Annotated in this window: 51 protein-coding genes, 2 tRNA genes and 1 pseudogene (1 of these 54 running past the window's edge); 33 read left to right on the top strand and 21 right to left on the bottom strand. The window is 68.0% G+C overall.

The genetic code is table 11. The annotated features are described in order from the left end of the window. Positions 1-492: the 3' portion of a DUF1707 domain-containing protein gene (locus ACFWUU_RS39340; protein WP_380183636.1), read on the top strand. 3 nt of this gene lie to the left of the window's left edge; the window shows 492 of its 495 coding nt (coding positions 4-495); the start codon falls outside the window, past its left edge; it ends in the stop codon at positions 490-492. Here ACFWUU_RS39340 and ACFWUU_RS39335 read toward each other — a convergent pair. After that, entirely contained in the window at positions 481-1,452 is a 972-nt protein-coding gene (locus ACFWUU_RS39335; protein ID WP_380183633.1) for a LacI family DNA-binding transcriptional regulator, read from the bottom strand. The genes ACFWUU_RS39340 and ACFWUU_RS39335 overlap by 12 nt on opposite strands. Before the next feature lie 175 nt (positions 1,453-1,627). Between ACFWUU_RS39335 and ACFWUU_RS39330 the strand changes: the two genes are divergently transcribed. The 5 genes from ACFWUU_RS39330 to ACFWUU_RS39310 are packed head-to-tail and all read left to right on the top strand — an operon-like array spanning position 1,628 to position 6,526. Beyond that, positions 1,628-4,054, top strand: a complete 2,427-nt coding sequence (locus tag ACFWUU_RS39330; protein WP_380183630.1) for a beta-L-arabinofuranosidase domain-containing protein — start codon at positions 1,628-1,630, stop codon at positions 4,052-4,054. Between the two features lie 27 nt (positions 4,055-4,081). After that, the gene (locus ACFWUU_RS39325) at positions 4,082-4,786 is read left to right on the top strand and encodes a DUF1707 domain-containing protein (RefSeq protein WP_380183627.1); all 705 of its coding nucleotides are present in this window, start codon (positions 4,082-4,084) and stop codon (positions 4,784-4,786) included. Then, a complete protein-coding gene (locus ACFWUU_RS39320; RefSeq protein WP_380183624.1) occupies positions 4,783-5,316 on the top strand; it encodes a hypothetical protein in 534 nt (177 codons plus the stop codon). The genes ACFWUU_RS39325 and ACFWUU_RS39320 overlap by 4 nt, the downstream gene beginning before the upstream one ends. A 14-nt stretch (positions 5,317-5,330) precedes the next feature. Continuing rightward, positions 5,331-5,873, top strand: coding sequence for a GNAT family N-acetyltransferase (locus tag ACFWUU_RS39315; RefSeq protein ID WP_380183622.1), 543 nt, complete (start codon positions 5,331-5,333; stop codon positions 5,871-5,873). Further along, complete coding sequence (locus ACFWUU_RS39310; protein WP_380183620.1) at positions 5,870-6,526, top strand: hypothetical protein; 657 nt, start codon at positions 5,870-5,872, stop codon at positions 6,524-6,526. The genes ACFWUU_RS39315 and ACFWUU_RS39310 overlap by 4 nt, the downstream gene beginning before the upstream one ends. On the opposite strand, the gene ptsP is transcribed toward ACFWUU_RS39310, so the two are convergent. From ptsP to ACFWUU_RS39280, 6 genes and pseudogenes are all read right to left on the bottom strand, one after another. Then, the gene (gene ptsP / locus ACFWUU_RS39305) at positions 6,505-8,385 is read right to left on the bottom strand and encodes a phosphoenolpyruvate--protein phosphotransferase (RefSeq protein ID WP_380183816.1); all 1,881 of its coding nucleotides are present in this window, start codon (positions 8,383-8,385) and stop codon (positions 6,505-6,507) included. The two genes, ACFWUU_RS39310 and ptsP, sit on opposite strands and share 22 nt — an antisense overlap. A gap of 24 nt (positions 8,386-8,409) precedes the next feature. Beyond that, a pseudogene (gene dhaM, locus ACFWUU_RS39300) lies at positions 8,410-8,820 on the bottom strand (dihydroxyacetone kinase phosphoryl donor subunit DhaM); the annotation flags it as partial. Then, entirely contained in the window at positions 8,817-9,440 is a 624-nt protein-coding gene (dhaL, locus tag ACFWUU_RS39295; protein ID WP_380183814.1) for a dihydroxyacetone kinase subunit DhaL, read from the bottom strand. The gene dhaL and the pseudogene dhaM, both read right to left, overlap by 4 nt. Positions 9,441-9,442: 2 nt before the next feature. Continuing rightward, on the bottom strand, positions 9,443-10,447 hold the full coding sequence (gene dhaK, locus ACFWUU_RS39290; RefSeq protein WP_380183618.1) for a dihydroxyacetone kinase subunit DhaK: 1,005 nt from the start codon (positions 10,445-10,447) through the stop codon (positions 9,443-9,445). Between the two features lie 42 nt (positions 10,448-10,489). Further along, positions 10,490-11,728: an MFS transporter gene (locus tag ACFWUU_RS39285; RefSeq protein ID WP_380183616.1), complete on the bottom strand. Its 1,239-nt coding sequence runs from the start codon at positions 11,726-11,728 to the stop codon at positions 10,490-10,492. A 26-nt stretch (positions 11,729-11,754) separates the two neighbouring features. Then, positions 11,755-12,315, bottom strand: a complete 561-nt coding sequence (locus ACFWUU_RS39280) for an RNA polymerase sigma factor (protein ID WP_134110310.1) — start codon at positions 12,313-12,315, stop codon at positions 11,755-11,757. Between the two features lie 52 nt (positions 12,316-12,367). Between ACFWUU_RS39280 and ACFWUU_RS39275 the strand changes: the two genes are divergently transcribed. Continuing rightward, positions 12,368-13,903 (top strand): serine/threonine-protein kinase, encoded by a 1,536-nt coding sequence (locus tag ACFWUU_RS39275; RefSeq protein ID WP_380183614.1) that lies wholly within the window; start codon positions 12,368-12,370, stop codon positions 13,901-13,903. 126 nt (positions 13,904-14,029) lie between these two features. Here ACFWUU_RS39275 and ACFWUU_RS39270 read toward each other — a convergent pair whose 3' ends face one another. After that, on the bottom strand, positions 14,030-15,172 hold the full coding sequence (locus tag ACFWUU_RS39270; RefSeq protein ID WP_380183812.1) for an MFS transporter: 1,143 nt from the start codon (positions 15,170-15,172) through the stop codon (positions 14,030-14,032). Between the two features lie 66 nt (positions 15,173-15,238). Between ACFWUU_RS39270 and ACFWUU_RS39265 the strand changes: the two genes are divergently transcribed. Further along, entirely contained in the window at positions 15,239-15,973 is a 735-nt protein-coding gene (locus tag ACFWUU_RS39265; protein WP_380183612.1) for an ArsR/SmtB family transcription factor, read from the top strand. Here ACFWUU_RS39265 and ACFWUU_RS39260 read toward each other — a convergent pair. Together ACFWUU_RS39260 and ACFWUU_RS39255 are read right to left on the bottom strand one after the other, a co-directional pair. Next, positions 15,970-16,686 carry a hypothetical protein gene (locus tag ACFWUU_RS39260; RefSeq protein WP_380183610.1) on the bottom strand — a complete coding sequence of 239 codons (717 nt, stop codon included), beginning with the start codon at positions 16,684-16,686 and terminating at the stop codon, positions 15,970-15,972. The genes ACFWUU_RS39265 and ACFWUU_RS39260 overlap by 4 nt on opposite strands. 91 nt (positions 16,687-16,777) lie before the next feature. Beyond that, a complete protein-coding gene (locus ACFWUU_RS39255) occupies positions 16,778-17,491 on the bottom strand; it encodes a hypothetical protein (RefSeq protein ID WP_380183608.1) in 714 nt (237 codons plus the stop codon). Between the two features lie 298 nt (positions 17,492-17,789). Between ACFWUU_RS39255 and ACFWUU_RS39250 the strand changes: the two genes are divergently transcribed. The 4 genes from ACFWUU_RS39250 to ACFWUU_RS39235 are packed head-to-tail and all read left to right on the top strand — an operon-like array spanning position 17,790 to position 21,561. Beyond that, a complete protein-coding gene (locus ACFWUU_RS39250) occupies positions 17,790-19,067 on the top strand; it encodes an ABC transporter substrate-binding protein (protein ID WP_380183606.1) in 1,278 nt (425 codons plus the stop codon). Next, entirely contained in the window at positions 19,064-19,942 is an 879-nt protein-coding gene (locus ACFWUU_RS39245) for a carbohydrate ABC transporter permease (RefSeq protein WP_380183604.1), read from the top strand. Before ACFWUU_RS39250 ends, ACFWUU_RS39245 begins: the two co-directional genes overlap by 4 nt. After that, entirely contained in the window at positions 19,939-20,760 is an 822-nt protein-coding gene (locus ACFWUU_RS39240) for a carbohydrate ABC transporter permease (RefSeq protein WP_137256329.1), read from the top strand. The genes ACFWUU_RS39245 and ACFWUU_RS39240 overlap by 4 nt, the downstream gene beginning before the upstream one ends. 27 nt (positions 20,761-20,787) lie before the next feature. Next, complete coding sequence (locus tag ACFWUU_RS39235) at positions 20,788-21,561, top strand: hypothetical protein (RefSeq protein WP_380183602.1); 774 nt, start codon at positions 20,788-20,790, stop codon at positions 21,559-21,561. Here the strand turns inward: ACFWUU_RS39235 and ACFWUU_RS39230 are convergent, their stop codons facing one another. Continuing rightward, positions 21,562-22,968 (bottom strand): glycoside hydrolase family 43 protein, encoded by a 1,407-nt coding sequence (locus tag ACFWUU_RS39230; RefSeq protein WP_380183600.1) that lies wholly within the window; start codon positions 22,966-22,968, stop codon positions 21,562-21,564. 117 nt (positions 22,969-23,085) lie between these two features. After that, positions 23,086-23,355, bottom strand: coding sequence for a hypothetical protein (locus ACFWUU_RS39225; protein ID WP_380183598.1), 270 nt, complete (start codon positions 23,353-23,355; stop codon positions 23,086-23,088). Between the two features lie 142 nt (positions 23,356-23,497). Here ACFWUU_RS39225 and ACFWUU_RS39220 point away from each other — a divergent pair, with 142 nt between their 5' ends. The 11 genes from ACFWUU_RS39220 to ACFWUU_RS39170 all read left to right on the top strand — a co-directional run bounded on the left by ACFWUU_RS39220 (position 23,498) and on the right by ACFWUU_RS39170 (position 33,502). Further along, positions 23,498-23,719 (top strand): hypothetical protein, encoded by a 222-nt coding sequence (locus ACFWUU_RS39220; RefSeq protein WP_137256333.1) that lies wholly within the window; start codon positions 23,498-23,500, stop codon positions 23,717-23,719. A 307-nt stretch (positions 23,720-24,026) separates the two neighbouring features. Beyond that, on the top strand, positions 24,027-24,260 hold the full coding sequence (locus ACFWUU_RS39215) for a hypothetical protein (protein WP_137256334.1): 234 nt from the start codon (positions 24,027-24,029) through the stop codon (positions 24,258-24,260). A 135-nt stretch (positions 24,261-24,395) separates the two neighbouring features. Further along, positions 24,396-25,754 carry an FGGY-family carbohydrate kinase gene (locus ACFWUU_RS39210; RefSeq protein WP_380183596.1) on the top strand — a complete coding sequence of 453 codons (1,359 nt, stop codon included), beginning with the start codon at positions 24,396-24,398 and terminating at the stop codon, positions 25,752-25,754. Then, a complete protein-coding gene (locus ACFWUU_RS39205) occupies positions 25,751-26,380 on the top strand; it encodes a histidine phosphatase family protein (RefSeq protein ID WP_380183594.1) in 630 nt (209 codons plus the stop codon). Before ACFWUU_RS39210 ends, ACFWUU_RS39205 begins: the two co-directional genes overlap by 4 nt. Next, positions 26,377-27,177 carry a DeoR/GlpR family DNA-binding transcription regulator gene (locus ACFWUU_RS39200; RefSeq protein ID WP_380183592.1) on the top strand — a complete coding sequence of 267 codons (801 nt, stop codon included), beginning with the start codon at positions 26,377-26,379 and terminating at the stop codon, positions 27,175-27,177. Before ACFWUU_RS39205 ends, ACFWUU_RS39200 begins: the two co-directional genes overlap by 4 nt. A 10-nt stretch (positions 27,178-27,187) precedes the next feature. After that, positions 27,188-28,648 (top strand): FGGY family carbohydrate kinase, encoded by a 1,461-nt coding sequence (locus ACFWUU_RS39195; protein ID WP_380183590.1) that lies wholly within the window; start codon positions 27,188-27,190, stop codon positions 28,646-28,648. Next, a complete protein-coding gene (locus ACFWUU_RS39190) occupies positions 28,645-29,658 on the top strand; it encodes a 2-hydroxyacid dehydrogenase (RefSeq protein WP_380183588.1) in 1,014 nt (337 codons plus the stop codon). Before ACFWUU_RS39195 ends, ACFWUU_RS39190 begins: the two co-directional genes overlap by 4 nt. A gap of 21 nt (positions 29,659-29,679) precedes the next feature. Beyond that, complete coding sequence (locus ACFWUU_RS39185) at positions 29,680-30,111, top strand: MarR family winged helix-turn-helix transcriptional regulator (protein WP_380183586.1); 432 nt, start codon at positions 29,680-29,682, stop codon at positions 30,109-30,111. Continuing rightward, positions 30,108-31,499 carry an MFS transporter gene (locus ACFWUU_RS39180; RefSeq protein WP_380183584.1) on the top strand — a complete coding sequence of 464 codons (1,392 nt, stop codon included), beginning with the start codon at positions 30,108-30,110 and terminating at the stop codon, positions 31,497-31,499. The genes ACFWUU_RS39185 and ACFWUU_RS39180 overlap by 4 nt, the downstream gene beginning before the upstream one ends. Then, positions 31,496-32,164, top strand: coding sequence for a glycerophosphodiester phosphodiesterase (locus ACFWUU_RS39175; protein ID WP_380183582.1), 669 nt, complete (start codon positions 31,496-31,498; stop codon positions 32,162-32,164). Before ACFWUU_RS39180 ends, ACFWUU_RS39175 begins: the two co-directional genes overlap by 4 nt. Positions 32,165-32,305: 141 nt before the next feature. Beyond that, positions 32,306-33,502: a Gfo/Idh/MocA family protein gene (locus ACFWUU_RS39170; protein ID WP_380183580.1), complete on the top strand. Its 1,197-nt coding sequence runs from the start codon at positions 32,306-32,308 to the stop codon at positions 33,500-33,502. Between the two features lie 40 nt (positions 33,503-33,542). Here ACFWUU_RS39170 and ACFWUU_RS39165 read toward each other — a convergent pair whose 3' ends face one another. Further along, positions 33,543-36,560: an NACHT domain-containing protein gene (locus tag ACFWUU_RS39165; protein WP_380183578.1), complete on the bottom strand. Its 3,018-nt coding sequence runs from the start codon at positions 36,558-36,560 to the stop codon at positions 33,543-33,545. A 99-nt stretch (positions 36,561-36,659) separates the two neighbouring features. Between ACFWUU_RS39165 and ACFWUU_RS39160 the strand changes: the two genes are divergently transcribed. Together ACFWUU_RS39160 and ACFWUU_RS39155 are read left to right on the top strand one after the other, a co-directional pair. Beyond that, entirely contained in the window at positions 36,660-37,004 is a 345-nt protein-coding gene (locus ACFWUU_RS39160) for a VOC family protein (protein ID WP_137256345.1), read from the top strand. 70 nt (positions 37,005-37,074) lie between these two features. After that, entirely contained in the window at positions 37,075-38,664 is a 1,590-nt protein-coding gene (locus ACFWUU_RS39155; protein ID WP_380183576.1) for a phosphodiester glycosidase family protein, read from the top strand. A gap of 444 nt (positions 38,665-39,108) precedes the next feature. On the opposite strand, the gene ACFWUU_RS39150 is transcribed toward ACFWUU_RS39155, so the two are convergent. Both ACFWUU_RS39150 and ACFWUU_RS39145 read right to left on the bottom strand, forming a co-directional pair. Further along, on the bottom strand, positions 39,109-39,519 hold the full coding sequence (locus tag ACFWUU_RS39150; protein WP_380183574.1) for a hypothetical protein: 411 nt from the start codon (positions 39,517-39,519) through the stop codon (positions 39,109-39,111). Next, positions 39,516-40,208: a GntR family transcriptional regulator gene (locus ACFWUU_RS39145; protein ID WP_380183572.1), complete on the bottom strand. Its 693-nt coding sequence runs from the start codon at positions 40,206-40,208 to the stop codon at positions 39,516-39,518. The genes ACFWUU_RS39150 and ACFWUU_RS39145 overlap by 4 nt, the downstream gene beginning before the upstream one ends. A gap of 121 nt (positions 40,209-40,329) precedes the next feature. On the opposite strand from ACFWUU_RS39145, the gene ACFWUU_RS39140 reads away from it, so the two are divergent. Genes ACFWUU_RS39140 through ACFWUU_RS39105 form a run of 8 tightly spaced genes read left to right on the top strand, consistent with a single transcriptional unit; the run spans position 40,330 to position 51,992 of the window. Continuing rightward, entirely contained in the window at positions 40,330-43,044 is a 2,715-nt protein-coding gene (locus ACFWUU_RS39140) for a UxaA family hydrolase (protein WP_380183570.1), read from the top strand. Positions 43,045-43,055: 11 nt separating this feature from the next. Next, a complete protein-coding gene (locus ACFWUU_RS39135; RefSeq protein WP_380183568.1) occupies positions 43,056-43,949 on the top strand; it encodes a fumarylacetoacetate hydrolase family protein in 894 nt (297 codons plus the stop codon). Then, positions 43,946-45,397, top strand: coding sequence for an aldehyde dehydrogenase (NADP(+)) (locus ACFWUU_RS39130; RefSeq protein ID WP_380183566.1), 1,452 nt, complete (start codon positions 43,946-43,948; stop codon positions 45,395-45,397). The genes ACFWUU_RS39135 and ACFWUU_RS39130 overlap by 4 nt, the downstream gene beginning before the upstream one ends. After that, positions 45,394-47,172: an IlvD/Edd family dehydratase gene (locus ACFWUU_RS39125; protein WP_380183564.1), complete on the top strand. Its 1,779-nt coding sequence runs from the start codon at positions 45,394-45,396 to the stop codon at positions 47,170-47,172. Before ACFWUU_RS39130 ends, ACFWUU_RS39125 begins: the two co-directional genes overlap by 4 nt. Beyond that, entirely contained in the window at positions 47,172-48,473 is a 1,302-nt protein-coding gene (locus tag ACFWUU_RS39120; protein ID WP_380183562.1) for a DUF2088 domain-containing protein, read from the top strand. The genes ACFWUU_RS39125 and ACFWUU_RS39120 overlap by 1 nt, the downstream gene beginning before the upstream one ends. Beyond that, the gene (locus tag ACFWUU_RS39115; protein ID WP_380183560.1) at positions 48,473-49,339 is read left to right on the top strand and encodes a hypothetical protein; all 867 of its coding nucleotides are present in this window, start codon (positions 48,473-48,475) and stop codon (positions 49,337-49,339) included. The genes ACFWUU_RS39120 and ACFWUU_RS39115 overlap by 1 nt, the downstream gene beginning before the upstream one ends. Further along, a complete protein-coding gene (locus tag ACFWUU_RS39110) occupies positions 49,336-50,709 on the top strand; it encodes an FAD-binding oxidoreductase (protein ID WP_380183558.1) in 1,374 nt (457 codons plus the stop codon). The genes ACFWUU_RS39115 and ACFWUU_RS39110 overlap by 4 nt, the downstream gene beginning before the upstream one ends. Continuing rightward, a complete protein-coding gene (locus ACFWUU_RS39105; RefSeq protein WP_380183556.1) occupies positions 50,706-51,992 on the top strand; it encodes an alpha-L-fucosidase in 1,287 nt (428 codons plus the stop codon). The genes ACFWUU_RS39110 and ACFWUU_RS39105 overlap by 4 nt, the downstream gene beginning before the upstream one ends. On the opposite strand, the gene ACFWUU_RS39100 is transcribed toward ACFWUU_RS39105, so the two are convergent. From ACFWUU_RS39100 to ACFWUU_RS39075, 6 genes are all read right to left on the bottom strand, one after another. Then, the gene (locus tag ACFWUU_RS39100; RefSeq protein WP_380183554.1) at positions 51,985-53,898 is read right to left on the bottom strand and encodes a heparinase II/III family protein; all 1,914 of its coding nucleotides are present in this window, start codon (positions 53,896-53,898) and stop codon (positions 51,985-51,987) included. The two genes, ACFWUU_RS39105 and ACFWUU_RS39100, sit on opposite strands and share 8 nt — an antisense overlap. A gap of 161 nt (positions 53,899-54,059) precedes the next feature. Further along, positions 54,060-54,254 (bottom strand): hypothetical protein, encoded by a 195-nt coding sequence (locus tag ACFWUU_RS39095; protein WP_130442383.1) that lies wholly within the window; start codon positions 54,252-54,254, stop codon positions 54,060-54,062. A gap of 28 nt (positions 54,255-54,282) precedes the next feature. Beyond that, a complete protein-coding gene (locus ACFWUU_RS39090; protein ID WP_380183810.1) occupies positions 54,283-55,428 on the bottom strand; it encodes an RtcB family protein in 1,146 nt (381 codons plus the stop codon). 74 nt (positions 55,429-55,502) lie between these two features. After that, positions 55,503-55,575: transfer RNA gene (locus ACFWUU_RS39085), tRNA-Gln, on the bottom strand. A 34-nt stretch (positions 55,576-55,609) separates the two neighbouring features. Then, on the bottom strand, positions 55,610-56,056 hold the full coding sequence (locus tag ACFWUU_RS39080) for an HNH endonuclease (RefSeq protein WP_137256356.1): 447 nt from the start codon (positions 56,054-56,056) through the stop codon (positions 55,610-55,612). A gap of 160 nt (positions 56,057-56,216) precedes the next feature. Beyond that, positions 56,217-56,290 (bottom strand) — tRNA-Arg (locus ACFWUU_RS39075). Positions 56,291-56,498 lie beyond the last annotated feature (208 nt).

Genomic DNA, 56,498 nt, shown 5'->3' with positions numbered 1-56,498 from the left:
GCAGAGCGGCGGCCGGTGAAGCCGGGGGAGCTGATGGGCCTGGCGGCTGCGGCCGGCCAGGAGGCTCGGGCTGCGGCGGCTCGGCGGCGGATGGCTCAGATCCGGCTGACGGACGAGGAACGCCGGGTCGCCACCGATGAGTTGGCGGAGCAGTTCGCGGTCGGGCGGCTGGACGAGCTGGAGCTGCATCGCCGGGTCGATCTGCTGAACGACGCGGTGACGCATGGCGACCTCCAGCCGATCTTTGCCGGGTTGCCGGCGCCCTCGTTGTACAAGCCGCCGGAGCGGAAGCCGGGGAAGTGGCGGTGGGCCGGGTTCGCCGCGGCCGCTTGGCTGGCGGTGCCGTTCGTGCTGACCGGGCTGCTGTTCATGGTGTTCGGCCGGGAGATCGCTGCGGCGATCTTCGGACTGCCGGCGCTGGCGTGGACGTTCTACGCGTACCGATGGGCATCGCGTCCGGCCCGGGAGGAACGCCGGCGGTCAGGGTCCTAGCGTCGACTCGCGTGTGACCAGCTGGGCCGGGAGTTCGAGTACGCCGTGGTGTGGCGTGCCTGCGATCGCTTCCAGCAGCAGGGAGGCGGCGCGGCGCCCCAGGTCCTCGAGGCGGAGGTCGACGGTCGTGAGCGGCGGCCTGCTGGCCAGGGCCATCACCGGCCAGTTGTCGTAGCCGGTGACGGCGATCTCGTCGGGCACTGAGCGGCCGAGCTCGCGGAGACGGTCGCAGACGCCGCGGGCGATCTGGTCGCTGCCGCAGGTGATTGCGTCCGGGTGCTGGCGCAGTACCAGGTCTGTGGCTTGGCGACCCCAGCGTTCGGTCCACTCGCCGAACAGCGGCTCGGTGCAGAGGGCAGTAGCGACGGCTTCGGCGCGCTCGGCGGCCGACCGGTGGTGGGCCGGGCCGGTGATGTGGGCGATGCGGGTGCGGCCGAGTCCTTGTAGGTGCGTGATCGTGGCAGCTGCGCCGGCTGCGTCGTCGACGATGACCGAGGCGTCCGCCGGATTGGTCGACGCGGCTAGTGCGTAGACGACAGGCAGCGGTACGTCGATCGGCGGCCGCGGCTCGGTGCGTCGACCGGTCACGACGATGCCGTCGACTCCACGCGCGACCAGTGCGCGCAGGTAGCTCTGCTCGCGCAGTGGATCGTCGCGGGTGTCGCACAGGACGGTCGCCAGCTCGCCTGCGCTGAGTACGTCCTCGACACCGCGCATGATCGGGATGCTGAAACGGCCCGAGCTGTCCGTGGTCAGCAGGGCGACGGTGTACGTCCGGCCGGACGAGAGCGCGCGGCCGCGGGCGTCCGGCGTGAATCCGAGCTGCGCGGCGGCCCGCCGTACCCGATCTCTCGTCTCCTGGCTCAGCTGGCCGGTGTTGTTCAGCGCCTTCGAGGCCGTCCCGGCGGACACACCGGCCAGCGCGGCAACGTCGGTGATCCGCACGCCTGGCCTCTTCATCGCGTTTCCTTCCGTTCTCCGGCGGGAGCTTATCAGCAGACCTTGGTGACCTTGCTGACCTGCGCTTTGATCTTGACCAGGGCTGTTGGCGGTCCTACGTTGTCAATGACGGAAAACGTGTGCGGTATTTCCGTCGGTGTGATGTCCGCCCCCGTCACCCGAAAGGCGTATCGCCATGCCCGAACCCACCCCAGAAGGAATGCCCCGACGTGACTTCCTTGGTGTCTCTCTCGCAGCGGCGGCCGTCGTGACCGCCCTCGATCCGGCCCACGCCGACGCTGTCCAACCGTCCGGACCACCTGCCGCCCGTGGCGGGCACTACGTCCCGCAACGTGCGCCGCTCCGGCCGGTGCCGTTCCAGAAGCTCCCGCCCGGTGCGATCGAGCCGCGCGGCTGGCTCGCGCAGCAGCTGGAGTTGCAGGTCGACGGACTCTGCGGCCGGTACGACGAGATCTCGGACTTCCTGGTCTACGAGACGAACGGCTGGGTCGATCCGGCGCAGGGAGCGTGGGAGGAGCTGCCGTACTGGCTCCGTGGGTTCGGCGACCTCGGCTACGTCACCGGCAACACCGGAGTGCTGACCAGGACGCAGCGGTGGATGGAGGGGATCCTGGGGACCCAGGCGGCCGACGGGTGGTTCGGTCCGGAACGGCTCCGGACCTCGCTGGAGAGCGGGCCGGACTTCTGGCCGGGTATGCCGCTGCTGGCTGCTTTCCGGTCCTGGTACGAGTACTCCGGTGACGAGCGGGTCATTCCGTTCATGACGAAGTACCTGGGATTCCAGAACACGCAGCCGCCGGAGGTGTTCAACCGGTCGTGGGGTGCGTTCCGCTGGGGCGACAACATCGACAGTGCGTACTGGCTCTACAACCGCACCGGAGACGAGTGGCTGCTCGACCTGGTGACCAAGATGCACAGCGGGTCGGCGGACTACGTCGACGGCATCCCGACCTGGCACAACGTCAACCTGGCGCAGGGGTTCCGGGAGCCGCTGCAGTACTGGCTGCTGTCCGGGGACGAGAAGCACCGCGCGGCGACGTACCGGAACTATGCGACGGTGATGGGGCTGTACGGGCAGTTCCCCGGTGGTGGGTTCGCCGGGGACGAGAACTCGCGGCCCGGGTTCGGTGATCCGCGGCAGGGGTTCGAGACGTGCGGGATCGTCGAGCTGATGCACAGCTGCGAGCTGCTCACCCGCTTCACCGGTGACAGGGCCTGGACGGATCGGTGTGAGGAGTTGGCTTTCAACTCGCTGCCGGCGTCGTACGACCCGCAGCAGCAGGTCATGCACTACATCACCTGTGCCAACAGCGTGCAGCTGGACGACCGGCCTAAGCACGGGCAGTTCCAGAACCCGTTCCCGATGCAGGCCTACAAGTACGGCGTACACCAGTACCGGTGCTGTCCGCACAACTACGGCATGGGCTGGCCGTACTACGCGCAGGAGCTCTGGCTGGCGACCACGGATAACGGTCTGGCCGCGTCGATGTATGCCGCCAGCAAGGTGACTGCTCGTGTGGGTGCTGCTGGCGAGACCGTGAGCATCGTGCAGGACACGGAGTACCCGTTCTCTGACACGATCTCCTTCACCGTCCAGGGAGCGGCGCGATTCCCCTTGTATTTAAGGCGTCCCGGCTGGGCTCGCGACGTGTCAGTGAAGGTGAACGGCCAGCCGGTACACGTCAGCGGCGACTGGCTCAAGGTGGACCGCAATTGGCACCCCGGCGATCGCGTGGAGCTGGTGCTGCCGATGCGGACGAGCACTCGGGTCTGGGACGACAACCAGCACTCGGTGTCTGTGGACCGCGGCCCGTTGACGTACTCGCTGCAGATCGACGAGCAGTACGAGCGCATCGGTGGAACTGATGAATGGCCGGAGCTCTCTGTCTATCCGGAGTCACCGTGGAACTACGGCCTGGTCGCAGGTGCGCGCTTCGACGTCGTACGACGGGACGCCGGCGCGAATCCCTTTACTACCGAGGGAGTGCCGCTCGCGCTGACCACGCAGGCGCGGCGGCTCCCGCAGTGGGAGACGGACACCGAGGACGTGGTCGGGCTGCTGCAGCCGAGTCCGGCGCAGTCATCAGAACCTGTGGAGACGGTGACGCTGATTCCGATGGGTGCGGCGCGGCTGCGGGTCACGTCGTTCCCGCAGGTGTCACCGCACGGCAAGGAGTGGAGCTACCGGACGCGGATCACTGCCTCGCACGTCAACGACGGTGACTCCCTCGAAGCTCCTGACTCGGGGCGGGTGCCGGAATCCTCTGCTGACACGTCGATTCCGCGCTTCACCTGGTGGGACCGTCGCGGGACGACGGAGTGGATCTCGTACGACCTGCGAGACGCTATCGAGGTGTCACAGGTCTCCGCGTACTGGTACGACGACACGGGCTCCGGCCAGTGTCGGGTGCCGCAGTCCTGGCGTGTGCAGTGGCTGGACGGGGACACGTGGCGGGAGGTCGAAAACACCACGCCGTACGACGTTGCAGTCGACCGGGTCAACACCACGACGTTCACGCCGGTGCGGGCGCAGTACGTCCGGGTGGAGGCGGTGCTGCAGCCGGCGTACTCGGGCGGATTGCTGCTTTTGACATTCGACTGACCGCCTGGAGCTGCGAAAATAACCCCTGTGGGGGATGAACCGGCGCTGGAGCACGCGCTTCTCGAGCATCTGCAGTTCGCACCGTTGACCCGGGCGGAGCTGTCACGCCGTACCGGCGTCGGCGATCACCGGGTCCAGACTGCGTTGGACGACCTGGTCGCGGGGACGTACGTCGTACGACGCCCGCAGGATGCCGGACCGGCCGACTACGAGATCACCGCGGCCGGATCCGGTCGGCTGCAGGTGGTCGAGGAGCTGGTCGAGTCGCCGTTGAAGATGATGGGGAAGCTGTTCGCGGCGACCGTCGCCGACACGATCCACCCTCGACAGACCACGCCGGCCGACCCGCGGGACCTGTGGCTGTCCGACGACGACCGGTCGGTCTGCTCGGCGGCGTTGGCGAACCAGTACGCCGTCGGGCGGATCGACAGGGGCGAGCTGGGACGTCGTACGGATCTCCTGCTCACCGCCAAGACCCGCCGGGAGCTGGACCCGATCTTCGAGGGCCTGCCGGTGCCCGACCTGGCTGAGCCGATCACGCTGCCGCCCGGGGCGAAGGGGCCGAACTGGGGAACGGTTGCCGTGCTGTTGGTGCCGGTGCTCTTGGTTGTCGGGATCATCGGCCTCAACATCTGGCGCGGTCACGCGAGCCTCCCGACGGCGGTGCTCTACACGATCATCGCCATCTGTGTCTTCCTCTGGCCGTTCCGCAGTATGCGCAGGCGGAAGTGACGGACCCGGGCGTCGAGCGGCTGGTGCTCAGACACCTGGAGGGTCGGCCGCTGAGCCGCCTCGAGCTCGTCAGCCGCACCGGCGCCACCGACCACCAGGTCCAGGCTGCGCTGGACGAGCTGATCGGCACCGCGCACGTCGTCCGCCGCCCACAGGACATCGGCCCGGCCGACTACGAGCTGACACCTGTCGGGGTGGAGCACCTGGCCCGGATCGGCCGCATGACCGCCTCGCCGGTCCCGGCCGCCAAACGGCCGGTGGTCAAACGTCAACCTGCCGCCAAGAGACGTCCGCTGGTGCGCCGGCCGACGGTCGCGGTCCGCACGCCGCGGTTCGAGGCGGAGCCCGAGCCGGCCGACCGGGAACTGATCGTGCGGCTGGCGAAGGACCTCGCGGTCGGAGTGGTGTTCTCGGGCGTGATGATCGCGACGCATACCTCGCTCCTGATGTTGTCCCTGGTTTTCTTGATCACCGGCGTCCGGATGTTCTCCACGTACCGAACCTGGGCCAAGAAGCGGCGTTCGGGGTGAACTAGCCTGTGCGCGTGGATCCTGTACTGCGGTTGGCTGTGCCGGCGGACGGGGCTGCTATTGCCGAGCTGGCCCGGGCCTCGGTGCTGGACGTGTTCCCGGCGTACTACGACGCACAGGAGACCGCGAGCGCGGCCGAGCACATCACCACGCTGGACACCGCGCTGATCGACGACCGCACCTACTACGTGCACGAGGTCGACGGCCAGATCGTCGCCTGCGGTGGATGGAGCCGGCGGAACAAGCTGTTCAACGCGAGTACTGCGGGAGCCGACGAGCGACTGCTCGACCCGGCGACGGAGCCGGCCCGCATCCGCGCCATGTTCGTCCGTGCAGACTGGACGCGGCGTGGGCTCGGGAGAGCGATCCTGACCGCGTGTACGGACGCAGCGCGCGCGGAGGGGTTCACCAGGTTGGCGCTGATGTCGACGCTGCCCGGAGTACCGCTCTACAAGGCTTTTGGCTTCACCGAGGTCGAGGCTGCCCAGCTACCGATGCCCGACGGCACCGTGCTCGCCGGTGTCGCGATGGAACGACCGATAGAGGAGACGGCATGACTGCAGGCACCACTGTCACCGCACCGGACGGCAGCGAGGTCGTACTGGGTGAGATCGGGACCCGCGTGCTGCTGAAGAACTCGCGCGTCCGAGTGTGGGAGGTGTCGCTGCAGCCCGGTGAGGCGCAGGGCTGGCACCTGCACCACAACCCGTACGTCGTGCTGTGCCTGTCGACGTCCCCGTGCCACATGGACTGGCTGGACGGCAGTCCGGCGCGGCAGCTGAGTGAGACCGTCGGCGGGTCCGTGTACCGCCCGGTGTCCCCGGTGCACATGCTCACCAACGACGGCGACGCGCTGTACCTCAACCGGTTGATCGAGGTCCTCGACCTGGGCGAGGAAGCCAGCGGCGACCCGCGCTTCGCTGTCGCCGGCGTCCCGGCCGAGTCCGGCTTCGAGCAGGCCGGTGAGCTCCCGGCGAAGGTGGTCGTCGACGAGGACGACGTACGCGTTCAGCACGTGACGCCCGAGGCGGGTGAGTCCTACACCTGGCACACCGGCGCGTACCCGGCCCTGGTGGTCGACCTGGATCTCGAGCACCCAGACGTGACGTACCTGGAGCCCGGCGAGTCCTACACCCTGCCCGCCAAGCCCGAGCGCACCTCCGGCTTCAACCTCGTCGAGCTGCGCTACTACAGCAGGCCGCGCACCTGATCCGCGTCCCTCGCTCTGAGCACTGCGGCAGTGTCGACCTGGCTGAGGTCGGACTGCCGCAGTCGTGCTTTGACGAGTGGCACCTGCGGACCGACCGCGCTGAGCTCGGTGACGCCGAGGGCCGCGAGCAGTACTGCGGCTTGTGGGTCGCTGGCCAGGTCGCCGCAGACCGCGACGCGGACACCGGCGTTGCGGACGACGTGGTCGATGAGTTGGAGTACGGCGGGGTCCAGACCGTCGGCCAGCGAGGCGACCGCGGTGTTGGTGCGGTCGGCGGCCGTCGTGTACTGCGTCAGGTCGTTGGTGCCGATACTGACGAAGTCGAGATCCTTGGCGAGGGTGGCAACGCGCAGCGCGGCGGCCGGTACCTCGACCATGATGCCGACCTCGAGTCCGTCCCGCGGGCCGAGCTTGTGCAGGGCCCAGGCGACCTCATCGGCGGTCGTGACCATCGGGAACATCACGTGGACCGGCGTCTCGGCTGCTACTCGACGGATGGCTTCGAGTTGGTCGCGCAGAAGCTCCGGGCGACGGCGGAAGACGCGGAGGCCACGCTCGCCGAGGAACGGGTTCGCCTCCTTGGCCTGCGGGAGGAACGGAAGCGGCTTGTCGCCGCCGATGTCCCATGTGCGGATGGTGATCGGCTTGTTTCCAAGGGCTTGTGCGATCGCGCGGAAGGCCTCGACCTGCTCATCGACGGTCGGCGCAGTACGACGGTCGCCGAAGAGCACCTCGGTCCGCACCAGCCCTGATCCGTCGGCGCCTCGTGCATCGATCGCGTCCTGGACCACGCCGACGTTCACGAGTACGTCGATGGTCCTGCCGTCGCGGGTGATCGCGTGCTCGTCCGCCTGGGCGACTGCTCGATCGCGCTCTACCTGCCGCTCGGCGATCGTCGCCCGCACGCGATCCTCGTCCGGTGCGGCCTCGAAGGACCCGGTCCGTGCGTCGAACGCGATCGTCGCACCCGGGCGCACATCAGCGTCGCCGATCCCTGTGATGAGCGGGATGCCGCGGGATCGCGCCACGATCACCCCATGCCCGGTCGTCCCGGCCGCCCGCACTGCGATCCCTGCGATCCGCGTCGCATCAAGCGTCGCCGCAGTCGCAGCATCCAGCTCCGGTACGACGAGGATCCCGTCCGCCGGTGCGTCCTCGGACGCTCCGACCAGAACCCGCAGCGCTCGATCTCGCACAGCGCGGACGTCCTGCGCTCGTTCACGCTGGTACGCGTCGTCGAGCCCCTCGAAGGTCGCCGCGAGGTCGTCGTACACCTGCTGCCACGCGGCCGGCGCCGACGCACCGCCGGCGATCGCGGTACGCACATCGTCGAGCACCTTCCGATCACCCAGCAGCGCCAGGTGAGCCACGAAGATGTCGCCGTGCTCCGGGGTCGTGTCGCGCAACACCCGCAGTTGCTCACCGGCGGTCTCCAGGGCCTGCTCGAGCCGCCCAAGTTCGTTGTCCCCGGCAACGTAACCGCTCACGTCCACGCCCGAACCCACCAACACCGCAGGCCCGATCGCCACATCCAAACCAGACCCACCCGCCGTGGAAGGCTGTACGTCGGGCGCAGGTTCGTCGCCGAAGTCCGCGGCGGCGAGCTTCTCGATCGCTTCGAGGGCCTCGGATGCCTGCCGACCGCTGGCCCCCACGCGCACTCGATGACCTTGCTGGGCGTTCAACGTCGCGACCATGCTCAGACTGCCCGCATCCACCGGCCCCTTGCCGGTGTCCAGATTTGTCAGGGTGACCGCCGCATCGAACCCGTTCACCAGCCCGACCAGCCGAGCGGCCGGCCGAGCGTGCAGGCCGTGCTCGTTGCTGACGACAATCTCCAGTGACCGGTCAGCCTCCACAACCGGCTCCGCCTCAACGGCCGGCGCGTCGCCGAGATGGTCCTGTTTGCCGACCAAACCGCGTTCGGCCTCGGTGACTACCGCGTCGAGCGATGCGCCGGTTGAGGCGGTCACCACCGCGGCGACCAAACCCTCAACCAGAGGCGCACTGCTCAGACGGACGTGATCAGCGACGGACGGATCCACGAACTCGAGTGCCATCTCCGCGCTCAGCACCGCACTGCCGAGATCGAGCAGCACCAGCACCCCATCAGGGCTGTCCGCAGCGGCGAGCGCCTCCGACACCGCCATCGCGTCGGTCCCGAACGTCGTCGCGTCCAACCCGGCCGCGACCGCGATCACCGGACGCTTGTCCTCGGCAACCATCTCCGAGGCGAGCCCGACCGCCGCATCGGCCAGCGCGCGGCTGTGCGACACCACCACGATCCCGATCATGCGAGCGTTCGGGCCGCAGACTCCAGAATCAGCGTCGTGCTGGTCGCCCCGGGATCCTGATGACCGGCGCTCCGCTCACCCAGATAGCTCGCCCGCCCCTTCCGCGCGACCAGCGGAACCGTCGCATCCCGCCCCTTCGCCGCGGCCTCAGCCGCCGCGGTCAGCGCTGGACCGACCTCCGATCCGCCCGCCACGGCAGCGTCGTACGCCTCCAGTGCCGGCGCCCAGGCGTCGTACATCGTCTTGTCGCCGAGCTCGGCCTTGCCGCGGGTAAGCACACCCTCGACACCCGCGTGCAGCGCCTTGCCGACCGCCTCGGCGGTGATCGGCGCGACGCCGGCCAGCGCGGTCCCGAACCGCAGGAAGAACGTGCCGTACAGCGGCCCGCTCGCCCCGCCGACCTTGCTGACCAGCGTCATCCCGGCCTTCTTCAACAGCTCGTCGGCGCTCTCGAACGACGTCTCGTCCAGCACCGCCACGATCGCCTGGAAGCCGCGATCCATGTTGGCGCCGTGATCCGCGTCGCCGATCGCCGAGTCCAGCTCGGTCAAGTACGCCGCGTTCTCGTGCAGCACGCCCGCGGCATCCCGCAACCAGTTGACGAAGGAATCGACTCCCATGCTCACGCGCCCCAGCGTAGGCCGGGGGTGTTCACCGGCGCGTCCCAGAGACGTACCAGTTCGTCGTCCACCTTCAACAGCGTGACCGAGCAGCCGGCCATCTCCAGCGAGGTGATGTAGTTGCCGACGAGGTTGCGGGCGATCGTGATGCCGGCCCGGTCCAGCAGTTGGGCCACCTCGTTGTACATTATGTACAGCTCGATCAACGGCGTACCGCCCATACCGTTGACGAAGGCAATCACCGAATCGCCTTGCTGATAAGGCAGATCGGAGACCACCAGGTCGACCAGCATCGCCGCAATGTCCTTGGCGGGTGCCAGTGGCAACCGTTGCCGGCCGGGCTCGCCGTGGATGCCGATGCCGACCTCCATCTCGTTGTCGGCCAGGTCGAACGTCGGCTTGCCCGCGGCCGGGACCGTGCACGACGTCAACGCCATACCCATGCTGCGACCGTTGTCGTTCACCCGACGGGCGAGGTCCGCGACCTGGGCCAGCGGCTGGCCCTCCTCAGCGGCCGCACCGACGATCTTCTCCAGCAGCACGGTCACCCCGACACCGCGGCGACCGGCCGTGTAGAGGCTGTCCTGGACGGCGACGTCGTCGTTCGTCACGACCGACAGCACCTCGGTGCCGGCGTCGGCCGCGGCGAGCTCGGCCGCCATCTCGAAGTTCATCACGTCGCCGGTGTAGTTCTTCACGATGTGCAGTACGCCGGCGCCCGCGTCGACCGCCTTCGTCGCTGCCATCATCTGGTCCGGCACCGGGGAGGTGAACACCTCGCCCGCGCACGCTGCGTCCAGCATCCCGAGCCCGACGAATCCGCCGTGCATCGGCTCGTGCCCTGACCCGCCACCGGAAATGAGCCCCACCTTGCCCGGCCTCGGCGCGTCCTTGCGGTAGACGATCCGGTTCTCCAGATCCACCCGCAACCGATCCGGATGCGCTGCCGCCATCCCCCGCAGCGCTTCACTCACAACATCACCTGGGTCGTTGATGAGCTTCTTCATGTCCCCATCTGAGCACACGCCCGCCCATTACGGGAGCCCCGATCAACCCGCCGTCGCACCCGACACCTCCGACAGCAACGGGATCGACCGGATCGGACGACTCAGGGTGAGCAGTACGGCGCTGAGCACGAGCAACACGCCGAACACCAGCAGCGCTGTCCGCGAGCCGGAGCCTTCGAGCATCAATCCGCCGAGCAGCGGTGCGAGCGGGTTGGTGCTGCTCGCCAGGAACATCACCGCGCTCTGCGCGCGGCCTTGCAGGTTGTCCGGGGTGATCAGCATCTGGTAGCCGAAGAGGCCCGAGTTCAGTGCAGGCAGCAGGAACATCGCGAACGACGGCAGCACGATCAGTACTGCGGCGTGGGTGGTGAACGCGGTCGCGCCGAAGGTCATGCTGGTGATCCAGGTGGACGCGATCGTGATCCTGCCGGTGCTGAACCTCGCGAGCAGTTTCGGTGCGGCGATCGCTCCCAGCAGGCCACCCACCCCCAGGCCGGTCTCCAGCAACCCGATCACCGGCGTCGGTACGCCACGCTGCTGCATGCTCAGAATGAGCACGATGACCGTGCCGTTCGCGGCGAAGTTGAGGATGGTCGCGACCGTGGCGATCGTGCGCAACGCGGGCTGGCGGAATATCCACGTCAGCCCGGAACGGATCGCCTTCAGCATCAGCTCGTGCTTGTCGCCGTCGGGTTTGGCTGCCGGCAGCGCGTGCCGGATCGTCGACAGCATGACCGTCATCACGAGGTACGAGATCGCGTCGACGGCCACCGGGACGACGCGGCCGACAGAGTAGAGCACGCCGCCGAGCGGTGCTCCGATCAGCGCCGCCAGGTTCTGCCGGCCGTGGCTGGCGGCGAGGGCGGTCCCGATGTCGTCGGGGTCGACGATCTGCCGCAGCGCACCGGCCTCGGCCGGGACGAACAGGACATAGCCCGCACCGCTGAGCAGGCTGACGGCGATCAGGTGCGGCAGCGTGAGTACGTCGAGCCACCCGGCCACGGCGACCGATCCGTACAGCACGGTCCCGAACAGGCTGTACCCGATCAGGATCCGGCGCCGGTTCCAGCGATCCGCCAGCGCGCCGCCGGGGAGCGACATCAGGGTCGATCCGAGCGCACTCGCCGCACCGATCAGGCCGGCTTGAACAGGGGACCCGGTGATGGCCAGGCCGAGCAGCACGAAGACGAACGAGCTCATCGCGGAGCCGATGGAGCTGATCGTCTGGCCGGTCAGCAGCTTGAGGTAGTCACCGTTGTGCAATAACCCCCGGGCGGACATAACCCGGAGGGTATGTCTGGGGCAGGTCAGTCCTTGGGGCGCAGGAGCGGGCGGACGACCTCGCGGGCGTCGTGGATGCGGGACTTGACCGTGCCCAACGGAGCACCGACCTCGGCCGCGATCTCCTCGTACGACAGGCCGTAGACGTCGCGGAGCACCAGGGGAGTGACCATCTGGGGACGGTCGCGCTCCAGGGTCTCCAGCGCCTCCAGGAGGTCCAGGCGGGTGCCGGCGATCACGCTGGTGGTCCGCGGGTCCGGCTTCTCCATCTGCTCGGGGTTGTGCGCGGCCTGGGCGCTGCGCTTCAGCTTGCGGTACGTCGAGCGGGCGGAGTTGGCCGCGACGGAGTGGACCCAGGTGGAGAAGCTGCTGCGGCCGGAGTACGTGTTGATCTTCGTGGCGATGTTCAGCAGCGCTTCCTGAGCGGCGTCCTCGGCGTCGGCGGAGTACGGCAGGACGCTGCGGCAGATCCGCAGGACGCGCGGGTAGACCTGCCGCAGCAGATCGTCCATCGCGTTCTTGTCACCCGCCTGCGCCTGCTCCGCGAGGGTTGCGAGGTCGTCGGTCGGGCTGGTGCTCTCGCTCATCTGCGCCTTTGCTCTCGATCGGCCCCGGCACGGGACACTCCAGTACTCCATAATGCCCTGTATGGGGGTCCCAACCAGACTCGGGCGTTACGTCGTGCGCCGACGCCTGGGCTCAGGCGGTTTCGCTACGGTATGGCTTGCTCACGATGAGCAACTGGATGCCGAAGTGGCGATCAAGGTGCTCGCGGACAACTGGGGCCATGACGACTCGGTCCGGCACCGGTTCCTCGAGGAGGGCCGGTTCCTGCGCCGGGTCGAGTCCGAGCACGTCGTCCAGGTGCACGACGTCGGCGAACTGGAGGACGGCCGCCCTTTCCTGGTGCTGACGTACGCCGATCGCGGCACGCTGGCCGATCGGTTGAAGAAGAACCCGCTGCCGCTGGCCGAGGCCGTCGATGTGGTGGTCCAGGTCGGTCGCGGCCTGCAGGCCCTGCACCGGCGCGGTCTGCTGCACCGGGACGTGAAACCGGCGAACGTGCTGTTCCGCAGTACGGACGACGGCGAGCGGGCCGTCCTGTCCGACCTCGGCCTGGGCAAGTCGCTCGATGAGGTGTCGAGGATCACGATGCCCGGCGGCACCCCGTCGTACGTCGCTCCCGAGCAGGCGCTGGGTGAGCGGCTGGACCAGCGCGCCGACCAGTACTCGCTGGGCGCGGTCGCGTACGCCGCTCTGACCGGCCGATCGCCGCACCAGGTCGACGGGCTGGGCGCGGCCAGCCGGGTCGAGGTGGCGCCGCCGCCGAGCTCGCTCGGGTTCGAGCTGCCGGAGCAGGTCGACGCCGCGATCGTCCGCGCGCTGGACCCGGACCGGGAGAAGCGCTGGCCGGACGTGCAGTCGTTCACGCGGGAGCTTGTGGGCGGGTTGGACGAGACCACGCACGACTTCCCGCTGTCGATCCGCGAAGTGATTGCCGTCGACACGGATCACCTGGGTGCGAAGACCGCGTTGAGCGACGAGAACCAGCCGACGATCGTGAAGCTCGCCGAGCCGTCGGAACCGGCGGACACGGAGACGGTCGCGGTCGACGCTCCCGCCGTACCAGAAGAGGCCACGGAGCCTGCCCCGACGCCCAAGCGGAAGCGGAAGCGCGGCCGCTGGGTCGTCGCCGCTCTGCTCGCTCTGGTGGTTGGTGGCGGCGCCGGGTACGCCGGGCAGTGGTACCTGTCCAGTCGCAAGGCGATCGTGGTCTCGCAGGGGCAGTTCCAGGTGACGCTGCCTCGGGCCTGGGCGAAGTCGATCGCCCAGACGAATTGGCTGGCGCCGGGCAGCAAGGCCGGGTCGCCCGCTTTCCGGGTCAGCGGGGACGCCGACTGGTCGCCGAACACGCCGGGCGTGTTCATTGGCCTGGCGGGTTCGAAGCTCGCCCTGCCGGACAACAAGGCGCTCGGCTGCAAGCCGGGCCCGACCTACCCGGGCACGTTCAATGACCGGCCGACCACGGACCGGATTTCCAGTGGATGCGCCGGGGCCGATATGGTCCTGTTCGAACGGGTCGTCGATCGCGGGGACGGCGGCTCGATGCTCGTCCAGGTGATCACGCCAGATGCCGCTCGTGCTGCCGAGATCGCCGATTCGGTGAAGTACTAGCGCTGAGGAAGTCCCCATGCGTTTTCCGACCGAACGGCTGCGGCCGTCGCCGGCGCTGATGCAGTCTGCTCGTCGTAGGTTCTACCGGCTGCGCTCCACGATCTTCCGTGCCATCTGGCCGGTCGACTAGTCGACCGTCAACCAGGTGATGCCGAGCGCAACCACCCACAGGACGCCGCCTGCCCAGGCAAGGGTGTGGAGACCTGCGGTCAAGGTCGCGGAGTGGCTGAGCACCGCGCTGTAGCCGGCTACGCCCGCTGCGCCGACCGCTTGCCGTGCAGTGTTGTTGACGCCGCTGGCCAGACCGGCGCGGTCCGGGGGCAGTGCTGCGATCGCCGCGTGTACTACCGCGGCGGTCAGCAGACCCATGCCTATGCCCAGGCCGATCTCTACGGGAACGACTGCGCCGTAACGGCTGTCCGGGCGGACTGCGAGCAGGCAGAACGAGCCGATAGCCCCGAGAGCAAGGCCGAACGACATCGGCAGCCTGGAGCCGTACCGAGCCGTGATGCGACCTGAGATCGGACCGAGAACGGCCAGCGGCAGCAGAACCGGCAGCAGTTCCAGGCCGGCACGGAGCGCGGATTGGTCCAGATGCTCTTGTAGATAAAGGGTCAGCGCGAGCAGCGTGCCTAGACCAACCAGATTCATCAGACCGGAGACCACGTTGGCTCCGACGAACGCACGGCCGACGTGCAGCCGGACGTGTGTCTCGTGGCGAGTAGTCCGCCGTCGTGGCACCATCCGCCAAGCCATTGGCAGCACCAACGCGATGATCGGCAAGTTGATCAGGAACACCGCACGCCAGCCGAAACCATTGACCAGTACGCCGCCGAGGACCGGCCCGGCGACCAATGCCAGAGCACCCGCACCAGCCCAGATCCCAACAGCACGGGCCCTTGCGGCGCTGTCGACGTACTGATCGGTGATGACAGCCAGCGTGCTCGGCAGGAGCAGCGCGGCGCCGACGCCCTGGAGTGCGCGTGCTGCGACCAGGAGCTCCATGTTCGGCGCTATGCCGCACACCAAGGACGCACAGCCGAAGACCGTCAGCCCGGCGAGCACAGTACGGCGGTGGCCGATGCGATCGCCCAGTGCGCCGCAGACGAGCAGGAGCCCGGCCAGCGCGATCATGTAGCCGCTCACGACCCACTGCTGCCCGGCCGCACTGGTATCAAGGCCGGTCCGGATCGTCGGCAGCGCCACGTTGACCACGGTCACGTCGAGCTGGACCAGGAAGATTCCGATACACAGCAACGCGAGAAGCATGCGTTCCACGTTTCCACCGAAACACTTCGGGTTGCGTCGAAGTATGTCGGTGTGAGCATGGAGTACATGAGTGGAGATGCCGATGTGGCTCGTGCCGCCGGCCTGATGGCCGAGCCCGCGCGGGCGAAAGTCCTGATGGCACTGGCGGACGGCCGCGCGCTGCCTGCCTCCCTGCTCGCTTCGGAGGCCGGTGTGTCACCACAGACCGTCAGCGGCCACCTGCGCAAGCTGTTGGACGGCGGCCTGGTCGCAGTGGAGCGCTCCGGGCGACACCGGTACTACAAACTCTCCGGTCCAGAGGTGGCCGCGGCCGTAGAAGCCCTGGCCCGCATAGCCAAACCGCAACCCATCAAGTCACTCCGCCAGAGCACCCGCGCCGCAGCGCTCCGCGAAGCCCGCACCTGCTACGACCACCTGGCCGGTCGCCTCGGCGTTGCTCTGCTCGACGGTCTGGTACGCCGGGAGGCCCTGACCCGCACCGACGGCGGCGTCGGCGCGGACCGCCGTACGGACGACCCGCTGGCCGCACAACTCCCGGACGGCCCGTATGCACTAGGCCCCCACGCTGTCGAAGTGTTCGGTGAGTTGGGCGTCGACCTGGACCACCAGCCGTCCCGCCGCCAACTCCTGAGGTTCTGCGTCGACTGGAGCGAACAACGCCACCACCTGTCGGGCCAGCTGGGCGCGTCCGTAGTAGACAGCCTCCTCGACAACAACTGGCTCCGCCGCCGCCCGAACCAACGAGCCGTCGACCTCACCACCACCGGCCATAAGTCACTCGCCGGACTGCTCGAGGGCTAGGACGGGCCGATCGGAGTGTCGTCGCGCGTGGCCGAGTTCGCCGCGTGGTCGAGGATGTCTTCCATCGCGTCCCGGTCCTGAGGGAGTCCGGTGACGGCGATCTCGAACGTGCACAGGCCTTCGTGGTTGGCCACCCACCGGATGATCACGTAGCGAAGAGAGTTCTCCGGCACGTACGTGTAGACCAGCGTCGCTTCTTGGGTCTCCGGATCCACGGTCTGGGACTTGATCGACAGCATCTGGGCGGCCGGCACCGTCGCGAGATCCGTCAGCCTCTGCGCCATCGACTCGGCGGGTGGCCGGCGGATGGTGAACCCGGCCTCGATCCGGATCCAGCGCTTGCTGGTCGGGTCGGTGTAGCGGCCGATCTTCGGCGGATCCGGCTGCGTGAAGCCCCAGTTCCGCGGCACCTTGAGGCGGACGTCGGACCGGACGACGTTGGTCGCGGTGAACTCACGGATCCGGTACTCCAGCTGGTCCTTGTCCAGAGCCTTGGTGTCGTCCGGGACGATCTGCTTCGGCGGCGGGGCCGGTGTGGACGGCGTACCGGACGGATCCGGAGTACCCGCCATCGGAAGCGGGGCCGCGGTACCGGCCAGGCTGGGCTCGTCGGTGAGGAACAGGCCGACGCCGTACCCGCCGGCGCCACCGACTCCGGCCAGCGTGAGCAGGCCGGCGCCGAGCAGCGCGCGCCGCGACATCGTGCTCTTCACGCCCCCACCTTCCCCAGATCCCTACTCAAAAGAAGACACCTGAGTACAGTCTCAGGTTGCATGCCCCGAGGTAACAATTCCGTGAAAGCCCTCAGCCGACCTCGTGCACCGACGTCGAGGCGTGCTGCAGAACCTCGTCCAGGGCCGCGGCGTCCTCAGGGATGCCGGTGATACTCATCTCGACATTCGTCAGCTGACCGTCGATCGCGATCCAGCGCACGATCACATACCGGAGCGTCTGACCCGGGATGAAGGTGTAGATCAGCGTCGCCACCGGGCGGGAATCGCCGTTCTCGCCGGTGATCGTGGCGTTGGTCTGACTGACGATCCGTACGTCGTTCTCCGGGGCCTGGCTCTTCTTCAGGTCGACGATGAGCTGGGCCATCGCGGCCGCGGGGGTCGTGTCGACCGGCTCGACCGCCTCGATCCGAACGCCCCGCTCCCTCTGGTCGTTCAGGTACTTCACCTCTTGGGGCCGCTTCGGGTCCCTGGTGATCTTCCAGCCCTGCGGCGTGTCGACCGAGAGCTGTACCGAGGGCTCGTCCTGTGGTGTGACGGTGAAGGTATGGCCGATGTACTGGAGGCCTGGTTCGAGAGGGTCGAGGTTGCTGGGGATCGGGGTCTTCACCGGGAGAGACGGCTCGGTCGGGGTCGGTGACGGGGACTCCGACACGGTGCCCAACGGGCCGGCGGTGCCGGAGGCGGTTGGTTCCGGGGTGTCGACGCGGTCGCCGGTGTAGTAGCCACCGCCGACGCCGAGCGCCAGGGCCAGCAGGAGCAGGCCGGCCAGGAGAACTCGTCTCACGCTTGCACCGGTCCACGGGGAGAGCGCGTGGACGTGGCGGGACCGCCGGGCAGCAGCACGAGGTACGGCGTACCGGCCGGACGTGGGGAGGCGGTCACGGGCACGGCGCCATCTTCTCAGGAGAGGCGGGCACGAGCCCAAAACCCCGGCGGAGACCTTTTCACACCGGTCTGACTGAATCCTTTCAACGAGGACTTGACACCCTTCCAGGCCATACGTAGCGTCCCGGTGACGAAAGTAACACGATCCTGCGGTTACTTCACAGACTTCGCCGATATGTCGGCGCACAGGAGGACCCATGGCACTCGATCAGTCCGTCAGTCGACGGCGGCTCCTCCAGTTGATGGGCGGCGCCGCGGCGGTCGGGACGCTCGCAGCGTGCGGGGGCGGCAGCGGCTCGTCGTCGTCCGGCGGCACGCTCAAGGTGATCGGCGTCGGCGACCAGGAGGCCGGCCTGCGGAAGGTGCTCGACGCGTACAAGTCGTCGCACTCCGGCTTCGACTTCAATCTGTCGTTCGCGCCGGCCGACCAGGTGCAGACCGCGCTCCGCACCCAGCTCGGCGGCGGCAACGCACCCGACGTACATGTCGTGTATCCCGGCAACGGCAGCGCGATGTCGATGGCCCAGCTGGCCAAGGCCGGACTGCTCGTCGACCTCAGCAGCCAGTCCTGGACGCAGAAGATCCCGGACGGCTTCAAGGGCGCGTTCCAGAGCGACGGCAAGACGTACATCTACTCGCCCGGATCCAGCATGCTCGGCGCGATCTACAACAAGAAGGCGTTCGCGACGGCCGGTGTCGAGCCGCCGACCACCTGGTCGGAGCTGCTGTCGGTCTGCGAGAAGCTCAAGGCGAAGGGCATCGTCCCGATCGCACTCGGCGCGCAGACGCCGTGGATCACCCAGCTGATCCCGTACGCGCTGGTCCCGGGCACGGTCTACGCGAAGACCCCCGACTTCGACGACAAGATGCTCGCCGGCCAGGCCTCGTTCGCGGACTCCGGCTGGGTCGACGCGATGAACAAGTACCTCGAGTTGCAGAAGAAGGGCTTCTTCAACGACAACCCGAACGGTACGACGTACGAGCAGGCCACCTCGATGGTTGCCACCGGCAAGGCTGCGATGGCGGTCCAGGTCTCCGCCGTGCTGTCGGCCTTCCGGGCCGCGTCGCAGACGCCGGACGACCTGTCGATGTTCCCGTTCCCGGCGACGGATGTTGCCGCTGACAACTGGATTCCGGCCGGCGTGGTGGTCGGGATCGCGGTCAGCGCGAAGAGCAAGAAGTCCGACCAGGCCAAGTCCTTCCTGGACTACTGCGGCCAGCAGGAGAACCTGAACACCTGGGCCGAGGCCGTCTCCTGCGTCCCGCTGTACGGCGACGCGAAGGTCGATCCGGCGCTGACCCTGTTCCTGCCCGCGCTGAAGGCGAACAAGGCCGTCCCGTTCATGGACCAGCGCTGGCCGAACGCCGAAGTACAACCGACCCACTTCGCCGTCGTCCAGGAGCTGCTCGGCGGCAAGACAACCGTCGACGCCGCCCTGAAGAAGATGGACGAGGCCTACCGGAAAAAGGCATGAGAGTACGTATTGCCCCACCGTGGTGGTTCGCGGTCCCGGCGATCCTCGTGTACGCCGTGGTGGTCCTGTACCCGAGCATCGCGGGTGCGGGATCGGCGTTCACGGACTGGTCCGGGATCGGGAACGCCAAGACGTTCATCGGGATCGACAACTTCAAACAGCTCGCGCATGACAGCCAGGCGCTCGGGGCGTTGCGGAACACGTTGCTGCTGACGGTGGCGATTGTCGTTGTGCAGAACGCGATCGGATTGCTGCTGGCGCTCGGCGTACACACCAACATCAAGAGCCGGATGGCGTTGCGACTGGTGTTCTTCGCGCCGGTCGTGGTGAGTCCGGTGATGGTGTCGTTCCTGTGGAAGTTCGTGTACAACCCGGCTCCGGACGCCGGACTGAACGCGGCGCTCGGAGCGGTCGGGCTCGGTGGATTGCGGCAGGACTGGCTCGGGAATCCGTCGCTGGCGTTGTGGTCGGTCGCGTTCACGGTGATCTGGCAGTGCGCGGGGTACTCGATGGTGATCTTCCTGGCCGGACTCGAAGGCGTGCCGGCCGAGCTGCACGAGTCCGCGATGGTCGACGGCGCCGGTACGATCGCCCGCTTCCGCCACATCACCTGGCCGCTGCTGGCGCCGGCCGTGACGATCAACGTGATGCTGTCGACGGTGGGCGGGCTGACGTTGTTCACGCAGATCATCGCGATGACGAACGGCGGCCCGGGGTACGCGACGGACACATTGTCGACGGTGTTGTACAAGCAGGCGTTCGTGTTCGGGAAGTTCGGCTACAGCACCGCGGTGGCGCTGGTGCTGGCGATCTTCGTCGCGGCCGTGTCGTTCCTGCAGATCGGGTACCTGAGGTCGAGGGAGACGGCGGCATGAAGTATCGCCCGCGCACGTTCCTGCTGGAACTGGTGATGATCGCGGTCGCGATCGGGTTCCTGTTCCCGGTGTACGTGTTGGTCACGCTCGCGTTCAAGGATCCCCAGCAGATCGCCAACCGGCCGTTGTCGCTGCCGGACCCGCCGAGCGTGGGGAGTTTCGGCGAGGCCTGGCGATCGGCCGGGCTCAGTTCGGCCTTGCTGAACAGCTCGCTGATCACCGTCGTCAGCGTGCTGCTGCTGATCGCGCTGGGCTCGCTGGCGGCGTACTTCCTGGCCCGTACGGCGACGCGCCTGAGCTACAGCCTCTACATTCTCTTCCTGGTCGGCATCATCCTGCCGTTCCAGCTGGGGATGATCCCGCTGTACCAGCTCGTCGACAACCTGGGTCTGCTCGGGACGTATCAGGGCATGATCCTTTTCTACACAGGGATCCAGCTGCCGTTCACGGTCTTCCTGTACACCGGCTTCATCCGGTCGCTCCCGGCGGACTACACGAACGCCGCGCTGATCGACGGCGCCTCGCATCTCCAGGCGTTCGCGCACGTGATCTTCCCGCTGCTCCGGCCGATCACCGGGACGGTTCTGATCCTGAACGCCGTACAGATCTGGAACGACTTCTTCACCCCGTTGCTCTACCTCGGCGGCTCCGGCCACGAGACCGTCCCGGTACGGGTGTTCGCCTTCGTCAACCAGTACACGTCGAACTACGGCCTGGTCGCCGCCGGCCTGATCCTCGCCGCCCTCCCGATCCTGCTGCTCTTCCTCTTCCTGCAACGCTATGTCATACGCGGTTTCGCCTCCGGCCTGAAAGGATGACCGCTCCAGACATCAAAGGGGAGTGGAATGCTGCGAAGATTGTGGGCTGGAATACTGGCTGTCACGTCGTTGGCCGGCGGGATGGTTGTCCTGGGGAGTACTGCGGCTGAGGCACAGCCGGCTGCGGTGTCGGACACGTTGCTGCCGGGTCAGAAGCTGATGGCCCTGCAGTCGATCAAGTCGAAGAGCGGTGTCTTCACGCTGACCATGCAGCGCAGCGGGGTTGTCACGCTGCTGCAGCGTGGCGACAAGCAGCCGTTGTGGCAGACCGAGACCTACCGGCCGGGAGCGGTTCTGGTGATGGGCCAGGACGGGATGCTGCGCATCATCTGGGGCCGGACCCAGCTGCTGGCGATCGGAGCGGCCAGCGCCGGTGCCAAGCTGGTGCTGCCGAACACCGGGCTGCTGGCGACGTACAACACCCGCGGCAAGGCCGTGTGGAACCGGCACATGGTGATCGGCACGCTGACCCCCGGCGTCATCCTCAACGCGCCGAGCGTCGGCCCCGGGCGGGAAGTGATCCTGTACTCGGTTTCGCACGCGTACACGGTTCAGATGCTGGACAGCGGCAGTCTGGTGCTACTGAAGAACGGCAAGACCGTGCTGTGGACCACCGGCAAGACCGGTCTGCCGAAGGGGTGGGCCGTCATGCGAGCGGACGGCACGTTGTCCACCTACAACGTGGCCAACGACGAGACCTGGCAGTACGACACCCGGCGGCCGGGCACCGTCGCCCAGGTCCGCGACGACGGCAGCTTCCTGCTGATCAACGGAAAGACCGTCGTCAAGAAGTTCCACTGATCAGTAGACCTCGATCCGGTCGAGGCTGATGACCGCGCTGGTTGAGGCCGGGTTCTTGTCGCCGGTGACCCGCACCTTGAGGGTGTGGGCACCGGCGGCGAGCGTCGGGGTGATGTACATCAGCTGCTCGCCGACGCGGATCGAGCTGTAGTAGTCGATGCGTTGCTCGGGACCGCCGTCGACGGAGATCGCGGCGATCCCGTTGCCGGTGTCGGCCACGCTGAGCAGCGCGGCCCGGGTGCCGGTGAAGTGGATCGTGGCGGTCGCGTTGGTCTCGCCGCTCCAGTGGTCGTTGCCCCAGAAGCATTGGTTGCCGCAGCCGGATCCCGAGCTCCAGTTCCCGGCGTACGCGACCGTGCTGTCGGTGTCGTTGATCCAGTAGTTCGACGAACCGGGGTCGCCCGATGGCAGGTTCTGCGTGGCGCCGGCGGCAAGCGGTCGGCCGAGGTTGGGCGTGCCGTCGGCGTTCCAGGTGATCTTCTGGACGCGGGTCGTGCGGAACGAATACGTGTAGGTGCTGGTGTTCTTGCCGTGGTACGCGATCCAGTCCTCGGTCCCGTCCGGCGACTTGAAGAACGAATGGTGCCCGGGACCCCAGACGCCGGTCTCGTCGTTGCGGGAGAAGACCGGGCCGGCGTGCTGCACCCAGTTGGACGCGACCATCGGGTCGGCGCCGTTCGCGATGCTCTTCATCCACAGCTGGTAGTCCGGCTTCCCGGTGTCGCAGGTCGAGTAGGTCAGGAACGTGCGCGTCGCGCCGTACAGCGGTGTCGGCCCTTCCCTGACCTCCGAGCAGCCGCCGTCCGCGGGGATCGCGACCCGGTCACCGGTAGACGTCCACGGGTTGCTCATCCGGACGATGTACAGCTGCGCCGGTCCGCCCTGACCGCGGCCGGGGCCGGTCCAGACGAAGTACTGCTGGCCGTTGACCGTGATCGGTTCGCCGTCGATCGCGTACTCGCCGAAGTCGGCGATCTTCGCCTTGAACGCGTACGGGCCGAGCGGGTCGTCGCCGGCCGACTCGAGGACGTACATCCGGTGGTTGGCGTCGACGCCGTCCGAGGCCGTGTAGTAGATGTACCAACGGCCGCCGACATGGCGGAACGCCGGCGCCCACATCTGCGTGTTGCGGGTCGTGTCCGAGTCCCGCCACACCACCTGCTCGGGTTGGACGAGCAGCGTGGCGAGACTGGGTGACGACCAGATCCCGATCCGGTCGCCGCGGGTGGTCGCGAGGTAGTACTTGCCGTTGTAGAACATCAGCGACGGATCCGCGGACGGGTTCACCGGGTTCCGGAAGGTCTGCGAGCTCACCACATTCCTCTCGACGGCGGGAGCGTTGGCCCCGACCGAGCCGGTCAGGAGTACGGCGAGCAGGACGCTGAGGACGGGGCGGACGAACCTCATGACGAACACCTTCCGGGCTGTGGCGGACCATCTCCCTGGATGAACAGTCGTACGACGGTTTTACCATCGTTGTAAACCCTTCAAACAAGGATCAAATGGTCCGCCACCGACGCCGGACTACCTTCCGCGGTTCTTCTTCGCGGCCTTCTCGGCCGCCTTCTGGACAGCCTTGTCGTAAGCCTTCTCGGCGTTCTTCACGTTCCGCTTGGCGCTGCGGTCGGCAGCATTGCCGGAACGGATCGTCTGGTGGATCTGGCTCGTCCCGCGCATCGCCTGCCGCATCTGGCGGCCGTTCTCCGCCGTGTCCTCCTGCCGCTGGTAGGCGTTGTCGACCGCCTTCGCAGCGTTCCGCACTGCTCTCGGCTGCTTCTTCTCTCCCCAGGCCATCGCAGACTCCCTCGTCGTTGGTCGTGCTGACGGTGGTTGCGACGAGACGTCAAAACGCCGGGTTCCGGGTTCAGGACCCTTTCGACCTGTGTCGAAAGGGTCCGGCAGGAACCTCTTGCCGGGATCCGGCGTCTCACCGCACATGAAGCTCAAGGTGCGGGTCGTGCACTACCGGCACGACTGCTGGTACGCCGACATCGACGACGCCGATGATCGCCAGCCGGACGATCCCTACTGGTACGCCGACGGCTGCCACACCCAGGCCGAAGCGATCGCCCTCGCCTGCTCCCAGCTCGCCGCCCTCGACCAGGCAGTTGCCGCCGGCACCCTCCCGGCCCGGATCAGCGAGGCCGTCGCCGCCTGATTCCCTCACGCTGTGTATCCACAGAATCACCTGTGGATAACGGTGTCTAGCTGTGGATATGTGGACGGTTGCTGTGGACAACCTGGGGGCTGGTTGTGGAGGAGACAACTGATGCCGGTGAGGATGCACGTGCAGTCCGGTCAGTGAGAGAGCGGTTGCCGGGGTCGGGTTCTGGTGGTGAGATAGGTGGCCGTGTGCCGGATGAAACTTTACGAAGATTTATCCGTGACATTCGGCGTGCCAGCTCGTTGATCTGTCAGGCAGTTCGCGAATCAGCGGATCGCTGGGGAATCCGGAGGGACCGCTCGTGCACAAGTTCAACGCTCCACCCGACTGGCCTGAGCCGCCGAGTGACAGCTGGCGTCCGCCGATGGGCTGGGAGCCCGACCCGGCCTGGCCCGACGCCCCGGCCGGCTGGGGGTTCTGGACCAACCGCAGTGGCCGCCGCAGCAGCGGCCCGATCGGCGCGTACGGCGCTGTCGACGCCGGCCGCGTCGAGCTGGCAACAGTCGACCCGGCTCTGGTGCTGATGCACTCCTGATCGTCAACTCCGGCTCCCGCATCCCATCGGCTGCGGGGGCCGCGTTGTGTCCGCGTTCGGCCACCAGGCTGGCGCGTTCTTATCGCCTTCTGGTGTTATGTTATCAACCTAGATAACACTCACCTGGGAGGCTTCGTGGGCTGGATCGGTCTCGATCTCGGCACGCAAAGTGTGCGCGCCGTGCTGGCCGATGCCAAGGGCCACGTGCTCGCGCGTGCAACCCGTCCGCTCACCAGCCATCGGGACGGCGTCCGCCACGAGCAGGATCCGCAGTCCTGGCTCAGCGCCGTCGACGCAGTCCTGGCCGAGGTCGGGACGGCCGATGTCGACGGCATCGCGATCTGCTCGACCTCCGGCACCTTCCTCCTCACCGACCGCGCCGGCCGACCCGTCACCCCAGCACTGATGTACGACGACGCGCGCGCGGCCGCCCGTCGCGACCACATCGTGGACGCCGACCCGGACCGCTGGGCGACGAGCATGCAGCCCACCTGGGCTCTGCCGAAGATCCTCGAGCTCGTCGCGGACGGTCACGATCTCGCCGACCGCCGGGTCGTCCACAGCGCCGATTTCGTCGCGGCCCACCTCGTCGGTCATCCGGTCGCCACCGACACCAGCCACGCCCTCAAGACCGGCTACGACCTGCTCGCCGAGACCTGGCCGGCCGAGGCCTTCGACAAGCTCGGCCTCCCGCTGTCCGCGTTCCCCGCGGTTGTCCGGCCCGGCGTCGAGCTCGGCCGCACTCCCGCCGGCATCCCCGTCCACGCCGGTATGACCGACGGCTGTGCCGCCCAGATCGCCGCTGGTGCTCTCAGCCCAGGCGCGTGGAACTCGGTCCTCGGTACGACGCTCGTTCTCAAAGGCGTCAGCGACGACCTGCTCGTCGACCCCACCGGCGCGGTCTACAGCCATCGTCATCCCGACGGCGGCTGGCTCCCCGGCGGCGCGTCCAGCACGGGTGCCGGCGTACTCACCGAGCTTCTTCCCGGGGCCGACCTCGACGCGTTCGACCGCGCCGCGCGCGCTCAAGGCCCGATCGACGCCGTCACCTATCCGCTCACCAAGACCGGCGAGCGGTTCCCCTTCGTCGCACCTCAGGCCGAGCGCTTCACGCTCGGCAGCACCCCCGACGACCTGCACACGTACGCCGCCGTACTCCAAGGGGTCGCTTTCATCGAGCGGCTCGCCTTCGAGCATCTCGAGACGCTCGGCGCGGACCCGGTGCGGTCGGTCTCGCTGACCGGTGGCGCCACGCGGAGCGGCTACTGGAACCAGCTCCGGGCCGACGTGCTCGGCGTACCGGTCGAGCTTCCGGCCGTACCGGACCCGGCGTACGGCATGGCTGTCTTGGCCGCGTCAGGTGGGATCGATCTCACCGGCACCGCGCGACGCATGGTCCGTGTGGATCGCGTCCTCGAACCAGGCGACCAACGACTTGACGACTTGTACGGCGCATTTGTCGCGGAGCTCGACCGTCGGGGGTATCGCGGATGAGAACGACGATCGTCCTGGCCCGCCACGGCCGGACCGAATGGCATCACGGCAACCGCTACACCGGTTCGACGGACCTCCCGATCGACGAGGTCGGCGTACAGCAGGCACAGCAGTTGAAGGACTGGGCGCTGGACTATGCGCCGGACGCGTTGTGGTGTTCGCCCATGCTGCGGGCCCGGCAGACGATCGGACCGATCGCCCAGACGCTGGACCTGGAGCCGACCGTGGATGCGCGGCTGCGCGAGGTCGATTTCGGGTCGGCCGAGGGGAAGATGCTCAGCGAACTGCCGCCGGCGGTGGCGAAGGCGTTCGTGCTGGACCCGGTGCTCGACCACTTCCCGGGCGGCGAGCATCCGGCCGATGCTGCTGATCGGGTGCATGAGGTCTTCGCCGAGATCGCCGAGCGGCACGAGGGTCAGCGGGTCCTTGTCGTCGCGCACAACACGCTCATCCGGCTGCTCGTCTGCAGGGCGCTCGGACTGCGACTGAACGACTACCGCAGACTGCTACCTGCGCTCGGTCCCGCGGCGCTGGTGCGTTTCCGGTGGCAGGACGGCACAGTGGGTCTCGAGGCGTACAACGTTCCACCTGTGATCGAGCCTGCGCGAATGGAGACCCGGGAATGACATCGGACATCGATGGCGACACCACCGAACTGAGCCGGCCGGCACGCCGGCAGGCCGAGATCGCGGCGTACGTCGTGAAGCACGGCTCGGTCTCGGCCAACGATCTGGTCGAGGCGTTCGGGGTGAGCGTGATGACGGTGCACCGCGACCTGGACGAGCTCGAGCGGCAGGGCGTGGTCCGCAAGTACCGCGGTGGCGTGAGCGCGCAGCCGACCAGCGTGTTCGAGAGCAACGTCGCGTACCGGCTGAACACCGCGCACGCGGAGAAGGCTGCGATCGCCCGGCACGCGCGGGCGATGATCGAGCCGGGGATGTCGGTGATGCTCGACGACTCGACCAGCGCGCTGGCCCTGATCGACCTGATCGAGGACATCACACCGTTGACCGTGGCAACGAACTTCCTGCCCGCGATCACCCGGCTGTCCCAGCTCCGCGACATCACGCTGCTCGCACTCGGCGGGATCTACTCCGCGACCCACGACTCGTTCGGCGGGATGCCGTGCGCCGAGGCCGTCGAGGCGCTGCACACCGATCTGCTGTTCTGCTCTGTCTCCGCGGTGTCGCCGACGCACGCGTTCCACCAGGAGGAGGAGATCGTCCTGGTGAAGCGGGCGATGTTGCGCTCGGCAAGGACCAAGGTGCTGCTGGTCGACCACGCCAAGCTGCAGCGCACCGCCCTGCACCGGCTCGCGCCGCTGACCGACTTCGACGTCGTGATCGTCGACGAGAAGACCCCGAAGGACCTGATCGAACCGCTGCGCGACCACGGCGCCACCGTGGAGGTAGCCAAACTCTAGGAGGGGGCTCATGGACGTCGGAGTAGACGTCGGCACCACCGTGACCAAGGCGGTCGCCTTCGACGCCGACGGCCGCCCGCTGGCAGAGGCATCCCGGCCGACCCGGTTGCTGCACCGCAGTCCGGGGCGGTTCGAACACGAGGCTCTCGAAGTAGTTGCCTCGGTCAACGAGGTCGTACAGGAGTTGGCCGGCGCGGTCGGAAGCCGGCCCGGTGTGTTGGCGATCACCGCGCAGGGCGACGGCCTCTGGCTGGTCGACGATGCGGGTACGCCGGTCCGCCCGGCGATCTCGTGGCTGGACGCGCGGTCGAGCCCGATCCTCGATGAGTGGACCGGTAGTGGTGTGGCCGAGCGGGTGTTCCGGCGGTCGGGGAATCGGATGTTCCCCGGTGCGTCGGGGCCGCTGCTGGCCGCAGTACTGGCGGAAGAACCTGGAGTGATCGAGCGGGCGGGGACGGCGGCGTACTGCAAGGACGTTGTGATGCAGGCGTTGACCAGCGTACGGGCGACGGATGTGTCGGATGCGTCGGCGCCGTTCCTTGATCCAAGGACCGGGGAGTACGACGACGAGGCGCTGGCGGCCACGGGGTTGTCGGGCTTGCGTCGGCTGCTGGCGCCCGTTGCCGGTGCGGGGCCGGTTGGCGAGTTGCGGGACGACTCGACGGGGATGGCTCGCGGGACCAGGGTGTCTGCCGGGCCGTACGACCTTCCGGCCGCGGCGGCGGGTGCCGGCGTGACCGAGCCTGGCGATGCGCTCCTGACCGTCGGTACAACGTTGGCGTGCCAGGTCGTCACCCGTGAACTGCCCGTCGACGGCGAGCCGGCCGGGCTCTTCCTCGGTACCTGGACCCCCGGCGTCTGGCTGCGCGCGATGCCCGCCATGGTCGGCACGGCGGCCCTCGACCGGGTGCTCGCACTCGTCGGCGTCGGTACTGCTCAGCTGCCGGGCCTTCTCGCCGAGAGCTCGCCCGGCGCGTCCGGCGTGACGGTCCTGCCCTATCTGTCCGAGGCTGGTGAGCGCGCGCCGTTCGTCGACACCCGCGCCCGCGGCACGATCGACGGCATCTCGCTGTCCACGACGACAGCCGACCTCGTCCGCGCGACCTGCGAAGGAATCGCGTACGCCGCTCGCCACTGCCTCGAGGCTGCCGGATGGTCCGGCCGCGTGACGGTCTGCGGCGGTGGCGCCCGGAGCAGCGAGTGGACCCAGATCCTCGCCGACGTACTGAACGCGCCGCTGCACACCGCCGAGGCCGAACAGGTCGCCGCGCGGGGTGCGGTGATCTGCGCGCGACGGGCCGTCGACCCGGACAGCGCCGGAGCGGAGTGGATCGCCGAGACCCGCCAGGTCGACCCGGATCCGGCCCGCGCCACGTTCTACGCCGAGGGATACGCCCACTACCTGCGCCGGATCGAGGCGGCCCGCCCGCGCTGGTCCGACCCAGCACCCACGTTCACAGGAGATCGATGAGAACCGTCAAGACGCTGCTCGCCGGCGACCACTTCGTACGCAACGAGCTGCTCGCGGCGTCGCTCAGCACGATCCCCGATGTCGTGTTCGAGTTCAGCGAGATCACGCTGCCGTGGCCGCTGACGCCGTACGGGCGGGTTGCCGAGGTGGACGAGGCCAGCGATGTCGAGGACCAGCTGATCGAGGCGCTGGCCGGGGTCGAACTCGCGGTCACGCAGATGGGACCGTTCACCGAGCGGGTGCTGGCTGCCGCGCCCGATTTGCGGTACCTGGTCGTCTGCCGCGGTGGGCCGGTGAACGTGAACGTTGCCGCTGCGGCTGAACGGGGGATCGCGGTCGCATCCACGCCAGGACGCAACGCGGTGGCGGCCGCGGAGCATGCGGTCGCGTTGATGATGGGTGCCCTGCGCAACCTTCCGCGACTGCAGCGGACGCTGGAGCTGGGGGAGTGGCGCTCCGACCTCTACGCGTACGACGAGTGCGGCGGCGAGCTGGACGGATCCACCGTCGGGCTGGTCGGTTATGGCGCGATCGGGCAACGGGTCGCGCGGGTGATGCTTGCCTTCGGCGCTCATGTCCTGGTCGCCGATCCGTACGTCGATGACGCCCCGGAAGGCATCGAGCTGGTGGAGCTCGACGAGCTGCTGCGGCGATCCGACGTGGTGAGTCTGCATGCGCGGCTGACTGATCAGACCCGCGGAATGATCGGTACGGAGCAGCTCGCGTCGATGCCGCGAGGCGCCGTACTGGTGAACACCGCGCGTGGCGGGCTGCTCGACTATGACGCAACGGTGGACGCGCTGGAGTCGGGGCAGCTCGGGGCGGCGGCATTCGACGTGTTCCCGGCCGAGCCGCTACCTGCGGGCTCGCGGCTACTGACGGCGCCGAACATAGTCATGACGCCGCACCTGGCCGGCGCAACCCGGCAGACCGCCCACCGGGCCGGCTCGATCGCGGCCGAGGCGGTGGCAGCGTTCCTGTCCGGAAAGGATCCTCTGGGGTTGATATAGATCATCAGCTATGCTGATGGTATGAGTTCTTCGGATGTTGCCGCGCACGAGATCCGCACCAGTCTGTTCAGGCTGGTCCGCCGGTTGCGTCAGGAGCGGCCCGAGGGTGAGCTCAGCTATTCGCAGTTCAACGTGCTGGGCTGGTTGGAGCGCGAAGGTTCGATGACGAACGCGGACCTGGCCGCCGCCGAGCGCGTCACCCCGCAGACCATGATGCGCGCCACCACAGACTTGGTAGCGAGCGGATTCATCAGCCGTGCTGATAATCCCGCCGACCGCCGTCAGATCCTCCTCGAGATCACGCCCGCCGGCGCCACCCTGGTCCGCGAGGACCGTCGCCGACGGGACACCTTCCTCGCGAAGGCAATGGAGACCACCCTCACCCCGACCGAACGAGAACTCCTCCACCTGGCCGCCCGCCTGATGGACCAACTCTCGGAGGTTGTCGAGTGACGAAGGTCGCCGAGGAACGGGAGGTAGTTCAGGCGGGGGAACTGCCGGCGCGGTACGCCGCTTCGGTCGGGCTGGGCACGTTGCTGCAGCCGTTGAACTCCTCGATGATCGCCGTCGCGCTGGTTGCGATCGGCGCGGACTTCCACGCGGGGACCGAGACGCAATGGCTGGTCTCCGGGTTGTACCTCGCGACAGCGGTCTCGGCGCCGACGGCCGGGCGACTGGCTGATCTGATCGGTGCCCGGCGAGTCTTTCTTGCCGGGCTCGGGCTCGTGGCGGTCGTGTCGGCGTTGGCTCCGTTGTCGCCGAGCCTCGGCTGGCTGATCGCCGCGCGGGTCCTGCTCGGGATCGGGACCGGCGCTCAGTTCCCGTCGGGGGTCGCGATGATCCGCCGGATCGCCGACCGTCGGAAGGCCTCCGCGGTGGGTGCTCTCGGATTGCTGTCCGTCTTTGCGCAAACCTCAGCCGCGTTGGGCCCGAGCGTCGGCGGTCTGCTCGTCGGCACGTTCGACTGGCAGGCGATCTTCCTCGTCAATCTCCCGGTCGCCGCCGTCGCGGGCATCGCCGTACTGCGGCTCGTCCCCAAGGACCCGCCCCGACCGGCGGATGACGACCGCAAGCTCTGGCGGGAGATCGACCTCGGCGGCCTGGTGCTCTTCACGCTGGCAATGACCGCGCTCATGCTGGTCCTGCTCTCGCTGTCGACCAACCCGAACTGGTGGCTGCTCGGCGCAGCGATCCCGCTGGCTGTGTTGTTCATCCTCTGGGAACGGCGCTCCACGACGCCGTTCGTCGACGTACGCCTGCTTGCCCGTAGTGCGCCGCTGTCCCTCGGTTACCTCCGCACGATGCTGACGTACGTCGCCTTCTACGCGATCTTCTACGGACTGCCCGGCTGGCTCGAGCAAGCCCGTGGCCTCGATCCGACGAAGGTCGGTCTGGTGGTCCTCCCGATCGCGACACTTGGTGCGATCACCGTCGCGATCGCCACGAAGCTCGCCCGCCGTCACGGTGATCGGTTGCTGCTCATGATCGGTTCGGCCGGGCTGCTGGTCGGGGGCGCCGCGCTGGCCTTCGGAGTTCACAGCGGTACGCCGATCGTCGTACTCGTGGTGATCAGCGCGATTCTCGGCATACCGAACGGCTTCAACGGACTCGGCAACCAGTTGGCCGTCTACCGGGCTGCCCCACCTGAGGTCGCGGGCGCGGCGGCCGGACTGTTCCGTACGTCGCAGTACGTCGGGGCGAACCTCGCCGCCGCCGCGATCGCCATCGTCTTCGCCGGCCCCGCGACCGATGCCGGCCTGCACCGGCTCGGGCTGCTCGTCGGCGGGATCGCCGCGGTGCTGCTGCTGGATGTGGTGTTCGCGAGAAAGGGCGCGCTGTGATCATCACCGGGCATCGGGGTGCGCTGGGGACCGAGCCGGAGAACACGCTGCGATCGTTCCGCCGGGCGGTCGCGGACGGGTGCTACGAGATCGAGCTCGACCTGCGGGTGAGCGCCGACGGGGAGCTCGTCATCATGCACGACGCTAGCGTCGACCGGACCACCTCCGGGTCGGGCGAGGTCGCGTCGCTGACTCTCGCCGAGCTCCGATCGCTGGACGCGGGCCTCGGCGAGCAGATCCCGACGTGGTCCGAGGTGATCGACGCCGTAGACGTGCGCATCCAGGCGGAGGTCAAGTCCGAGGCCGCCGTACCGCTCCTCGCTCAATCCCTCAAGTCGAACCCGTCCCTCGCCGCCCGAACCCTGGTCACGTCCTTCCACCCAGAGATCCTCCTGGCCGTCCGCGACTCCTACCCCGACGCCACCACCGGCCACATCTTCGGCCGTACGCCGGACATCCCTGAAGTCATCACCCGGACCCGCGAGGCCCGAGCCACCTGGTCCCTCTGCGGCATCACGGGCCTGACCCCAGCCGGCGTCGACGAACTACACGCCGCCGGCCTGTCCGTCACCGCCTGGCCCGTCCCCGACCCAGCCACCCTCGCCCAAGCCACCGCCCTAGGCGTAGACGGCGTCACCACCGACAACCCCCACCTGCTGCTCTGAGGGTTCCAACGTGCTTGGCTTCACACGTTCCAACGGCGCCCACCCACCCCCCGACGCCGGAGGCGGCGTGCTGACTCTCACACGTTCCAACGTCTGAATTTGTTCTTCCGTAGAACATAAATGTGTGATTGCCTGTCTCGCATGGGAATCAGCATCGGCGTGGTTGGCGCCGGACAGTTTGCTCCTTCGTTCCTGCGGTTGTGGTCCGCGCACCCGGATGTGTCCGAGGTGCGGCTGACCGACGTGATCCCGGAGCGGACCGCGGAGATGGCCGCCGAACAGGGCATCGCAGTCACGCACGCGTCGTTCGAGGAGATGCTCGAGTCGGACCTGGACGCGGTCGCGATCTTCACCCAGCGCTGGCTGCACGGGGAGATGGCGATCAAGGCGCTCGAGGCCGGTAAGCACGTGTACTCGACGGTCCCGATGGCGATCGAGGCGGACCAGATCGCGCGCATCATCGAGCTGGTCAAGGAGACCGGCCTGACGTACATGATGGGTGAGACCAGCTTCTACTACCCGTCGTCGGTGTACTGCCGGCAGAAGCTCGCCGAGGGTGCGTTCGGGCGGGTGTTCTACTCCGAGGGCGACTACGTCCACGACATGGACCTCGGCTTCTACGCGGCGTACCAGTACTCCGGCGGCGACGACTGGAAGAAGACCGCGTCGTTCCCGCCGCTGCTCTACCCGACGCATGCCGTCGGCAACGTTCTTTCGGTGACCGGTCAGCACGCCACGCACGTGTCGGCGATCGGCGTCAAGGACGACCGCGGTGACGGCGTCTTCGACAAGGACGTCAGCCAGTTCAACAACGACTTCTCGAACGCGACCGCCCTCTTCAAGCTGGCCGACGGCGGCATCATGCGGACCAACGAGATGCGCCGCGTCGGGTACCCGTCGCACATCCGCGAGTCGCGGCTGCGCGTGTTCGGCACCGAGGGCAGCTTCGAGCAGCTCGCCACCACGACCCTGTGGCAGAACAAGGAAGGCGTCGAGGACGTCTCCCACCTGATGGAGACCAAGCCGAGCAGCAACCTCGACGACGCCGACCTGGCGAACGTCGACCCCGCGCTGCGCGACGCGTTCCGCTCCGGCCTCTCCCCGGTCCACGACCGCAGCCGCCTGCCGAAGGAGTTCGACGGCATGCACAACGGCCACGAGGGCTCCCACCACTTCCTCGCCGACGACTTCGTCCGCGCGGTCGCGGACAAGACCCTCCCACCCATCAACGCCTGGGTCTCCGCCCGCTACACCCTCCCCGGCATCATCGCCCACCAGTCCGCCCTCCAAGGCGGCGTACAACTAGAAATCCCCGACCACGGCGACGCTCCGGTCTGACGGGCAAGGTGATGTGAACTGGACTGGGGCGAGATCGGCCCTAGTCCAGTTCCACCAGTTGAGGCGGACTCTCCGAGAGACGGACGATTTCGTCCGGTAGGTGCCCGGGTTGTGCCGGACGCCGGCGGTAAGTGGTAACAAGCAGCCGCCTGAACTCGGAAGGGAGGTGAGCGAACATCTCGCCGAGCCAGATCGGTAGCGCGTCGTTCAGCCGTACCTCGTTCGCCTGAGACATCAAGGTGGCCAGCAGCCAGTAAGCAGTCGCAATCTCCGGAGCCGCAGGCACGGTTTCGTTGACCAGCCGTTCGAAGATCCGCTCGATCGGTACCAGATCAGAGGAATTGATCCAGACCTCGATTCGGCTGGCCGACAGGTCTTCGACGGTAGCGATGAAGCGGAGGCTGAACGCCCTGAGGCGCGCCTCGATCCAGTCCGCCGTCGGGCTTCCGTCGAGCAGCGGTTGAAGCCTCGGCCTGGTGTCGAGGTTCACGAAGTTCGACACCAGGATGGAGTCGCGGGCGACGAACAATTGCCATGGCAGTTCGTCGAGCACGTCGTCGCCGACTGTCATGCCGCGCGCGACCGCCGCCAGTACGGTCAATGGCCCGCTGTCATAGAGCGATTCCGCGGCGTCCTGGGCATGCAGCTTGCTGATCAGATCCTGGGTCTGTGCGACGACGTCCTCAGTCGGCCGACCCGCGAGGCGAACCAGGGCCGGTAGGCAGGCGAACAGGCGGTACGACGGCCCGCGCTGAACATCGGGCTTGTTGATCAGCTCCCAGAGCTCCTCGATCAGCTGTTCGACCACCCGCATCGCATCGGGGAACTGCGAGACCAGATTCAGCAGCAGGAGTTCTCCATGGAACGGAGAGATGTCGTCCGGGCTCTGCGGGTCGCCGGCGACCTTGCCGAGGGATTCCTTGAGCGCTCCCGGCAGATCCTCGCTGGATGCGGGCAGATCACGGTCCTCCCAGTAGGACCAGCGGACCGAGAAGGCCCGGATCTCGCGGTAGTCCCGGCCGGGATTCTGTGACTGGAGATAGGTTCGGAGTACCTGTGACGTGAGCCGTTCGACCGCTCTTGGGGTGAGCAGCCCGAACTCGCGGAGACGGAGGGCGAACGCCGTCAGCATGTAGCGGCGTTTCTGCGTGGACTGGCCCGCCCGGCGGCACAGCTCCAGAACGAACCGCTCGGCCCCGCGATGCTGAAAGCTGTCGAGGACCGCGACCGATACCTCACCGATGACCTCCCACTCGGCGATCTCCAGGTGAGGGGCGAGCTTGGCGAGCAGTTCCTTGGGGCCGCCGGCCCTGCGAACCAGCTCCACCGCGGCGAAGTACTCGAGGAAGGTTCGATGGGTGAATGCGAAGATCGGCTGACTGGTCGGTCCGGAAGACAGGTCGGTGATCAGCCAGGCTCGGCCACGCCACAGCGAGACCAGCTCCTGCGCGGCCTCGCGGGCGGCGAGGACATCCGGAAGGCGCTGCTCCTGCCAGAACCTGGTCAGCCGCTGTACCAGCGCTGCCTCGGTGACACCTTGCTGGCGCTCCGCGCTCTGATAGATCCACAGGGCGATCTCACAGAGCGCGATCTTGGCGTCGGCCTTGAACGCCGGCGGAGTGTCGATGCGGCGCAGTGCGTCCCAGCGATCGAACAACAGGGCAGCACACTTCTCGTACAGTTCCGGTCGGTTCTCCGGGATCGATCTCTCGCCCATGTAGATCGCGCAGAGCAGACTCAGCATCAGCGGGTTCGCGCGCAGGTCCGGGGCGTGCTCCTCGGACTCTGCGACGAACGAGTTCACCCGCTGCTCCAGCACCTGCGAAGTAAGACGCGCGTCGATCCGGAACCACGACTCGCAGTACCGCCGGATCTGATCGTCGGAGAACGGCAGGATCCTGAAATGGGTGAAGTCCGTCCTCGACAACGAGGCGATGTCGTAGCCGACCGAACGCGAGGTGACCACCATGGGTGTTGCGGCATAGAGACTCGCGAAGGCCAGGACCGAGTCCTTGACGGCTGCCCGGGACGTCCCGTTGACCACCTCGTCCAGACCGTCGAACATGACGACGGCCCGCCCACTGATGAGGAGCCACTCGATGCAACCGGGCGGCGGGACCAGCTGGTAGTCCTCCGCCATGCAGCTCTCGATGTGATCGAGGATCCGGCGCGGATCCCGCGTCTTGGCGTCGTTGTACCGGCGGAGCTCCACCAGGAACGGGACCCGTGCGTTCTGTTCCGTTGCACTGCTGGTCTCGTGCATCAGGTGCTGGATCAGGGTCGACTTGCCGGCCCCTGGATCCCCGAGGACGACGGTCCGCGCCGACAACTCGAACACGTCCCGTAGATCAAGGCGGTCAGACTTTGCGACCGAGTCCCAGCCGCCGTCGATCGCCTGCAGATCAGGTGCGACATAGACGTCCTGCAGCCGGATCGACCGCTGCTGGTCGAGTTGTGCCAGCGTGAGGATCTCGGTCTTCTGCTGTACGAGGTTGCGGTACGAACCGACGAACGCGGCGAAGTCGACCAGGTTCAACTTCGACTGCAGTGCTTGCGCGAGTAGCTCCCGGTTGGCGGCTTGTTCGAGGTAAGACTTGGCTCCGTCCCCGGTACCTCGGCTGAATCGGCTCTTGGCGTTGCCGTACAGACCTCGCGCGGCCGCCAGCAGACCTGCGGTGATCGCTCCTGCGACCGCCGGCATGTCATTCGGGTGCGGGGCGATCGTCAGGATCAGGGCGGCTCGAACCTCGGCCCGGAACTTGCTCTGGATCGACTCCGTGTCGCCTCGCATCAGCGTGACCAGGAGTGCGGCCTCGGCGAGGTGCTGTGCCTCGGGAGACTGGCGCAGGAACTCGCCGATCCGGGTCAGCAGCTCAGGCGAGAGGTCGTGGTCCTCGAGTTCGGCCTGTACGGCGAGGTTCACCGCACCCCGTGACCAGGTCTGTTCGCTGACCGGCTCGCCGACAGGCAGGAGCGCGGCCAGCATGCCGGCGCCCCTGCTGACGGCGTTGACCACCAGCCCGAGGGCGAACTCCCCGATGACCTCATGCGGCGACATGGTTCGTCCTCACGGTCGGTGCCTGCAACGGCAGCAAATCTATTCGACGCGCAGATGTACCGGCAGGCTCCGCCGCTCGCGGCGCGGCTACGATCCGGTATGGCTTTGGATCTGTTTGCAGGGGTTTCTGTCAGGGACTACGGGATCGCGGTTGCGTGGTACGAGCAGTTGTTCGGTGGGCCGCCGAGTTTTCTGCCTAATGATGTTGAGGCGGTGTGGGAGCTCGGCGAGCATCAGTTCCTGTACATCGAGGTGGTGCCGGAGCATGCGGGGCATGCGCAGCACACGTTGTTCGTCGAGGACTTCGAGGGAGTACTGCGGGGGATCGCCGAGCGCGGCCTTGTGCCCGCAGCACGGGAGACGTACGAGAACGGCGTACGGCATGCGACGTTCTTCGACCCGGACGGGAACGAGGTCTCGTACGGCGGTGCGCCGCTGGAGTGACGTTTGTTGTTCAAGAACACGACGCTCCGCTCAGGTTGCGACAGTGGAGGGCGGAACGTAGGAACGTCCTATGACCCTGCGACGTCTGGGCCTGTCCGCCCTTTGCCTTTCTCTGACCCTTGGTGGCACGACTGCTGTCGCCACCCCGCCGACGCAGCATCTTCCGCTCGGCCCGGACAACCTCACCGAGACCCGTGACACCCGCACACTGCAGCCGGGCGTCACGCTGACGACGATCGTCCGCGGCCAGACCGACACCAAAGCCGGCTGGACCGTCGAGATCGCGATCCCCTCCTCCTCGCCCGATCCGGACGCACCCGCGGCCGCGATCTCCGACCAGGCCGGCGCCAACAAGGCCGCCGACAAGCTCCGCGCCGCAGGCCTCGAACCGCGGGTCGAGGATGTGCCGACGCCGCGGCTTGCTGACGCGGGCGGGGGCAACCTCGGGTACCGGGTTCGGCTCGGACTGTTCGCGAACAAGGCCGACGCCGACGCCCTGCGTACCAGGGTGATCGCGGCCGGGCTCAGCGGATCGAGCATCTACACCGGGTGGGACGGCGAGCCTGACGACATCGCCGGCTCGACCGGTCCGTGGCACGTACAGGTCCTGACGATCGACCCGAAGAAGTTCCGCGGCACGCTCGATGCGACGTACGGCTCGGACATCGAGCAGCGCGAGACGACCACCACGCTCGCGACGCTGACCGGCGCGACGGCTGCGGTCAACGCCGGGTTCTTTGTGCTCGACCCGAAGTCGGGGGCGCCTGGCGATGCGGCCGGTGTTGGTGTGTACGACGGGCGTCTGGTCAGCGAGCCGACCAACGGGCGGCCGGCGCTCGTGCTTGGTCCGCGTGGCACGTCTGTCGACCGGTTCACTTGGCGTGGGTCCGTTCGGGGCGTTGGGGCGTCGTTGCCCCTCGACGGGCTGAACCGGGTGCCGGGGCTGATCCGCAACTGCGGCGGTACGGCGGACGACCTGCCGACCGCGAAGCCGATGCACGACACGACCTGCACCGACGCGGACGAGCTGATCGCGTTCGACGAGTCGTACGGCGTGAGCACGCCGAGCGGACCGGGTGCTGAGGTGCTGCTCGATCGGCGGGGGATTGTCACTGCGATCCGTACGACGACCCGCGGCGGGGCGATCCCTGAAGGCGGGCGGACGGTGCAGGCGATCGGCAATCTCGTCGCGCCGCTGCTGGCTGCGGCCAAGGTCGGTCGACCGCTGTCGATCCGTTCGACGCTGCTCGATGATCGCGGGCGTCCGGTGTCACTGTCTCGGCGTACGACGATCGTCAACGGGGGACCGGAGTTGGTCCGCAACGGGCGGGTGTTTGCCACCGCGGCCGCGGACGGGATGGTGCAGGACACGCCGAGCTTCTACTACGGCTGGGTCCACAAACGAAACCCGCGCACGATCGCCGGCGTCGACGACCACGGCCGCACAGTCCTGATCACCGCCGACGGCCGCAACGTCAACAGCCTCGGCCTGTCGATCTCCGAGGCAGCCGCGGTAGCCAAGTCCTTCCACCTAACCGAAGCCATCAACCTCGACGGCGGCGGCTCCACCACAATGGTTGCCAACGGCAAAGTACTGAACACCCCCTCGGACGCCACCGGCGAACGCCCGGTCGGGGACGCCCTGGTCATCACCAAGTAGTCGCCGCGGAGCACGCGGGGTGGAAGAGCCCCCCCCGGGGGGCCGCCCCCCCCCCGCAGGCCCCCGCCCCCCCGCGCCCCCCCTAAACAAAGCTTTGGCCCGCCTCCCCCTGGGGGTTCATTCCCCCCCCGCGTGCTCCGCGCCCGCCTCTCGTCGCTCCGCTCCTCGGCGCGACCACTCCGCACGCTGCCCACCCGCCCCCCGGCTTATCGCCGGTGCATCCTTTCCGGCTATCGCCGGACCTTGCGGCTGCCGCCGCGTCTTCCGGCTGCCGCCGGGGGTGGCGGGCTGCCGCCCGCGCTGCGCTCGCTGCCGCTCGCGGGTGACTGCTAGGCCGGCGTTTCCTCGTAGGCGACTGCGCCAGGCCCAGGTAGTCACATGCGAGCGCGAGCGAGCACCCGCCGCGGCAACCGGCAAGACCCAGCGATCAGCCCGCGGGGCAGCTCACCCGCGGACGGCGATTCGGTCCAGGTCGGTCCAGGGGAGGATGCGTGCGGCGACGACGGTCCGGCCTTCGAGTTCGGCGTGTAGGAGTCGATGGACCCCGTCCAGGATCGTGAGCCGGTCGTCGGGTCGGCGGACGACGTCCAGCGGATGATGTAGATCGGCGGCCAGCGTGCGTTCGTACTGGTCTTGGTAGGTGACCGGATCCGCCGCCACCTGGTGGGGCGTGAGTTGGAACGGGCGGTCGTCGTACGCCCAGAACGGCAGGTCGAGATGATGGGCCAGGTCGGTGACCGGCAGCTCAATCACCGGCAGGTCGAGGGCGTGCAGGAGGTCGAGGTCCCAGTGGAAGTCCAGGATGTACGCCGTCAGCTCCGGCGGTACCGCCAGCGGGAACGGCCGTCGCGTCATTCGTAGATGCGGCGCAGCCGTAGCGTCATGGAATTTTCGATGTGTTGGGTCATCGCGGCCTCTGCGCGCGCAGGATCGCCCGACGTGATCGCCTCCACCAACATGCGGTGTTCGGTCAGGACCTCGGGGCCGATGTCGCGGTTGTAGTGCAGGCGGAAGATGTGTAGGTGGCAGTGGGTCCGCTCGAATGCGAGGCGGACCTGCTCGCTCCCCGACAGCGACGTGATCAGCGTGTGGAAGCGGTTGTCGTGGGCGGTGAGGGACTTGTAGCCGGCGTAGTCGATCGATGTCGGCTCGACTGCGTTGGCCAGCTCGGAGCGCAGCTGTTCGATCCCCGACGGAGAGATCAGTTCGGCGGCGCGTCGCGCGGCCCACGGTTCGAGGAGGAGGCGGAAGCGGTAGAGGTCGTCGAACTCGTCCAGCGTCAGCAGCGGCGTCGCTCGGTAGCCCTTCAGCGGCTCCTTGACCGCCAGACCCTCCGATTCCAGCCGCGCCAGCGCCTCCCGGACCGGTGTCGACGACACCTGGAACTCGCGCGCCAACCCGTCGATCGAGATCCGCGCCCCGGGTCTGATGACGTGGTCCATCAGCATCGTCTTGATGGCCTCGTAGACGTCGTCGGCGAGCATCTGCCGCCGTAGGACCCGCCGGTCCACCTGCGCCTCCATCGGCCCCAACGCGTCAGCCATCAGCTGTCTCCGGATCTGGTCGCGCCCTTGACCCCACCGGTCAGGTTTCGGCAGGGTAACACTGGTAATCATGCATCATGCACGATTCCGCCCAGAGCAAGCTATGGGAAGGCGCGAACGAATGGTGAGGTTCGAAGAGGTCGGCGTTCTGCCCGAGCCCGGGGACAACGTCGCGATCGCCTCCCGGCGGCTGGAGGCCGGTACCGAGGTCGAGTTGGACGGTACGACGGTGACGCTGCCACACACCGTGCTCGAAGGCCACCGCTTCGTGGTCACCCCGACCGGCGCCGGTGACGCGCTGACCTCGTGGAACACCGCGTTCGCCCGCGCCTCCCGCGACCTGGTCCCCGGTGACTATGTGTGTACGCCGACCAGCCTCGCCGCGGTCACCGCCCGCGGGGTCGAGGGCCTGCCCGCGGAGCCGTCCGCGACCAACGAGCCCCTGGACCCGTACGAGCTGGACGAGTCCGCGCTCAACTTCGGCGCTCAGGTGACCAGCGTCGAGCAGCCAGGTACGTTCCTCGGCTACCCCCGCGAACAAGGCCCGGCCGGCACGCGCAATCACGTCGTACTGATGGCAACCAGCTCGCGCAGCAGCGGGTTCGTTACCGAGCTCGCGCGGCGCTTCGACGGCGCGGCGGCCGGCGACGGCGTCGTACCGGTCGCGCACACCGAGGGCGGCGAGGACGATGTACCGAACAACCTGCACTTCCTGCTCGCCACGCTGGCCGGCTTCACGCTGAACCCGAACGTCGGCGCCGTCCTGATCGTCGACACCGAGGGCGACGTCGTCTCGGGCCGGGCGATCAAGGACTTCATGGCCGAGCACGGCTACCCGTCGATCAAAGTCCCGCACGCGTTCTTCACCCGGAAGGCCGGTTTCGAGCACGACCTGACGATCGCGGGCGCGCTGATCGAGCCGTGGCTGCCGGTCGTCGACGCGCAGCAGCGCGAGGAGGTCCCGCTGGCGGACCTGAAGATCGCGTTGCAGTGCGGCGGCTCGGACGCGTTCTCCGGCATCTCGGCGAACCCGCTCGCCGGTCAGGTCAGCGCCGAGCTGATCCGGCACGGAGGTACGGCGGTGCTCGCGGAGACCGACGAGCTGATCGGCGCCGAGCCGTACGTACTGAAGAACGTCCGCGACCTCGCCACCGCGAAGAAGTTCCTCGCCACGATCAAGTCGTTCAAGGAACGCGTCGGCTGGCACGGCCACACCGCCGAGGGCAACCCGTCCGGCGGCAACGTGTACCGCGGGCTGTACAACATTGTGCTGAAGTCGATCGGTGCCGCGCGCAAGCTTCCGCGCGAGGTCCGCCTCGACCACGTCATCGAGTACGGCGAACCGCTGCCCGGCAACGGCTACATCTTCATGGACAGCCCGGGCAACGACCTGGAATCGGTAGCCGGCCAGATCGGCAGCGGCTGCAACCTGATCTTCTTCACCACCGGCAACGGCTCGATCACCAACTTCCCGTTCGTGCCCACGCTCAAGTTCGTCACGACCAGCGCGCGGTACGAGCGGTTGCACGCCGAGATGGACGTTGACGCAGGCAAGTACTTGTCCGGTACGCCGATGGCCGACCTGACCGCGGATACGTTCGACCTCACGATCCGGGTCGCATCCGGGGAGAAGAGCGCGGGCGAGCGGGCCGGCCACAGCCAGGTGTCGATCTGGCGGAACTGGAAGCAGGTCGGCCCGGTCGAGGGGATCTCGATCACCACCGACGGCCGGATGAGCCGCAAGCTCACCGACCTCCCCGCCGAGGACCGCGACGCCCCGCTCGACGGCCTGCCGCACACCGGGCTGACATCGGACGCAAAGACCTCTACGGAGCTACTAAGGGTCGACGACAGGTTGGTGCCCGAGGCGGTCGGCCTGATCCTTCCGACCAGCCTCTGCTCCGGCCAGATCGCTCTACGCATCGCAGCCCAGGCGGAGCTGGAGAGATGGGCCGGGAACGCCGTCACCCGGATGGTCGCTCTCCCGCACACCGAGGGCTGCGGCAGCAGTGGCGGCGCGTCCGAGGAGACGTTCGCGCGGATCATGCTCGGCTATCTGCTGCATCCGAACACCCGAATGGCGCTGCTGCTCGAACACGGCTGCGAGAAGACTCACAACGACTACTTCCGCTCGCGACTCGTCGAGGCCGGTGCCGATCCGTCGCGCTTCGGTTGGGCGAGCATCCAGGCGGACGGCGGCCTCGATGCGGTCGGCGAGAAGGTGAAGGACTGGTTCAGCAGCTTCGACCTCGCCGCTCCGGCTGACGAGCGCGGGGATTTCGGTGCGCTGACCGTCGGCCTCGAAGCGCGAGGTTCGTTCTCGGCTGCGACTGCCGAGGCGTTCGCGTTGATCGGTCGCGAGATCGTGGGCTCCGGCGGTTCCGTCGTACTGTCGTCGCGTGGTGCTCTGCTTGCGCATGACGGATTCCGTACGGCGGCGTTCGGGTCGGCAGACCCGGTCGGGCCGACTGTCGCACACGGGCAGCGGCTCGCGGCGCCGGGTTGGCACGTGATGCGGATGCCGGGGACGGACTGGATGGAGACCGCGACCGGGTTCGGCGCGACCGGCGTCCAGCAGATCCTCGCGCATGTTGCCGGCGGCACCTTGTCGGCGCAGCGGTTCGTACCGATCGTTGAGTTCAGCAACGATCCGGAGACGGTCGCGACGTACGGCGACGACCTGGACGCGGTCGCCACCGGGGACGCGGCCGAGCAGGCGCGGATCGGGCTCGACACGATCGCTGCCGTCGCGAGTCGCCGGCTCGTTCCCAAAGCAGTTGCCTCCGGCAATGTTGGTTTCCAGATCACTCGTGGTCTGCTCGGTACGTCGATGTGAAAGGCCTGTCAATGCACTTGGTCCGTTATCTGTCCCCGATCGACGGTCGCCCGATCCCCGGTGTGCGCACCGGAGACACGGTGGCGTCGCTTCCCGGCATCAACACGTTCGCGGAGCTGCTGCAACTCCCGCTCGAGGACCTGCAGGGCGCGGTCGGGAAGCTGGGGGAGGGCGAGCCGGTCGAGGGGCTGAAGTTCCTGCCGCCGCTCGACGGCCGTGGTGAGGTCTGGTGCGCGGGCGTGACGTACGAGCGGTCGCGCGGCGCCCGGATGGAGGAGAGCACGGAGCAGTCGGTGTACGACAAGGTCTACAGCGCCGACCGGCCCGAGCTGTTCCAGAAGGCGCCGGCCTGGCGGGTCGTGGTGGACGGCGAGCCGGTCGGGATCCGGTCCGACTCCGGTCACGACGTACCGGAGCCTGAGCTCGCGGTGGTTGCCAACAGCCACGGTCAGATCGTCGGGTTCACCGTCTGCAATGACATGAGCTCGCGCTCGATCGAGGGCGTCAACCCGCTGTACGTACCGCAGGCGAAGCTGTTCGCGGGCGGCTGCGCGCTGGCGTCGGGGATTCGCCCGGTGTGGGAGGTTTCCGATCCGAAGAACCTCGACATCCGGCTGGTGATCGAGCGTGACGGCGCGGAGGTGTTCGCGGACACCACGTCGACGGCGAAGCTGGTGCGGGAGTTGCAGGACCTGATCGACGTACTGTTCCTGCCGAACGACTTCCCCGACGGCGTGATCCTCGCGACCGGGACCGGCATCGTTCCCGAGCTCGACTTCGCGCTCGCCGAGGGTGACGTCATCACGATCACGATCGACGAGGTCGGCACCCTCACGAATACCGTGGCCGTAGGTCGGGAACCGTTCGCGTTCCTCGCAACCGACAACCTGGAGGGAACCCGATGACGCAGGACACCACGCCGGCCCAGCTCGAGCAGGCACTGGCCGCGGCGGCCGCGGCGTCTCCCGCGTTCGGCGCCTCCGAGCCGGCCGTGCGGGCCGGCTGGATCCGAGCGGTCGCAGATGCGCTGGATGCGGCGTCCGATGAGCTGGTCCCTATTGCAATGCGCGAGAGTTCGTTGCCTCAGGCCCGGTTGACCGGTGAGGTCGCCCGCAGCACCGGCCAGCTGCGGATGTTCGCCGACGTACTCGAAGAAGGCTCGCTGCTGGAAGTCATCATCGACACGGCCGACGCGCAGGCCAAGCCTGTACCGCGGCCAGACCTGCGGCGCGTACTCGTCCCGCTCGGCCCGGTCCTGGTATTTGCTGCCAGCAACTTCCCGTTCGCGTTCAGTGTCTGCGGAGGCGACACTGCCTCAGCGCTGGCCGCCGGCTGCCCGGTCATCGTCAAGGCGCACCCCGGACACCCCGAGCTGTCCGCGCGGACGGCAGAGGTGATGATCGAGGCGCTCAAGACCGCCGGCGCGCCGGACGGAACGTTCGGCCTGATCGCCGGCTTCGACGTCGGCGTCACCGCGCTGAAGGATCCGCGTATCACCGCGGCCGGCTTCACCGGCTCGGTCCCGGCCGGCAACGCGCTCCACGAGATCGCAGTCACCCGCCCCGAGCCGATCCCGTTCTACGGCGAACTCGGCAGCCTCAACCCGGTCTTCGTCACGCAGGCGGCGATCGATGCCCGAGGCAAGGACATCGCCAGTGGGTACGTCGGTTCGTTCACGCTCGGCGTCGGGCAGTTCTGCACCAAGCCCGGCCTGGTCTTCCTGCCGACCGGCCACGGCCTGCAGGAGCAGCTCGTCGAGGCAGTCGGCGGAGTCGCCGAGGCGCCGATGCTCAACGATCGCATCAAGGACGGCTTCAGCTCCGGCCTCGACCGCCTCGAGAAGGTCGACGGCGTCCGAGTCTGGTCTGCCGGTGCCGCAACCCTGTTGCAGACCACGGTCACCGAGCTGCTCGCCCGCCGCGACGAGATCCTCGAAGAGTGCTTCGGCCCCGTTTCGATCGTCGTCGAGTACGACGGCATCGACCAGCTCAAGCAGGCTGTCGAAGCATTCGAGGGCAACCTCACCGCGACTCTTCACGCGGAGGACTCGGACGCCGACCTGGCCCGCGAACTCCTCCCGCTCCTGACCGGCCGCGCCGGACGCGTGCTGTGGAACGGCTGGCCGACCGGCGTTGCCGTGTCCTGGGCACAGCACCACGGAGGCCCGTTCCCGTCGACGGTCGGTTCGATCCATACCAGCGTCGGGGTGACGGCGGCGCGGCGGTTCCAGCGTCCGGTCGCGTACCAGGACGCTCCCGATGCGGTGCTGCCCGACGTACTGAAGAACTCGAACCCGGCCGGTATCAGCCGCCGGGTGAACGGGACCGTGACCACAGACGAGGTGACGCGATGAGTGACGAACCGACTGTTGACGAGCCGGATGCGCCGATCGGACGGCGGAGTTTCGACCACTGGTTCGGTGAGAAGGGCCGCAACGGCTTCATCCACCGCTCCTGGATGAAGGCGCAGGGCTTCACCGACGAGGTGTTCGACGGCCGCCCGGTGATCGGCATCTGCAACACCTGGTCCGAGCTCACGCCGTGCAACGCGCACCTGCGCCGGCTCGCCGAGTCGGTCAAGCGCGGTGTCTGGCAGGCCGGCGGGTTCCCGTTGGAGTTCCCGGTCATGTCGCTCGGCGAGACGCTGCTGCGCCCGACCGCGATGCTGTTCCGGAACCTGCTCAGCATGGACGTCGAGGAGTCGCTGCGCGGCAACCCGATCGACGGCGTCGTACTGCTGACCGGCTGCGACAAGACCACGCCGGGCTCGATCATGGGCGCCGCCAGCGTCGACCTACCGACCGTCGTCGTGACCGGCGGTCCGATGTTGAACGGTAAATTCCGCGGCTGCGACATCGGCTCGGGTACGGCGGTGTGGCGGTTCACGCAGGACCGCAACGCCGGCCGGATGACCGAGGAGGACTTCGCGGCGGCCGAGTCCGGCATGTCCCGCAGCAACGGGCACTGCATGACGATGGGTACGGCGTCGACCATGGCCTGCATGGCCGAGGCGCTCGGTTTGCAGCTGACCGGGTCGGCGGCGATCCCGGCCGTGGACTCGCGGCGGTACTCGATCGCGCAGCAGGCCGGTCAGCGGATCGTGAAGATGGTCGAGGAGGACCTCAAGCCGAGCGACATCCTGACCCGCGACGCGTTCGCCAACGCGGTTCGGGCCAACGCGGCGATCGGTGGTTCGACCAACGCTGTCATCCACCTGCTCGCGATCGCGGGCCGGGTCGGCGTCGAGCTGACGCTGGACGACATGGACGAGTGGGCGCGCGGCGTACCGTGGCTGGTCGACCTGCAGCCGTCGGGCAAGTACTTGATGGAGGACTTCTACTACGCCGGCGGCCTGCCCGCGGTGATGAAGGAGATCCTGCCGCTGCTCAAGGCCGACGCGATCACGGTCACCGGCAAGACGATGGGCGAGAACGTCGCGCAGGCGCAGCGGACCGACTGGAGCGGGCAGGAGGGCGCGCCGCCCGTCGCCGTCATCCGTCCGGTCGGCGACCCTCTCGGCAGCGGCGCGGGGACCGCCGTACTGAAGGGGAACCTGGCGCCCGACGGCGCGGTGATCAAGCAGTCCGCGGCGTCCGAGAGGTTCATGCAGCACCGCGGGAAGGCGCTGGTGTTCAGCAGCATCGAGGAGTACGACAAGGCGGTCGAGGACCCCGATCTCGAGGTCGACGAGGACACGGTGCTCGTCCTGCAGAACTCTGGTCCGCGCGGCTACCCGGGGATGCCCGAGGTTGGCAATATGACGATCCCGCGCAAGCTCGCGGAGATCGGCGTCGACGACATGGTGCGGATCTCGGACGCACGCATGAGCGGTACGGCGTACGGCACCGTCGTACTGCATGTCACGCCTGAGGCGGCTGTTGGTGGACCGCTGGCGCTCGTACGGACTGGTGACTGGATCGAGCTCGATGTCGCGGCCCGCCGGTTGCATCTCGACGTGTCGGACGAGGAGCTCGAGAAGCGCCGCGCCGACTGGCAGCCACCCGCTCCGCAGACGGACCGCGGCTGGGCGCGCCTGTACGTCGATCACGTGACCCAGGCCAACCAGGGCTGTGACCTGGACTTCCTCGTCGGGCGCACCGGTTCGGCCGTCGGACGGCAGAGTCACTGATGAGCTGGGGACCCTTCGAGGCCGTCCGCGGGCTCCGGCCGTCCGGCACCCTCCCGCAGGTGACGCCGATCCGGCGGATCCTGTCGGACGTGCAGACCTCGGCCGATCCGTACGCCGAGGCACGTGCCGCGCTCGAACCGCTCCGGGATCGGATCCTGCCCGACGCCCGGATCGCGGTGACCGCGGGCAGCCGGGGCATCCGCGATCTCGTGCCGGTGGTGAAGGCCGCGGTCGACTGGCTGAAGGATGCCGGCGCTGCGCCGTTCGTGATCCCGGCGATGGGATCGCACGGCGGCGCGACCGCGGACGGACAGCGCGAGATGCTCGAAGGGCTCGGCGTCACGCCCGAGTCCATCGGCTGCCCGATCGAGGCGACGATGGAGACCGTGGTCGTTGGCACGCTGGACGACGGCACCGAGATCCACCACGACGCGATCGCCGCCAAGGCCGACGGCGTACTTCTGGTGAACCGGGTCAAACCGCACACCGACTTCCACGGGCAGATCGAGAGCGGGATCGCGAAGGTCCTCGCCATCGGCCTCGGCAACCATCGCGGTGCCGCGTCGTTGCACGCCGGCGGCATCCCGTCGCTGGGCGGCAACATTGAGGCCGCGGCCCGGATGGTCGTTGCACAGGGCAAGATCCTCGGCGGCCTCGCGATCCTGGAGAACTCGCTCGACGAGACCGCATCGGTCGAGTTCGTCGAGTCCGACGGGATCGCCGGCGCGGCCGAGAACGCCTTGCTGCAAAGGGCGTCGAGCATGCTCGGGCGGCTGCCGTTCGACGAGCTCGACGTACTGGTGATCGATGAGCTGGGCAAGGACAAGTCCGGCGCCGGGATGGACACCAACGTGATCGGCCGGTGCTGGGTGCACGGGATCCCGGAGTTCGAGTCGCCCTCGATTGCCGCGATCAGCGTGCACTCCCTGTCGCCGGCATCGCACGGGAACGCCTCCGGGCTCGGCCTGGCCGATGTCATTCCGGCACGGCTGCTGGAACAGATCGACCTCCGCGCGAGTTATGTGAACGCGCTGACGTCCGGTGCCGGCGGTGCGCGGCGTTCGCGGCTGCCGATGGTGATGGAGGACGACGAGGCCGCCGTACTCGCGGCCGTGACGATGTGCGGGCGACGGCACTGGTCCGAGCTGCGGCTGGCCCGGATCAAGGACACGCTGTCCCCGCACGAGCTGATGGTGACGCCGGCGCTGCTGAACGAGGCGGCCGAGCGTTTCGACCTGGAGATCACCGGTACGGCGCGCGATCTGACGTCGGCCGGGAGCCTCGGACCTTGGAGCGAGTGATGAACCTTCGCGAAGCACGTGCCCTGCTTGCCGATCGCGGCTTCGGACCGGGGGACACCTCGACCAAGGCGTTCCCCGACGGATCGCCGTACAAGGTCGAGATCCCTTCCTGTGAGGGGCCGCGGGTGATGACCGCGGTGCTGGAGGAGGCCAAGTCGCGCGGCATCACGATCGACCGGGTGTCGCAGGGCAGCGGCGTGATGATGCTGACCGACGGCGAGATCGAGGAGATGCTGTCGCTCGGCGCCTCCGCGGGCGTGGAGGTGTGTCTGTTCCTCGGGCCGCGCGGCGCGTGGGACATCGGTGGTCAGGCGAAGGTCTCGGCCGCGGTCGGCGGTGTTGCTCGGGGCAACGATCAGGTCGCGGCGTCGTTGTGTGACGCGTTCCGTGCGGTCGAGCTCGGCGTACGGAGTCTGCTGGTCGGCGACATCGGCGTACTGGAGCTGCTCGGCGCGTTGAAGATCGAGGGCGAGCTGCCCGCGGATCTGGTGCTGAAGACGTCGGTGCTGATGCCGTTGCCGAACGCACCGACTGCGCGGCTGTACGAGCGCCTCGGCGCAACTAGCTTGAACGTGTCGACGGACCTGCCGGTGCCGGTGCTCGCGGAGATCCGCTCGGTGACGACGGTCCCGATCGACATGTACATCGAGGTCCCCGACGACCAGGGCGGCCACGTCCGCTTCTACGACGTACCGGAGATCGTCCGCGTCGCCGCGCCCGTCTACTTGAAGATGGGCCTGCGTAACGCGCCGAACATCTACCCGGTCGGAGCGCACCTCGCCGGTACGGCGGAAGCCCTCGGGCGGGAGCGTGTCCGGCGAGCGGAGTTGATCCTGCGGCTGCTCGCCGAACAGGATGAGGCATGACCGATGCGCTCGTAACCCGGCTCCGATCCGCGTTGGGCGACGCGGCCGTCGTCGATGACCCCGATGTGCTGGACAGCCATCGGCACGACCACGCGACGTTCTCGCCGGCCGGCGTGCCGCGGGTGCTGGCACGGCCGACCTCGACCGCCGAGGTTGTCGAGGTCCTGCAGGCCGCTCGGGATTTCGGCGTACCGGTTGTCACGCAGGGCGCGCGGACCGGGTTGTCGGGCGCGGCCAACGCGATCGACGGCTGCTTGCTGCTGTCGACCGCGCGGATGAACCAGATCCTCGAGGTCTCGGTCGAGGACCAGGTCGCCGTGGTCCAGCCGGGGGTGGTGAACGCGGATCTCTCCCGGGCCGTGCTGGAGAAGGAACTGTTCTATCCGCCGGACCCGTCGTCGTGGGAGATGTCCACGATCGGCGGCAACATCGCGACCAACGCGGGCGGGTTGTGCTGTGTGAAGTATGGCGTGACGTCGGACTTCGTGCGCGGTCTGCAGGTCGTGCTGGCGTCGGGCGAGGTCGTTCGCACCGGTCGCCGGGCGGCGAAGGGCGTCGCCGGGTATGACCTGACCAGGTTGATCGTGGGATCCGAGGGCACGCTGGGCGTGGTCACGGAGGCGACGCTGTCGTTGCGTCCGGCGCCTGAGGCCGCGCTGACGGCGGCTGCGACGTTCCGCTCGATCGAGGACGGGATCGCGGCTGCGGCGGCGGTGATGGCGTCGGGACTGCGGCCGTCGTTGCTGGAGTTCCTGGACCAGCCGACGGTGCGGGCGATCCAGAACTACCGCGACATGGGTCTTCCGGGTGATGTCGGCTCGATGCTGCTCGCGCAGTCCGATCGCGGGCCTCGTGCGGCCGACGACGTTGCGCGCATCGCGGCGATCTGCGTAGAGCACGGCGCGATCGAGGTCGCGGAGGCGTCGGATGTCGAGGAGTCGCGGATGCTGCTCGAGGCGCGGCGGCTGGTGAACTCCGCGCTGGAGCCGCTCGGGACCACACTGATCGACGATGTGTCCGTACCGTGTTCGCAGTTGGTCGCGTTGCTGCGTGGCATCGCCGAGATCGGCGACAAGTACCAGGTGCTGATCTGTTGCCCAGGGCACGTAGGCGACGGGAACATGCACCCGACCGTGGTCTTCGACCGCAACGATCCGGCTGCCGAGGAGCGCGCGCTGGAAGCGTTCGGCGCCGTGATGGAGCTGGGTCTCCGCCTCGGCGGCACGATCACCGGCGAACACGGCATCGGCACGTTGAAGGCGCGTTGGCTGGAGACCGAGCTCGGGCCGGTCGGACTCGAGCTGCATCGGCGGATCAAGCACGCCTTCGACCCTGACAACCTGCTCAACCCCGGGAAGGTATTGCGGTGATCGACCCGTCCGAGGTTCGTCCGTCGGCGAGGCAGTTGGCGTGGCAGCGGCAGGAACTGACCGCGTTCGTGCACTTCGGGCCGAATACGTTCACGGATCTCGAGTGGGGGACCGGCGTGGACGATCCGGCGGTGTTCGACCCATCGGAGCTGGACTGCGGGCAGTGGGTCGAGACGTTGGTGGCGGCCGGGTTCAAGAGCGTGATTCTGACGGCCAAGCACCACGACGGCTTCTGCCTGTGGCCGAGCAAGTACCTCCCGCATACCGTTGCCGCGAGCCCGTATACCGGTGATGTCGTGGCCGAGCTGTCAGCGGCGTGCAAGGCGGCCGGTCTTGGCTTCGGGATCTATCTGTCGCCGGCGGATCTCTACCAGGAGAAGGCGCCCGGCGGGTACTACGGCAACGGCAGCCCCGCGGTTGAGTCGGTCATCGGCGAGTTCACATACACCGTCGACGACTACAACCGGTTCTACTTGCAGCAGCTGCACGAGCTGCTGACGTCGTACGGGCCGATCGCCGAGGTCTGGCTCGATGGCGCGAATCCGACCAGCAGCGCGCAGACCTACGACTACGACGCATGGTTCGATCTGATCCGGCGGCTGGCGCCCGACGCGACGATCGCGATCGGCGGCCCGGATGTGCGGTGGGTCGGGAACGAGGACGGGTTCGCGCGCGAGACCGAGTGGAGCGTCGTACCGTTCGCCGCCGGTCAGATGGTGGCCGAGCAGACGGCGCCTTCCGTTGCCGGACCCGATGAGCTGGCGCAGGCCGACGAGTTGCGGTGGTACCCGGCAGAGGTCGACGTGTCGATCCGGCCGGGCTGGTTCTACCACGCGTCCGAGGATGCGGCGGTGAAGTCGTTGCCTGAGCTGCTCGACATCTATCGCAAGTCGGTCGGGCGGAACGCCGTACTGCTGCTGAACATCCCGCCGGACCGGCGTGGACGGTTCGCTGACCCGGATGTGGCTGCGCTCCTGGAGTTCGGTGCCGCCGTTCGGGAGTACTACGGGACCGATCTGGTGCTGCCGGCAACGATCAACGTGCTCGACCTGCGCGAGAACATCGAGGCTGGGCAGCAGGTTGAGGAGTTCGCGGTCGACGGGCTGATCGACGGCGCGTGGACGGAGGTCGCTCGCGGCACGACGATTGGGTATCGCCGGCTGCTCACGCTGCCCGAGCCGATCGCGCCTGCCGACGTACGCGTCCGTATCCTCGCCAGCCGGGCCGAAGCGGCGGTTTCGTTGTCCGTCCACTTCGACCCGGTGCTGGGTTCGATCAGCTGAGGCGGGAGATTGAGCCGCCGGCGGTGATTCCGATCGACGTGCGTACGCCGGCCACGGTCAGGTCGACGACGTACGTCGTACCGGACCAGCGGGTCGCGTATGTGACGGCGCCGGTGGCCTTGACCGGTGCGATGAACGACAGGATCGACGCCGTGGTGCCGGAGCGGGCGAACATCAGGGTCGGCGCCGACAGCCGGGTGTTGATGTTCGGGTAGGTCCAGCCCTGGATCGGCTTGGTCTGCGCCTGCTTGAGCAGGATCGCGCCGGGCGGAAGGGCTTGCCGGTACGGGACCTGGAACAGGATCGTCCGGGTGTCCTCACCTGCCTTCGACGCCAGGGCGGTCGTCCGCGAGTACACGGTCGCCTTCTGGTCCGCAGGCAGGTGCCACAGGGTCTGGAATTGCTGCGCGGTCTTCGACGACGCACGGTCGAGCGTGACGATCAGGTCCGGGTTGTTCAGCACGAGTACGGCGCGAACGCGGCTGATGCCAGGCCCGGGTACGTCGGAGAACTCGAAGAAGTCGGCGCCCGGCTTCACCTGCGACCGGGTCAGCTTGGTCGCGGGCAGCGTGTCGGCCGAGAGCGGCGTGGTCATCGCGCTGCTCGCGAACGGGCTCTTCGCCCAGGTCCGCCAGACGTCGTTCTGGTACCCGGCGTGGCCGCCGTCGATCAGGATGTCCCGCCCGCGGGCGGTGTAGGTGAGTGACGTGTGGTCGCTGTGACCGTGCAGCTGCCGCGTCGGCCCGTACCTGATGCTGTACGACGACTGGCCCGCGAAGTTGCCCCATCCGGAGCGGCCGAAGACGTAGCCCGCGGAGAACATGCCGACGCGGTCGGTCGGGGCGACCCCGGTGGCGCCTTGCGAGCCGGCGTACTCGAGCGGGGTGCCGGCGACGGGCGCCGTACGGACGACCTCGGAGTCGCCGATCTGGTGCAGGTTGCCGAGTGAGTTCGTTGCCAGCGCGAGCCAGTTGGCCAGGAGTGTGCGGCGCGCGGTGATCGTCGTACCGGGGTCGGCGCCGCAGGCTCGCAGTACGTCGACGGCTCGGCCCCACAGGGAGTAGTTGAACTGCGCGTAGGCGGTCGACTGCTCGTTGGTCGAACCCTCGGCATCGATCGAGGTCGTGATGCCGGCGTTGAGGCGCTGCTGGGCGAGCGTCATGTAGTCGGTGCGGTCGAGCGTGCAGCCGACGCCGAACAGCGCGATGCTCTCGTCGGTGCCGTGGTTCCAGGCGCCGCTCCAGTTGTTGACCAGGAACTTCGCGTGGTCGAGCAGAGCCGCGTCGAGCCAGGCGTACTCCGTCGGCAGCGTGGTCACGTTCAGCCCGGCGAGGACTGCTTGCCGGGTGCAAATGATCACGTTGGTGCGGTGCATCGTCGACTCCCAGGCGCCGACGTCACCCTTCCAGGAGTACGGATTGTCGCGGACCCAGTCGTGGACGATCGTCGTCACGTGGTCGATCGCGGCGGTGTCGCCCTGGCTGGCGGCGGTGATTCCTTGGCCCAGCCAACGAAGGGAGTGGAACCACATGTACCAGCTGGGATTGCCGTACGGGTTCAGCTTCCAGTTGATGTTTCCCTTGCCGTCGCCAACCTTGTACGGCTTGAACCCGCCCCAGGTATAGGTGTCCTGCATCACGGACGACAGCGGTGTTGCGTCGTCGACCGTGCTGAAACCCGGGCAGGTGTAGGTGCCACCTGCCGCCGTGGTGATCGCCTGGGCGCTCTTCGCGGCCACTGCGGTCGCCGGGACCACGTTCGTTGCCCCTGGCACGAACTGCGCCGCCTCAGGCTCCGGCAGATCCGCGGCGATCGCGATCCCCGGCCCGGTCTGAGCCGTCGCGACACCGGTGGTGCCGGCGAGGCCCGCAGTAACGAGCCCGAGCACCAGTAACCCTCTGATCATGCATTTCCCCACCCACTCGCCCGCGGCCCCCCGGCCGGCGGTGACAGACCTGTACAACCGCCACGATGGTCAGCCGGTGGAGAAAGTTGCGATGAGTTCTGGTGAGTTTGGTCAGCCGCCCGCCGTCTCCCCTGACGACGACGGGCGGCGTAACCGAGTGACTACTCTTCGACGGAAACGACACGGATCCAGTCGGAGCAGTCGGCCTCACACCACACGTGATCGCCCGCGTGCGCGATCCGATCACGCTGGACATGCCCGCAGGCGAGCTGAACCCGCCGCAACGCATGCCCCTGCTTCACCGGAGCACCGGTCCTACCGCCGGGCACCCGCTTCCTGTTCCTGAGGTCGGCCATAGCCGGTCCTCCTCTCATTTGTTGTTGTTCAGCCCTTCACGCAGATGACCTGCTTGAGGTGGGCTACTACTTCGACCAGGTCGGCCTGAGCGGCGATGACCGAGTCGATGTCCTTGTACGCCGCGGGGATCTCGTCGATCACGCCGGCGTCCTTGCGGGACTCGACGCCCGTGGTCTGGGCGACCAGGTCGTCGACCGTGTAGCGGCGCTTCGCCTCGTTGCGGCTCATCCGACGGCCTGCCCCGTGAGAGGCCGAGTAGAACGAGCGCTGCGAGCCGAGTCCGCGAACGACGTACGAGCCGGTGCCCATCGACCCCGGGATCAGCCCGAGGTCCCCGAGCCCTGCGCGGATCGCGCCCTTGCGGGTGACGAGCAGGTCGAGTCCGTCGATGTGCTCCTCGGCCACGTAGTTGTGGTGGCACGAGATCGGCTGCTCGAACTGCACCTCGACCGTGAACGAGTCGCGCACCGCTTGCATCACCAGTGCGAGCATCACCGCGCGGTTGCGGGCGGCGTACTCCTGGGCCCAGGTGAGGTCACGACGGTACGACTCCATCTCCGGCGTACCGGACAGGAACACGGCCAGATCACGGTCCGGAAGGTCCGCGTTGTGCGGCAGCTCCCGGGCGATCCGGATGTGTCGCTCCGCGAGCTCCTTGCCGATGTTGCGGCTGCCGGAGTGCAGCATCAGCCAGACGCGGTCCTCGTCATCGAGGCACACCTCGATGAAGTGGTTGCCGCCGCCAAGCGATCCCATCTGCTGCTTGGCCTTGCGCTCGCGGTCCTGCACTCCGTCGTGCAGGCTCGTGAACGCACCCCACAGCCGGTCCCACGGGCGCGGGTCCAGGCCCAGCCGACGTACGCCGACCGTGTCCTTGTGAGCCCGGAAGCCGACAGGTACGGCGGCCTCGATCCGGGAACGGATCCGCGACAGGTCGTCCGGCAGGTCCGCGGCCGTCAGCGAGGTCAGGACGCCCTCCATCCCGCACCCGATGTCGACCCCGACAGCGGACGGCGACACAGCCTGGTACATCGCGATCACGGACCCGACGGTCGCGCCCTTGCCGAGGTGCACGTCCGGCATGACGCGAACCCCGTGCACCCACGGCAGTGCGGCAATGTTGCGCAGCTGCTGCAGGGCCCGCGCGCCTACCTCGTGCTCGTGCGCCCACATCAGTGTGGAGTTCTTGGCTCCACTCAACTCGATCGGAAACTCCACGATTCCCCTCCTTGTTCGACGGCATGCAGCTGCCAGGGCAGGGCTCGAACCTGCGGGGCCTCGGGTCAGAACCGAGGGTGGGTCACCGTCGCCCACCTGGCATCGCGCGCCGCCGCGACACCGGATGGGTGTTGCGTCAGAGCGCTAACTCGGCACGGGAAGGGATCCAGGGCTGCCACAGCAGTGGCATGCCGGCCTCTTCCGGTGTTCGCGAGCCCTTCTTCTCGTTGCATTCGGAGTGCGCGGCGACGGCGTTCAGCCACTCGCCGCGTCCGCCCCGTGATCGTGGGACCACGTGGTCCATGGTGCTGGCGCCGGGCTTACCGCAGTACGCGCAGAGGTACTTGTCGCGCTTGAGTACGCCGGCGCGGGTGTACTGCAGTCGTCCCGACGCGTACCGCCACTTCATCACGACGTAGCGGACCAGACGCAGTACGCGGGGGAGGGGGAACGGTCCGATGCTGGCGCCGTCGTGGGCTTCCTCGACGACGGCGACCTCGCGGACGAGCATCCGGATGGCGTGCGGGATCGACACGACGTGCAGTTGCTCGTACGAGGCGTTCAGAACGATCACACCGCTCATGTGGTTCCTCCTCCCTTCCAGTGTGCCCGACCGGGCCGCGCCGGGTCGGTGATGTCGGTGTCGGGTCAACAGATGTTCACTCAGGGTGTCCGGCGGGGCTCGAACCCGCTTTCTCCGGGGCCACGTCCCGGTGCATCGCCCGCTTCTGCTTCGGACACAGCACGCCCGGCAGGATTCGAACCTGCACCCCCCGGCTTCGTAGGCCGGTGCTCTCTCCGGTTGAGCCACGGGCGTCCGGTGCCCTGCGCCGGATGTACTGCGGATTTCCGTCACAGGGCACGCGTGCGGCGCCCGCTCGGCCGGTAGCAAGCATCCTGCGGGCGCCTAGGGGGTGGCTGACGGCTCCGCGCCTACTGCGCGGCACTCGGCACGGCACCTCGCCGCACGGGTGCAAAGGCCACGATGCTCCGCATCGAGACCTTCGCCCCCGCGCGCCGATGCA

Source organism: Kribbella sp. NPDC058693, assembly GCF_042715335.1.
In the GTDB taxonomy this organism is placed as follows: Bacteria; Actinomycetota; Actinomycetes; order Propionibacteriales; family Kribbellaceae; genus Kribbella; species Kribbella jiaozuonensis.
This window is presented reverse-complemented; position numbering and strand designations above follow the sequence as displayed.

Coding starts and splice junctions, on each gene's coding strand:
- ACFWUU_RS39185 (WP_380183586.1), top strand. CDS start 29,680: ATGAGTTCTTCGGATGTTGCCGCGCACGAGATCCGCACCAGTCTGTTC.
- ACFWUU_RS39225 (WP_380183598.1), bottom strand. CDS start 23,355: ATGGCCTGGGGAGAGAAGAAGCAGCCGAGAGCAGTGCGGAACGCTGCG.
- ACFWUU_RS39265 (WP_380183612.1), top strand. CDS start 15,239: ATGAGTGGAGATGCCGATGTGGCTCGTGCCGCCGGCCTGATGGCCGAG.
- ACFWUU_RS39230 (WP_380183600.1), bottom strand. CDS start 22,968: ATGAGGTTCGTCCGCCCCGTCCTCAGCGTCCTGCTCGCCGTACTCCTG.
- ACFWUU_RS39285 (WP_380183616.1), bottom strand. CDS start 11,728: ATGTCCGCCCGGGGGTTATTGCACAACGGTGACTACCTCAAGCTGCTG.
- ACFWUU_RS39170 (WP_380183580.1), top strand. CDS start 32,306: ATGGGAATCAGCATCGGCGTGGTTGGCGCCGGACAGTTTGCTCCTTCG.
- ACFWUU_RS39310 (WP_380183620.1), top strand. CDS start 5,870: ATGACTGCAGGCACCACTGTCACCGCACCGGACGGCAGCGAGGTCGTA.
- ACFWUU_RS39220 (WP_137256333.1), top strand. CDS start 23,498: ATGAAGCTCAAGGTGCGGGTCGTGCACTACCGGCACGACTGCTGGTAC.
- ACFWUU_RS39145 (WP_380183572.1), bottom strand. CDS start 40,208: ATGGCTGACGCGTTGGGGCCGATGGAGGCGCAGGTGGACCGGCGGGTC.
- ACFWUU_RS39100 (WP_380183554.1), bottom strand. CDS start 53,898: ATGATCAGAGGGTTACTGGTGCTCGGGCTCGTTACTGCGGGCCTCGCC.
- ACFWUU_RS39270 (WP_380183812.1), bottom strand. CDS start 15,172: ATGCTTCTCGCGTTGCTGTGTATCGGAATCTTCCTGGTCCAGCTCGAC.
- ACFWUU_RS39120 (WP_380183562.1), top strand. CDS start 47,172: ATGAGCTGGGGACCCTTCGAGGCCGTCCGCGGGCTCCGGCCGTCCGGC.
- ACFWUU_RS39330 (WP_380183630.1), top strand. CDS start 1,628: ATGCCCGAACCCACCCCAGAAGGAATGCCCCGACGTGACTTCCTTGGT.
- ACFWUU_RS39250 (WP_380183606.1), top strand. CDS start 17,790: ATGGCACTCGATCAGTCCGTCAGTCGACGGCGGCTCCTCCAGTTGATG.
- ACFWUU_RS39135 (WP_380183568.1), top strand. CDS start 43,056: ATGCACTTGGTCCGTTATCTGTCCCCGATCGACGGTCGCCCGATCCCC.
- dhaL (WP_380183814.1), bottom strand. CDS start 9,440: ATGGGAGTCGATTCCTTCGTCAACTGGTTGCGGGATGCCGCGGGCGTG.
- ACFWUU_RS39275 (WP_380183614.1), top strand. CDS start 12,368: ATGCCCTGTATGGGGGTCCCAACCAGACTCGGGCGTTACGTCGTGCGC.
- ACFWUU_RS39200 (WP_380183592.1), top strand. CDS start 26,377: ATGACATCGGACATCGATGGCGACACCACCGAACTGAGCCGGCCGGCA.
- ACFWUU_RS39205 (WP_380183594.1), top strand. CDS start 25,751: ATGAGAACGACGATCGTCCTGGCCCGCCACGGCCGGACCGAATGGCAT.
- ACFWUU_RS39080 (WP_137256356.1), bottom strand. CDS start 56,056: ATGAGCGGTGTGATCGTTCTGAACGCCTCGTACGAGCAACTGCACGTC.
- dhaK (WP_380183618.1), bottom strand. CDS start 10,447: ATGAAGAAGCTCATCAACGACCCAGGTGATGTTGTGAGTGAAGCGCTG.
- ACFWUU_RS39110 (WP_380183558.1), top strand. CDS start 49,336: ATGACCGATGCGCTCGTAACCCGGCTCCGATCCGCGTTGGGCGACGCG.
- ACFWUU_RS39160 (WP_137256345.1), top strand. CDS start 36,660: ATGGCTTTGGATCTGTTTGCAGGGGTTTCTGTCAGGGACTACGGGATC.
- ACFWUU_RS39115 (WP_380183560.1), top strand. CDS start 48,473: ATGAACCTTCGCGAAGCACGTGCCCTGCTTGCCGATCGCGGCTTCGGA.
- ACFWUU_RS39240 (WP_137256329.1), top strand. CDS start 19,939: ATGAAGTATCGCCCGCGCACGTTCCTGCTGGAACTGGTGATGATCGCG.
- ACFWUU_RS39245 (WP_380183604.1), top strand. CDS start 19,064: ATGAGAGTACGTATTGCCCCACCGTGGTGGTTCGCGGTCCCGGCGATC.
- ACFWUU_RS39335 (WP_380183633.1), bottom strand. CDS start 1,452: ATGAAGAGGCCAGGCGTGCGGATCACCGACGTTGCCGCGCTGGCCGGT.
- ACFWUU_RS39140 (WP_380183570.1), top strand. CDS start 40,330: ATGGTGAGGTTCGAAGAGGTCGGCGTTCTGCCCGAGCCCGGGGACAAC.
- ACFWUU_RS39195 (WP_380183590.1), top strand. CDS start 27,188: ATGGACGTCGGAGTAGACGTCGGCACCACCGTGACCAAGGCGGTCGCC.
- ACFWUU_RS39150 (WP_380183574.1), bottom strand. CDS start 39,519: ATGACGCGACGGCCGTTCCCGCTGGCGGTACCGCCGGAGCTGACGGCG.
- ACFWUU_RS39125 (WP_380183564.1), top strand. CDS start 45,394: ATGAGTGACGAACCGACTGTTGACGAGCCGGATGCGCCGATCGGACGG.
- ACFWUU_RS39130 (WP_380183566.1), top strand. CDS start 43,946: ATGACGCAGGACACCACGCCGGCCCAGCTCGAGCAGGCACTGGCCGCG.
- ACFWUU_RS39095 (WP_130442383.1), bottom strand. CDS start 54,254: ATGGCCGACCTCAGGAACAGGAAGCGGGTGCCCGGCGGTAGGACCGGT.
- ACFWUU_RS39190 (WP_380183588.1), top strand. CDS start 28,645: ATGAGAACCGTCAAGACGCTGCTCGCCGGCGACCACTTCGTACGCAAC.
- ACFWUU_RS39280 (WP_134110310.1), bottom strand. CDS start 12,315: ATGAGCGAGAGCACCAGCCCGACCGACGACCTCGCAACCCTCGCGGAG.
- ACFWUU_RS39155 (WP_380183576.1), top strand. CDS start 37,075: ATGACCCTGCGACGTCTGGGCCTGTCCGCCCTTTGCCTTTCTCTGACC.
- ACFWUU_RS39165 (WP_380183578.1), bottom strand. CDS start 36,560: ATGTCGCCGCATGAGGTCATCGGGGAGTTCGCCCTCGGGCTGGTGGTC.
- ACFWUU_RS39235 (WP_380183602.1), top strand. CDS start 20,788: ATGCTGCGAAGATTGTGGGCTGGAATACTGGCTGTCACGTCGTTGGCC.
- ACFWUU_RS39090 (WP_380183810.1), bottom strand. CDS start 55,428: ATGTGGGCGCACGAGCACGAGGTAGGCGCGCGGGCCCTGCAGCAGCTG.